Here is a 55,273-nt window from a genome sequence, read left to right as displayed (position 1 = left end):
CAGATGATCGAAGGCATCGTCGCCGACTGCTGCCGCTGGCGCGACGCCGGCCTTGCCTTCGGCCATGTCGCCTTCAACGTATCCGGCGCGGACCTCAATGACGATCATTTTGCCGACCGGCTGCTCGATCGCCTGGCACAGGCTCGCCTGGCGCCGTCGATGATCGAACTGGAGGTCACGGAATCGGTGTTTCTGGGCCGCAATGCCGACCGGGTGGGCCGCGTACTGCAACGGCTGAGCGACGGCGGCGTCGCCATCGCGCTCGACGATTTCGGAACCGGCTACGCCTCCCTCTCCCATCTGAAGCAGTTCCCGATCGACATCATCAAGATCGATCAGCGCTTCGTGCGCGACCTGGAAACCGATCCCGATGATGCCGCGATCGTCCGCACCGTGCTCAACCTGGCCTATAGCCTGGGCATCCGCACCGTCGCGGAGGGCGTGGAGAATCAGCAGCAACTCGACTATCTGCGCGCCGGCGGGTGCCATTATGGCCAGGGCTTCCATTTCGGCGCCGCCATGCCCGCCTCGTCCGTGGAGGACCGGCTGCGAGCGGCCACGCCGGCGCATCGGTTGCCGCAATCCCCATAAAAGTGAAAAATTCTGTCAGAAGCACGGAACCAAATCCCGATTCCGTCATTTCACCGCGTTCGCCATTCGATTCGTCACGAGTCCGGGGTACCAGATTCGCGCGATCTTCAAAGCTTTGCTACCGGCCCGACTCGAAAATAAAGTCGCGGGGTCGCAATTGTCGCATCAGAAGAAGAAGGGGGTGGCCGGCCTCCGGGACCGGCTCAACGCCCTATGTCCTGAGCGGGAGATTTTCCTGCGATCCGGTGGTCAGGTCAAATTCATCCGTATTTCCCGCCGCATGCAGATCGGCGGCGCCTGTCTGGCCGCCGCCGCGCTGATCGGCTGGGGCGGCGTCACCCTCTCGATGCTGGCGAACAGCGCTTCGGTGGCGCAGCAACGCGCCGCGCTCAGCGCCCAGGGCAAGTCGGTCGCCACCGCCGCCAGCAAGGTGGAGGGCTATCGCCAGTCGGTCGAAACCCTCGCGCAGGATCTGGAAGCCCGCCAGGACTTCATGGACGATCTCTACAAGACCCATTTCGGCGCCGAGGATGGCGACAAGGCCGGCGCCGACCTGCTTGGGTCCGAAAAGGCCGATAAAGACGAGGCCGATAAAGACGAGGCCGATAAAAAGGACGGGTCCGCCGCCAGGATCAGCATGGCCCCCGAAGCCGCCCCGCTGGTCAAGCTTGCGGAACGCCAGCGTCGCTTCGCCCTGCTGCTGACCCATGCGATCGAGCGCCGCGCCGACAAGGCGGCCGCCGCCATCCGCAGCTTCGGCCTCAACCCCGACAAGCTCGCCCGCAGCGCCGCCCGCGCCCAGGGCGGTCCCTTCGTCCCCTGGAAGGGCGAGAAGGGCGCGATGACCGGCGAACTGGAAAATCTGGCCGACGCCATGGCGCGGATGGAATTTCTGGAACGCAGCCTGCTGACCATTCCGTCGGGCAAGCCCACCACCACGCCGATGCTGTCCAGCTCCTATGGCTATCGCCGCGATCCCTTCAACGGCCATGCCGCCTTCCATGCCGGACTCGACTTCCCCGGCCGTCGCGGCCAGCCGATCAATGCCGCCGCCGACGGCAAGGTCAGCTTCGTCGGCCAGCGCCAGGGCTATGGCAATGTCGTCGAGGTCGAGCATGGCAATGGCATCATGACCCGCTATGCCCATCTGTCGGGCTTCGCCGCCCATGTCGGTGAAAAAGTCTCGCGCGGAGAGAAGATCGCCCTTATGGGATCGACCGGCCGTTCCACCGGCCCGCATCTTCATTTCGAGGTCCGGCTGAACGGCCAGGCCGTCAATCCCCGTTCTTTCCTCGAGGCCCGCAAGGATGTTCTCCAAGTCCAGCAAGTCGCCACGGCCCGTTTCGCCGATGTCGGCAACCGGGGCTAAGCATACCCCCTTCTCGCTGATCGGCGGCGACGTGACGATCAACGGCAACCTCACCGCGTCGGTCGACCTGCATGTCGATGGCGCGATCGAGGGCGATATCAGCTGCGCATCGCTGGTGCAGGGACCGGACAGCCGCATCACCGGCCATGTGATCGCGCAGAGCGCGCGCCTCGCCGGGCTGGTCGACGGCTCTATCACGGCGGAGCAACTGATCGTGGAAAGCAGCGCCCGGATCACCGGCGATATCAGCTACGCCAGCATCACGATCGAGGCCGGCAGCCGTATCGAGGGCCGCTTCACCCACAGGGACAAGGATGCTCCGGCAGCGGAGCTGAAGCTGATCGCCAACGACAGCGCGGCTTGATCCCAGGAGCGATGCCGGGTCGGGAACCATCCGACAGCCGGAGAGCGGGACAGGCAATGATGGGCCGGCATCGCTGCGCGTCGGGTGAGCATGGGCAGCGATCGCACGACATGCGGCCCCGCCCGATGATCTGGAGTGCGCTTCCCTGGAGCAGGCCGGAACAGCCGATGGCTCGGAAAACGCGGTAAAACAAAGAACTAGAGCAGCCGAGCCGCTTCAATCGGATCGGAATCTGCTTTAGGTAGCGCGCTCCAATTCCTTGTTGTCGCATCACTTTATGCGGTGCTTTAACGATATTTGTCACTGGCGGCCCTCCGGCCGCGCCGCTATCGCCCGCTTCTCATCCCGATGGGAAGAAGTGCGCCATGGAACGTCCCGACTTCTGGCCGGATATTCGCCGTTTCCTGTTTGGCTTTGTCGGCGGCGGGGCCTTGATCGGCATCTACACGCTGCTCAGCGTCAATCCCCTTCCCTGACCCCATCCTCCACCCCGCATCCGCGTTGGGTAGGAAGGGGACTGTCGGCTGTTCTTTTTGGCCGTCACCCCAGCGAAGGCTGGGGTCTCAGGCGAGGTTGCGCGACTTGGCCTGAGATCCCAGCTTTCGCTGGGGTGACGGAATATGGTCGATTTGAGATTGGCGGTTAGAGGTGAGCTAGACTTGCAAGCAGTGCCGAGACGAAGCCACTTAGCGCTATAAGCGAGCCGGTGAAGGCAAGGAGTCCCCATACACCGGAAGCCCGCTCTACGCGTTTGAAATCATAAATCATTTTTGCGGCGCAATACGTTGCGTTGCAGATGAGCAGCGCCAGCGAAATTAACAAAATGATGAGAATCATCGCGGGTAACTACGCGCCTATGGCAGGTTAAAGAAAATTCTGAGAAGCTACGGATCGTCCAATTTTGGTCCAAATTCGCGCGCAGTGGTGGATTAGCTATTAGCGAACCATACGAACATGCCAACTGAGGCGATGGCCCAACATGCCACCCCAACCCCTAGGCCACCAAGGATGCTAACGGCAGCATTCCAGCGGCGAGTTAGGAAAATGGCGCTTCCGAACGCCACAAAGAATATCATCAATACGATTGCCACGGTCGCCATAGCAGAAGATATTGCAGCGCCGGGCCATGTCCGCAATCAGGAATGGTGCTCGACCTATCCAATGACAAAAACTGGTCGCCTCCCATCATCGCCTCGGTCATCCCGTCCTTGAACCGGGATCGCGCGCTCCTGACAGGCGACAGACGCGCGATCGGATCAGGGCCGGAGCGACGGCGGATAAATCATCCGCTCTGGCCGTCCGACAGAAAGTCCCCGCTTATGATCCGCTCCAATCCAGCCGTCGCGCGCGCATAGACATAGACCCACGCCTCGACCGGTCCCTCCGGCCCGGCCACCGCCATCCGTTCCCGCCGATATTCGTGCGGCGCCGGGAAAGACGGCGCGCATTCCTCATAGAGGTCGAGCCAGCCGAGCGTCGCCGCAGCGTTGTCCAGCGCGAACAGGTCGCCAGCCACCCGCCCGTCGCCTTCCGGCACGAAACCGGGATAATCCGCAACCCAATAAAGCGCGCCCGTCGCCCGGGCCGGTCCGACATGCCGCGCCTCGCGCCGCAAGCGCCGTGCCATCGGGCCGTCGAAACCGGCGCGCAGGGTGCCGTAGACGAATAGAAAAGTCTCAACCATCCAATGCCTTCGACATTTTCACCAAGTCACGGCAAAATTTCCCAACAGCCAGAATTTTTCACGCACGCCATGTCGGGCCAATTTCTCAAAATCCACGCATTTCCGCCAAAAATACAAATTGGCACGCTCTCTGCATTATCGCCTGGCATCAAGGCCGGATGGTCCGGCCGCCACACGCCAGGGAGTAGATATCATGTCCATCGCCAAGTTCCAGAACGCCGCCTTCGCCCTCGTCGGCGCCGTCATGTTCGCCAGCCTGTTCGTCGCAGCGGCCGTCCCGGTGGTGCCGATCGCCTGATCGGCTCCCCCTCCCCCATCAGAACATATCCAAGCAGAAGGCCAGACTCATGAACAACAGCTTCACCCTCGACCGCCGCAACGGAAAGATCATGGGCGTGTGCGCGGGCATCGCCAACCGCACCGGCCTGGACGTCACGCTGATCCGCGTCGCGCTGGTCCTGCTGACGCTCTGCGCGCTGGGCCCGATCGGTGTCGTGGCCTATCTGCTCGCCGGCTGGCTGGCGGAAGGCTGATGCCTTCCCGGCCACTGGCCGCCCCGTTCCAAAGTCGTCGTAAAGTAAAAAGGCCGCTCTGGTTAACCCAGGAGCGGCCTTTTGGCATCCCGATCTGTCGGGATGAAGATCGCGGACGAACCGCGATCAGGCATAGAGCACCGAATAGAAAGTCAGCATCTGTACGCCGACAGCAACGGCGAGCACGGTGCCCTGAAACATCTGACGCATGTTTTTCTCCATCATTACGAGAATCAATCCCTCGTCATGAGGGATGGGGGCCATTAGGCCCGTCATATTCTCGTAACAATCGCAAAGCACGGCTTACCGATTGCATCAAATGCAACAGCCCTGTTACTCCAAAGCCACGATCATCGCCTGCGCCGCGGCCGGGTTCCTTTCCTTCGCCCCGCTAATGAAGAAGCTGAAGACGTCCCCTGCCTTCGCCTGCGTCTTTGCGCGATCGGTCCAGCGCCGAATATCGGCCGCCGCATAGCCGGTCGGCTCATCGGCCTGGGTCTGCATCAGGCGCATATAGGAAAAGCCGACATCATGGCCGGCGATCGCGGGATATTCCGCATGATCGGCGAAGACCACCGCCGCCCCGGCATCACGGGCCAGTGCGAGGAAGGCGGGATCGTCGAAACTGTCATGCCGCACCTCCAGCGCGTGACGCAACGGCACCCCGTCGACGCTGGCGGGCAGCAATTTCAGGAAGGCGCCGAAATCATCCGGGTCGAACGTCTTCGTCGCCATGAACTGCCAGAGGATCGGTCCCAGCCGGTCGCCCAGTTCGGCGATGCCCTGCCCGGTGAATTTGGCGATCGAGTCCCCCGCCTCCGCCAGCACCCGCCGGTTCGTGCAATAGCGCGACGCCTTCACCGCGAACTGGAAACCGTCCGGCACCGCCTTGGCCCATCCGGCGAAGGTTGCGGGCTTCTGGCTGCTATAATAGGTCGCGTTGATCTCGGTCGCGGTCAGATGCTCGCCGACATAGGCCAGCTCGTCCTTCTGGCGCAGACCCTGTGGATAAAATGTGCCACGCCACGGCTCATAGACCCAGCCGCCAATGCCCACCCTGATCCGTCCAGCCATGCCGCCTCTCCTCTCCCGTCCGTTCTGATCGCCAGCAGCGATCAGAGCCAGCGGAAAAAGCCATTGGCCACTATTGCGAACGACTCTTAATTGTGAACGCCACAAGGAGACGCCGCCATGTCGCTCGACCTCATCAAGACCGGAACTTACCTCAGCATCCACCTGACCGTCGGGTTCACCGTCGCCTATCTGATGACCGGATCGGTCGCACTGGCCGGCGGCATCGCCCTGATCGAACCGATGATCAATGCCGTCGCCTTCTTCTTCCACGAACAGGCATGGAAGAAGATCCAGGCGCGGCCGCCGCGCAAAGGCGGACGCCAATGGCTGCGCGATCAGGCGGCCTTCGCCTGACCACGACCAGTCCGGAGATTGTCTATTTCGCTGTCTTCTTGTTCAGGCCGATCAGCCATGGCTTGACCCCGCGCGAAGGCCTGGGCGTGCCGTCCAGCCGCTTCGCGCGGATAATAGCGATCGGCTTGACGATCATCTGCCCCCGCATCGGTCCCGATCCGCAACAGGTCGGCACGGCGAGGATCTTCTTCACCACGTCCATCCCCGCCACGACATGGCCGAAGGCGGCATAGCCGATATAGTCGCCCCGCGCGTCCATATTGGGCGTGGGACCGATGGTGATGAAGAAATTGCCCATCGCCGAATTGGGCCGGTTGGGCCGCGCCATCGACAAAGTGGCGTCGAGATGCCGGATCCCGGTCTGCGTCGTCGGCTCATGCGGGATGGGCGGCAGCGACCGGCGCGCATCGGTGTCGATCCCACCTTGGATCAAGCCATATTTGGGATCGCTCTTGCGCCGCGCCGCGCGATAGAAGGTCACGCCGTCGAACCGCCCGTCATCGACATAGGTCAGGAAATTGGCCGAGGTGCGCGGCGCCCGCTTCTGGTCCACGGCAACGATGATCGTGCCCACCGACGTCTCGATCGCGACGCGGGCGTAGCCGGACGTCGCCTTGTTGGCGGGAAGAGCCAGAGCCGCGACGGACATGGGAACCAGCAGCAGGCAGAGCAGACGCAGAAGACCGAACATGGGCGTCAGCCCTAGAGAGACCGCATCCGCCACGCAACCGGCCAGGCCGCTTCAATCCCTGCTTCGCCGGCTCCAGATCATTATCGACCGTGCACCAACCCTTTCAGGCCGAACGGACTTTTCTCCTTCGCATGGGGCATCCGCACATGGGAGACGGCATGGCCATGCGGGACGAATCCCGACGTCAGCGCCACAGCATGAATCGGCCTGCCGGGCGCTTTCGCAGGACCGGCGGCCTGCATCACCTTGTTTACATCGATCGGCCGCTCGAACTCGACGCCAAAATGCGTGTCCGACGCCCAGACGACGCGCCCGGGAAGGATGAAGGCTCCCCGGCTGATCACGATGCTCGCGCCGATTGCCGGTGGCGTAGCTTCAATTTTGGCGCCGCCCTCTGAAATGTCCCTGATGCGGACCAACTGTATCTCGTACCGCGGATCCCCCGTCTCCAGATTTGCGTCCATGAAGACGCTGGAACGCTTCGCACGCGAACGCAATGTCATAAAGCCTCTCGCCAGATGATTCATGATCGATGTCATGAAGGCGCCTGACCAGGCAAAAAGGTTGCATATCAATTCCATAGCCCTAACTCGGTCTGCCATGGAGGAGGGGCGCCTGAACCTGCATCCGATAGTTCTGCAGGATGAATCGCCATCGGCATCTGCCTTTTCAGCGATGCGGCAAAAGCTCCCGCACCAATATGTCTTCAAGCCAGTCCGCGAACACCGACAGACGTCGCGACAGATGCTGTCGATGCGGATAGAGTAAAGTCATCGCCATGGGTTCGGCACGGTGGGCGGCCATGACGTCGACCAGTTCCCCCGCGGCAAGATGAACCTTCACGTCATAGGCCGGAATCTGGATCAATCCCAGGCCGACAAGGCAGCAGGCGATATAGGCCTCGGCGCTGTTGACGATCACGCTGCCGCGCATCGGTCGCGTCCTGACCGATCCGTCCTCCACCCACTCCCACGGCTCGATGCGCCCCGTCGATGGCGAGGCGTAGCGAACTGTCCGATGGGCGCCAAGATCGTCCGGACCCAATGGCGTGCCATATTTCGCGAGATAGGCGGGGCTGGCGACATCTTGCGCTGCAGGGGGCCAAGGCGGTCGCCATCCACTACAATAGTCCGGCGGCGGCGACAGAAGCGGAAAATACGCTGGTGGCGATCAGCGCGGCAGGGGCCCAAGGCCATGCCTTCCAGGCCGATCTGACCACGGCAGGCGCGGTGGAGCAGCTATTTGCCGACGCGAAGGCGGCGATGGTCGGGATCGACATCGCGATCAACACCGTCGGCAAGGTGCTGAAGAAGCCGATGGTCGAGATTTCGGAAGATGAATATGACGCGATGACCGCGGTCAATTCCAAGACGGCCTTCTTCTTCCTGAAGGAAGCCGGCAAGCAGTTGAACGACAATGCCAAGATCCTGACGGTCGTGACGTCGCTGCTGGGCGCCTTCACGCCCTTCTATGCCGCTTATGCGGGTACGAAGGCGCCGGTGGAGCATTTCACCCGCGCCGCCTCAAAGGAGTTCGGGGAGCGCGGCATTTCCGTCACCGCAATCGGCCCCGGTCCGATGGACACGCCCTTCTTCTATCCCGCCGAGGGAGCGGATGCGGTCGCCTATCACAAGACGGCGGCGGCCTTGTCGAACTTCTCGAAGACCGGCCTCACCGATATCGAGGACATCGTCCCCTATATCCGCTTCATGGTCTCCGACGGCTGGTGGATGACCGGTCAGACCATTCTCGTCAACGGCGGCTATACGACGAAATAATCAACGCATATCGGCCCGCCATGGGGCCGGCGCCACCGCGCGGAATGGGCCGGCCTACGAAAACATGGCCGCTTTGGAACGATCGATGCCAGAGCGGCCATGTTCGCGTGAGGATCAAATGGCTGGCCCGCAGCGGCGGCAGATGGCGCGACTGGTCCTATTGATAGCTGCCCACCCAATTCCGTGATCTTCGCGATCGGCCTGACATGATCGCCACCCGATACCTCTGTCGCAAAGAAGAGGTGGCCCCTCCGTCAGGGCCTGCTAGGGTGAAGCTACGAACCGGAAACCGGAACGGATAGGAAATTTCCGTTCCCCTCTTGTTCTACAGGAACAAACAGGATACATCATGCCAAGGCGCCGAGAGACTCGACGCGATCCGCTTGACAGGGGATAGGCCGATGACCGCAATGCTCCAACTCATCGATTCCAAGAAGACGGGGACAATGGACAGACAGAAAGCATTGGAGGCGGCGCTCGCCCAGATCGATCGCGCCTTCGGCAAAGGCTCGGCCATGAAGCTGGGCAGCCGCGAGAAGATCGAGATCGAATCCATCTCGACCGGCTCGCTCGGCCTCGACATCGCGCTCGGCATTGGTGGCCTGCCCAAGGGCCGGATCATCGAAATCTACGGCCCGGAAAGCTCGGGCAAGACCACGCTGACGCTGCACGCCATCGCCGAAGCGCAGAAGGCGGGCGGCACCGCGGCCTTCGTCGACGCCGAACATGCGCTCGATCCGGCCTATGCCAAGAAGCTGGGCGTCGATATCGACGAACTGATCGTGTCGCAGCCAGACACCGGCGAACAGGCGCTCGAAATCGTCGACACGCTGGTCCGTTCCAACGCCATCGACATTCTCGTCATCGACTCCGTCGCCGCGCTGGTGCCGCGTGCGGAAATCGAGGGCGAGATGGGCGACAGCCATGTCGGCCTTCAGGCGCGCCTCATGTCCCAGGCGCTCCGCAAGCTGACCGGCTCGATCTCGCGCTCCAAATGCATGGTGATCTTCATCAACCAGGTGCGCATGAAGATCGGCGTGATGTACGGCAACCCGGAAACCACGACCGGCGGCAACGCGCTCAAATTCTACGCCTCGGTCCGCCTCGACATACGCCGCACCGGCCAGATCAAGGATCGCGACGATATCGTCGGCAACGCAACCCGCGTGAAGGTGGTCAAGAACAAGGTCGCCCCGCCCTTCAAGCAGGTCGAATTCGACATCATGTATGGCGAAGGCATCTCCAAGATCGGCGAAATGCTCGACCTCGGCGTCAAGGCCGGAATCGTCGAGAAATCGGGCGCCTGGTTCTCCTATGACTCGGTGCGCATCGGCCAGGGCCGCGAAAATGCCAAGACCTATCTCAAGGAACATCCCGAGATGGCGGAGCGTTTGGAAAAGGCGATCCGCGGCAAGACCGAGGAAGTTGCGGACAAGATGATGACCGGACCCGATGCGGAGGATGATGGCGAATAAGCCTGGACAGGCGCCCCGGCCGGATCAGCCGGGGAATGGCCCAGGCAGTTCGCCCGCCTTGCGCATCACGCACTGAAAAGGCCCGTCGCGCCACGTTGCGCGGCGGGCCTTTTACCGTCTCTGATCTGGCCGGCCAGCCTTTCCGATAGGATCAGGTTGGAGCAAAAAAAGAACAGGATTTGCGGGAAATATGCGAAGTTAAGCGACGAAAGCCCGTTCCCGCCTTCTCGCTTCCGCTTCGAGAGGAGCCTGTCGAAGCCTCTGTCGTCCCTCACGCCCGCTTCTGGCCGAAACCCCTAAACGCCGCTTGCGAAAGGGCTGCACGCGGCCGATGCTCTGTCTACGGACCGAGTCGATCCGCCCTCCATTCCGGACCCCAGACATCATGCATCTCGCGATCGAAGCGATACTCGACTATGAATTTGTCGAAACCAGCGACGTGCTGCTCGCGGTCGAGGCCGCCGCCCAGCCCGACCAACGGGTGATCGAGCAGACCCATATCATCGACAATGCCGGCCCGCTCACCAACAAGGTGGGCGGCAGCGGCGTCGGCCGCCGCACCTGGACCCACACCGGCACCGGCCGCATGGTCAGCACCTATCGCGCCACGGTCGAAGTGCAACGCCCCGCCGTCGACCTCGCCGGACTCCGCAAAAGCCTCCTTCCCAGCCTACCGGAAGACGTCCTCCCCTTCATCTGGCCCAGCCGCTATTGCGAGGCGGACCGCTTCGGCAGTTTCGTCAGCGGCCATTTCTCCAATCTGGAGGGCGGGGCGCTGGTGCAGGCGCTCGAAGCCTGGGTGCATGAGAATATCGCCTATGTACCGGGCAGCTCCGGCATCGCCACCACCGCCGCCGACACCTTCGTCGCGCAGCAGGGCGTCTGCCGCGACTTCGCCCACCTGACCGCCGCGCTGATCCGCTCGCGCGACATTCCCGCTCGGCTGGTGTCGGTCTATGCGCTCGACCTCGACCCGCCTGATTTCCACGCCGTGGTGGAGGTCTGGCTCGACGGCGCCTGGCACATCGTCGACGCCACCCACATGGCCCCGGTCGAAACCATGGTCCGCATCGCCGTGGGTCGCGATGCCACCGACATCGCCTTCATGACAATCTTCGGCGGCGCCCAGATGAACGCCCAGTCGATCAGCGTCCGCCGCGTCGAGGTCCCGTCCTGACCGTTCAGCCGCTGGACAGCCGGACGCGGCTATGGCTCATCCTGTCGCAGGAGAAACGGACATGATCGGAACCAAGGCACGCTGGATGACCGGAGCGCTGGTGAGCGCGGGGCTGCTGCTGGGTAGCGTCAGCGCGGCCGAAGCACGGCCTCGCTATGGTTATGGCGGCGGCTGGGATCGCGGTGGCTGGGACCGGCATCACCGCCATCGCGGCGACGGCTTCGGCCTGGGCGATGCGATCAGCGTCGCGGCCATCGTCGGCGCGGTTGCGATCGTCGCCAACTCCATGTCGAAGGACAGGAAGATCCGCGATCCCCGGACCGGTGGCGAATATGACGCCCCACCGCCCGGCACCGGCACCGACTATGGCACCGACGTCCGCAGCGACGCGCCCGCCCGCGATGATGCCGATTTCTCCGACGTCGCCGACGCCAACGGTCGCGATGACGCCATGACCGACGCCTGCGCCCTCGCCGCCCGCGACGAAGCCCAAGGCGAGAATGGCGGCTATGCCGAGGTCCGCCATATGGAAACGCCCGTCGCCACGGCAGACGGTTATAATATCGACGGCTATGTCGAGAGCCGCAGCAGCTATCGCGCCAATGACGGCACGTCGCGCCGCTTCACCTGCTCGATGAAGAATGGCCGCGTCGCACAGGTCTATATCAGCCGCGACCTGGTGATGCAGTAATCTAACACGGCCAGTCGGTTTATCCTGTCTCTGCCTCCATTCGTCGGTTAGCATCGCCGTCGAATCAGGAGGTTAGGGTGGTTGCCTTTCTTTTCGCGCCGGAAAATATCGTCTTCGTATCGGCGCTGCTGCTGATGCTGCTGATCGGTGGCGTCCAGGCGCTGGGCTTTGCCGGCGACGCCGACCTCGATCTCGACAGTAACGCCGGCCTGCTCGGCTGGCTGGGCCTTGGCCGCCTGCCGCTGCTGGCGCTGATTTCTCTCTTCCTCACCCTCTTCGCCATCATCGGCCTGCTCGGCCAGCAGGCGGCGCACGACCTGCTGGGCGCGATGCTCTCACCTTGGATCGCGGTGCCAGCAGCCGGGGTCGCGGCGCTGCCCGCCACTGGCCTTGCGGCGCGCATCGTCGCGCCGCTCCTGCCGCAGGACCATACGACCGCCATCCCGCTCGACCATCTGGTCGGCAGCCATGCGCGCATCGTCACCGGCCGCGCCGCCAGCGGCTCCCCCGCCCGCGCCCGGGTCGAGGATCATCATGGCCAGACCCATTATGTCATGGTCGAACCCGACAATGCGGGTCAGGTGCTGGAGGAAGGCGAGATCATCCTGCTCGTCCGCCGCGAACAGCATCTGTTCCGCGCCATCTCCCATGGCGATCATTATCTACCCCAACTTTAGGAGACAGACATGACCCTGCCTGCCGTCCAGCAAAGCTTTTCCATCCTTCCCTATGCGATCATCGCGGGCAGTGGCCTGCTCGTCCTGATCGTGCTCGGGATCGTGATCGCCCGCCTCTACAAACGGGCGTCCAAGGAAATCGGCTTCGTCCGCACCGGCTTTGGCGGGGAAAAGGTCGTCATGAACGGCGGCGCGCTGGTGCTGCCGATCTTCCATGAGACGATGCCGGTCAACATGAACACCGTCCGCCTCGCGGTAGAGCGCAAGAATAGCGACGCGCTCATCACCCTCGATCGCCTGCGCATCGACGTGAAGGCGGAATTCTACGTACGCGTCCGCCCCGATGCCCAGTCGATCGCCACCGCCGCCCAAACGCTCGGCATGCGCACCATGAACCCGGAAGCGCTCAAGGAACTGGTCGAGGGCAAGTTCGTCGACGCGCTGCGGTCGGTCGCGGCGGGCATGACCATGAACCAGTTGCATGAACAGCGCGGCGACTTCGTGCAGAAGGTGCAGCAGGTGTCGTCGGTCGATCTGGCGATGAATGGCCTCGAGCTGGAAAGCGTGTCGCTCACCGGTCTCGACCAGACCTCGATCGAGCATTTCAATGCCAATAACGCCTTTGACGCCGAGGGTTTGACCAAGCTGACCGAGCAGATCGAGCTGCGCAAGAAATCGCGCAACGACATCGAGCAGGAAACCCGCGTCCAGATCGAAACCAAGAATCTGGAGGCCGAACGCCAGTCGCTCCTCATCTCCCGCGACACCGAATTCGCCCGGCTGGAGCAGGAGCGCGAGGTCGAGATGCGCCGCGCCGCCCAGATCGCCGAGGTCGCCCGCGAACAGTCGCTGCGCCAGCAGGAAGCCGACCAGGCCCGGATCGAAGCGAAGAAGCTGGTCGACAGCCAGCAGATCGAGGCCGACCGCGCCGTGCAGCAGGCTCGTATCGAACAGGACCAGGCGCTTGAACTCGCCCGGCAGGAGCAGCAGATCGCGGTCCAGAACAAGAGCCGCGAGGAAAGTCAGGCCAAGGCGCAGGCGGACGAAGCCCGCGCGAAGGCCGTCGCCGCCGAGGAACAGGTCCAGACCTCCCGCGCGACCGAAATCGCCGAACGCGCCAAGCGGATCGAGCTGATCGACGCCGCGCGTGAGGCGGAGCGCGCCGCCATCCAGGTCCGGGTCGAGGCCGAGGCCGAGAAGCAGGCCGCCGCCGATCGCGCCGAAGCGCTGCGCGTCGCCGCCGAGGGTGAAGCCGAAGCCGCCAAGCTGCGCGCCGACGCCGACCGCGTCCGCTTCGAGGTGGAGGCCGCCGGCCAGCGCGCCGTCAACGAAGCGTCGAACCTGCTCTCCTCCGACCAGATCTCGCTCCAGACCAAGCTGGCGCTGCTCAAGGTGCTGCCCGAGCTGGTCCGCGAAGCGGCCCGGCCGCTGGAGGCGATCGATTCGATCAAGATCGTGCAGGTCGACGGCATCACCGGTGGAAGCACGGGGAGCGACGGCCTGGTAAGCGCGGGCGGCGACCAGAATCTCGCCAGCGCCGCCGTGTCGGCGGCCCTGCGCTACCGCGCGCAGGCGCCGGTGATCGACGGCCTGATGAAGGAACTGGGCCTCGACGGCTCCAGCCTCGACGCGCTGGTCAAAGGCGCCGTCGATCCCGCCCCGGTCGCCCCGGTCATCGTGGAAAGGATCCTGCCGGACAAAGACAAGCCGGAAGGATAAGCGTCAGCCGCCCTCCTTGCCATTCATCAGCGACAGCAAGGATGGAATGGGTGGCGGTCGGTCCGGTCTGCGTATCCCTGTCCGCCATTCCTGCGGCGGCGGATCCATCTCCCCGGCCTGGCGCTGGCTGCAAGTCAGGAAATGGAGTTCGGCTTTGCCATCACCCCGTTCGGGTCGCGGTGATGGCAAAGAAGAGTAGCGGGCGGGCTTTACTCCATTCCGTCATCCCGCACTTGATGCGGGATCCATGAGCCTCTGCCTCTCACGAATTCACGACCGCAGAACCAATGCATGCTGACTTTCGTCGGCATGACGGGAAGGGGGCGGGAGCGGGCCAGCGGCTTTACGCCTGAAACTTGGTCGTCATCCAGCGACCCGATGGGCGACCGCAGGTCAACGCTGGGATCTCAGGCAATGACTTGCCAGACCTCTTGAGACCCGAAAAATGGCGGGCAATGTTCGCCATCCCCCACCAACTCAGCTTATAGAAGCGCGGCACTTCAAGGTCGGAGCCAAAAGGCAGTGGCTTCGACAGGCTCAGCCTGAACGGAACGGGAATTTACGCTCCCAGCACCTTGCCCAAGGCGCGTTCGACGGCGCCGATGGTGAAGGGCTTGGCGAGGGTCGGGCGGTCGGCATGGCCGGTCGGCAGATCGTCGGCCATGCCGCCGGTGGCGAAGATGAAGGGGATGTCGGCCTGCGCCAATATGTCGGCGACGGGCCAGCTCTTTTCGCCCTGAAGGTTGCAGTCGAGCAGGGCGGCGTCGAAGCCGCCCTCGCGCGCATGGGCGCAGGCTTCATCCACGGTCGCCGCCACGGCGTGTAGACGGTAGCCCAGTGCGTCGAGATAATCTTCCAGCATCATGCCGATCATCGCTTCGTCTTCCACGACGAGGATGGATTTCGCGTCCGACATCTATGCCAAGCCCCCTTTTGTTCCTGCAATGGCTATCGCAATGCCCACTTCTTGCCCAGCATAATCGCTTGAGCGGGAAAGAAGTTCATTCCGCCGCCGGATGTTTGGCCAGCGCGTCGCGCGCCGCCTCGGCCAGCTGGCTGACGGAGAAGGGCTTGGGCAGGAAGGCGACATTGGCGATGTCGATCGACTTGCGCAGCTGTTCCTCGGCATATCCCGACATGAAGAGGACGGGCAGCTGCGGATGGGTGATCCGCGCCTGCGTCACCATGGCGGGGCCGTCCATATTGGGCATGACCACGTCGGAAATGAGCAGGTCGATGCCGTCGTTCGCGGCCAGCACCTCCAGCCCCTGCTCGCCGTCATTGGCGGTCAGCACCTTGTAGCCCTGGCGCGTCAGCGCGCGCTCCGCGACGGCGCGGACCATATCCTCATCCTCGACCAGCAGGATCGTGCCGGTGCCCCAGGTTTCGGTGCGGCGGACGGGCATGGGGACGTGGGTGGCATGATCGGCGTCCGCTCCGGCATAGACCGGCAGGTAGATGACGAAGCTGGCGCCGCGGCCCAGTTCGGATTCGGCGAAGATATAGCCGCCCGACTGCTTGACGATGCCATAGACGGTCGAGAGGCCAAGGCCGGTGCCCTTGCCCAGTTCCTTGGTGGTGAAGAAAGGCTCGAAAATCTTGGACAATATGTCGGGCGGGATGCCGAGGCCGGTGTCGGACACGCGCAACGCGGTATAGTCGCCCACCGGCAATATCTGCTGCCGCATCTCGCGCACCTTGGCGGCAGGGACGGCATAGGTCTGGATGTTGAGCGTGCCGCCTTCGGGCATGGCGTCGCGCGCATTGACCGCCAGGTTGACGATCACCTGCTCGAGCTGACCGGGGTCGGCGCGCACCGCGCCGAGGTTGCGACCATGGCTGACGTCGAGCCGGACATTTTCACCGAGCAGGCGCTTCAGCAGGTTCGACACGTCGGACACGATGTCGGGCAATTGCAATATCTGCGGCCGCAGCGTCTGCTGGCGCGAGAAGGCGAGCAACTGGCGGGTCAGGCCGGCGGCGCGGTTGCTGTTCGACTTGACCTGCTGGATATCGTCATAGTCGCTGTCGCCCGGCGTATGGCGCATCAGCATCAGGTCGCAATGGCCGATGATGGCGGTCAGGATATTGTTGAAGTCATGCGCGACGCCGCCGGCGAGCTGGCCGATCGCCTGCATCTTGGTCGCCTGCGCGACCTGGCGCTTGAGTTTGCTCTCCTCGCTATTGTCCTTGAGGCTGAGCAGCACGGCCGCTTCGCCCAGCCCCCGGACGCCCGCCAGGCTGAGCGCGGTGGACTCGTCGGGCTGGTCGCGCATGCGCACGGCGATGTCGCCCGACATTTGCGGGCCGACGGCGAAACGGCGCACCGCGTCGGCGACCGCCGCCTGATCCTCGCGCACGACGAGATCGCCGGGATAGCTCGGCTTGGTGCCCGACTTGAGGCCGGAGGCGCGGGCGAAGGCCTTGTTGACGAACAGGATACGCCCGTCGCGGTCCGCCATGGCGAGGCCGAAGGGCAAGAGCGAGAGCAGGGTTTCGATATAGGAAAGCGCGGACGTGCCGCCGCCGCCCGCCGGCTCGTCGATCAGCAGCAGCAGCATCGGGCCGTCCTGCGCGGTCGCCTGTCCGCCCGGCTGGCTGGCGCGGCGCAGCGGCACCTGAAGCAGGCGCAGCGGCAGGCCGCCGCTTTCCTCGCGCGCCAGGAACAGGCGGCCCTTGTCGTCCACCCGCATATGGGTCGCAAAGTCGCGGCCGGTGATATTGGCGTCGATGCGCCCGGCCGCCCGCAGCATGAAGGCGCCGTTGGCGGCCCGGATCCGGCCTTCGCCGCCGATCATCACCGCCATGATCCCCGCCTCGCCCAGTTGGCGGCCGGCTTCCCCGGTCAGGAAGCGATGCACGTCGTCCAGCGCGCTCGGCTGGCGGACGGGGGTGAAGCGCCAGAGCAGATAATCGTCCGACCGGCCGGTGCGGGCGATGTCGACGTCCAGCCGCATCGCGCCCAATGTCATCCCCTCCATCCGGGCGTCGCCGTCGCGCCAGGCGGCGCGCGCGCTGTGCGACAGGCTTTCGGTCAGGAGGGCGTCGCCGGTGACACCGGGCGGGGTCGGATAGCCGGGAAACCATTCGCCGAACAGGTCGCTGGCGCAGACCAGCCGCCCTGCACGGTCGGTGACGGCGATGGCGATGCTGGATGCGTCGGCGGCGGCGCGGGCGACGGTCCAGTCGGGCGTCGCTTCACCGGCGGACGCCAGGGCGGGATAGAGGCGATGATACCAGCTCATCAGCGCGGCGATGGCGAGCACGCTTGCGGCAAAGCCCGCCGCCAGCGGCACGCTGCCCGCGGCGTAGAAGATGAGGCCGGCCGACAGCAAGGCCACCCCGATCAGCAGCGGCAGCGCAAAGGGCGAGGCCGGTTTCACCAGCCACGCCTCATCATCCTTTTTCAGCCGTGCGGCCATCAGCGGCCAACCCCCTGCATCGACACCGAACCCAAGACCCTTTTGCCAGAAGCCTGATTCAAGCCTGCGCGGGTGGCGCAAAAGGATCAGGCCCTGCCCGCGTCAGACGCCGGCGGCCTTCTCCAATGCGCTGCTTTTGTGGACCTTGCCAATCCTCAATTTGCGCGCCTGCCATTTGCGGCCCATGCGATGGCGCCAGAACCAGTCGGCCATGAAATAGCCGATGACCGCGCTGGCGAGCGAGATGAGGAACAGGCCGAGCAGCATGGCGGGGGCCGCTTCGGAGAAGAGCCAGCTGCACCATTGGCCGATCGAGGCATGGCCGTCGACCAGCGCCATGAAGCCGGTGGCGTCGGCGCTGCGGCCCAATATCCAGTTGCCGAGCCACACCGACGCCATCAGGATAAGCGGCGTGGTGGCGGGGTTGGAAAGGAAGGTCATCGCGGCGGCAACCGGAATGTTGGCGCGAAATGGCAGAGCGAAGAGCGCCGCGCCCGCGATCTGGACGCCGGGGATCAGCAGGAAGATGCCGACGAACAGGCCCAGCGCCACGCCGCGCGGCACCGAGCGGCGGGTGAAGCGCCAGAGCGAGGGTTCGAGCACGCGATGGGCGACGGGGGCGAGAACCTTGCTCTGTTCCAGCGATTCGCGGGTGGGCGCATTGGCGTGCCACCAGCGGGTGAGGCGGTTGCTCATCAACCCTTATCCCGCATGATGCGCTGCTGATCGCGCTTCCAGTCGCGTTCCTTGATGCTGTCGCGCTTGTCGTGATTCTGCTTGCCCTTGGCCAACGCCAGTTCGACCTTGGCCCGGCCCTGGCTGTTGAAATAGATCATCAGCGGCACCAGCGTCATGCCCTTGCGCTCCACCGCGCCATGCATCTTGTTGATCTCGCGCTCATGCAGCAGCAGCTTGCGCGGGCGCTTGGGCGTGTGATTTTCGCGGTTGCCATGGCTATATTCGGGGATGTTGCTGTTCACCAGCCACACCTGATTGCCCTTCACCTCGGCATAGCTTTCGGCGATATTGCCCTCACCGCCGCGCAGCGCCTTCACTTCGGTTCCCTGCAGGGCGATGCCTGCCTCGAACACGTCCTCGATGAAATAATCGAACCTCGCGCGCCGGTTTTCGGCGACGATCTTCTTCTTGTCGAAGGTTGCGGGACGGGGGCGGGCCATTGTCTTTTATAATCTTCCGTTCGTGTCGGGCGCGGTCGGCGCACATACGCGCCCCTGCCATCTCCTATTCCGCGGCTCTGCCCGGAACGAACGGGATATGGTGTCGGCTGCGCCTCAAACCAATCCCGCAATCTCCAGCGCGCGATCCACGGCGGCGCGACTCGATTCCGACGGCCAGGTGATCGGCAGCCGGACGTCGCCGGGCATGTCCGGGCGGACGCGCGTGAGCGCATATTTGACGGGGCCGGGTGAAGAATCGCTGAACAGGGCATCATGCAAGGGGTAGAGACGATCCTGAAGCGCAAGGGCGCTATCCCAGTCATGCGCCGCCATCGCGGCCTGGAAATCGGCGCACAGGCGCGGCGCGACGTTGGCGGTGACGCTGATGCACCCCTTGCCCCCCATTGCATTGAACCCCAGCGCCGTTTCGTCATTGCCCGACAGCTGGCAGAAGTCGGCGCGGCAAGCGAGGCGCTGCGCGGTGACACGCCCCAGATTTCCGGTGGCGTCCTTGATGCCGACGACGGTCTGATATTCTTCCGACAGGCGATGGATCACCGGCACGCCGATGTCGGTGATGGTGCGGGTCGGAACATTGTAAAGGACGATAGGCAGGTCGCAACGCTCCGCCAGATAGGCGAAATGGCGATAGACGCCCTCCTGATTGGGCTTGTTGTAATAGGGCGCGACGACCAGCGCGGCGTCCGCCCCGGCGGCCTGCGCGGCAAACATATGCTCCAGCGCGATTCGCGTATCGTTGGATCCGCATCCGGCGATCACCGGCACCCGGCCCGCCGCCTGATCGACGCAGATGGCGATGACGCGATTATGCTCTTCCACCGTCATGGTGGCGCTTTCGCCCGTCGTTCCGCAGGGCACGAGCGCGCTCGATCCTTCCGCAATCTGCCAGTCTACAAAGGCGCGGAAGGCCGCTTCATCCACCGTTCCGTCGCGAAACGGGGTGATCAGAGCCGGAATCGAGCCCGAAAACATGATAAAACTCCTTCAAATCTCCGGGCGGCCGGGGCATGATCGATGAAACGGCGCGCTATAGCGCGTCATTCAGGGCCTGATAAGGATGCAAATGCGATTATGTCCAGCATGCGCGCTTCCTCCCATGTCGAAAGTTACCTGATCCGCATGCCGATTATTGCCTTGTTGCTCATGACTGCCGGCGCGGGCGCGCAGACCGAAGGCCTCGCCCCCGCCTCTTCTATGCCCGCTTCCCCCTCCGGTGCGACGGTCCAGCAGATCCCGCCCGAATATGGTCAGCAGCCCGCCAGCCAGTGGAATCAGGTGCAGGCGCGAATCGGCCAGCCCAGCGACGCGGGCATCGCTGGCACGATCAGCCAGTGGCGCGCGTTGCAGCAGAGCGACGGGCTGGGCGCGTCCACCTATGCCAGCTTCATACTGGCCAATCCCGGCTGGCCCGGCGAGGACCGGATGCGGCGGCTGGCCGAAACGGGGATCAATCCCAACAGCTATGATCCGGGTCAGGTGACGGCCTTTTTCGCGCGCTTCCCGGCGCGCACGGCGACGGGCCATGCCCGCAATGCCGTTGCGCTGATGCAGCTTGGCCGCATGAACGAGGCGCGGGTCGCCGCGCGCAATGCCTGGATCGGCGGCTCGCTCAGCCCGGAGGATGAGGCGCGACTGCTCTCGCTCTTCGGCTCCAGCCTGACGCCCGCCGACCATGACCAGCGGGCCGATGCGCTGTTGTGGAATAATGACGTCAACGGCGCGATGCGGATGATCGCCTATGTCAGCCCGGCGCGTCGCGCGGCCTTCCAGGCGCGCATCGCGCTGCGCCGCAAGACGCCCGACGCGTCCGTGCTGGCGCAGGTGGCCGAGGCGACCGGCGCGAGCGATGCGGGCTTCATCGCCGACAAGGCGATCTGGATGCGCGACACCGGCAACTGGGTGGGCGCGCGCCAATATCTGGCGAACCGCAGCGCGCTGACCTATCGCCCGAGCAATGCCGAGAAATATTATGAGGTGCTGCTGAATCAGGCGCGCGCCGCCGCGAACGACAGCCAGTGGACTTTCGCCTATGGCATCGCCAGCAAGATCGACGATGCGATCGCGCCCGGCGTGCAGGTGAGCGACCAGCCGATCGGCGTGCGCGACGATTATACCAGCCTGGCCTGGCTGGCGGGCACGACCGCTTATTATAATCTCAACCGGCCGACCGATGCGGTGACGATGTTCCGCCGCTATGCCGACGCCGCCAAGTCGCCCCAGACTCGGTCGAAGGGCTATTATTGGGCGGGTCGCGCGGCATTGCAGGCGGGCGACGCCGCCACCGCCAACAGCTATTTCAATCAGGCCGGCGTCTATCCCGACCAGTTTTACGGCCAGCTGGCGCTCGAACGGCTGGGCCGGCCGATCCCCGCGCCCGCGACGGTAGAGCGGCCGGTGCCGATCTCCGCGGCGGAACGGGCGGCGTTCGACAGCCGATCGGTCGTGCGCGCGGTCAAGGCGCTGGGGCAGATGGGCTATTGGGAGGACCAGAGCAAGTTCGCCCGCGCCATCGCCAACAATGCCGACAGCGACACCGACCATTTCCTTGCCGCCGAACTGGCGCAGCAGATCAACCGCCCGGACATGAGCGTGATGGTCGGCCGCCGCGCTGTGTCGAGCGGCCTGACCGGCTATGGCGAAACCGCTTTCCCGCGCGTACCGGTGCCACCGACGGCGCAATATAACTGGACCATGGTCCATGCGATCGCGCGGCAGGAAAGCCAGTTCGACAAGCAGATCGTCAGCCATGCCGGCGCGCGCGGCCTGATGCAGCTGATGCCCGGCACCGCGCGCGAACAGGCGGGCAAGCTCGGCCTTGGCTACAACCCTGCCTCGCTCAACGATCCCAGCTACAATATCATGCTGGGGTCGGGCTATTTCCAGCGGATGCTGGACTATTATAGCGGCAGCTATCCGCTCGCCGTCGCGGCCTATAATGCCGGGCCGGGCAACGTGAACAAGTGGATCGCCGCCAATGGCGACCCGCGCATGGCCGGGTCCGACATGCTGCGCTGGATCGAGCAGATCCCGATCTTCGAGACCCGCAACTATGTGCAGCGGGTGCTGGAAAATGCGGTCGTCTATGAGGCGATGAACCCGGAGCGCGCGAAGTTCCGGGGGACGAGTGCGGTGCTGAGCCGTTATCTGGGCAAGCAGACACCGGGCTGAATCTGCGCTAGAGGGCGGCAATGACCACCCCCTATCCCAACTATATCACCCCCGAAGGCTTCGCGAAGCTGCGCGCCGAATATGACCATCTGCTGGGCGTAGAGCGCCCGGCGATCGTCGAGGTGGTGAGCTGGGCGGCGGGCAACGGCGACCGCAGCGAGAATGGCGACTATCTCTATGGCCGCAAGCGGATGCGCGAGATTGACGGCCAGTTGAAGCGCCTGTCGAAGAAGATGAAGGACGCCAAGGTCGTCGACCCCCGGCAGCAACCGGACAAGGGGCGGGTCTATTTCGGCGCCACCGTCACCATCGCCGACGAGGATGACTTGTCCCGCACCGTGACGATCGTCGGCAATGACGAGACCGATGTGGATGCCGGGCGGATCGGCTGGGGATCGCCGATCGCGCGCGCTCTGCGCGGCGCGGCGGTGGGCGACCTGCGCCGCGTCAGGCTGCCGGCGGGCGAGAAGGAATATGAGGTGATGGCGATCTCCTATCCGGCCTGAAGCAGGGGGTTATGTCGTCCCGAGGACGCAGAATGGACAGCGAACTGGACAATCGGAACGCTATTGCACCGATGGTGAAGAGGCGGAAGCAATAAGCTCATTCATGATTTCAAATCATGAATGAAGTGGCTGGCGCAGTCCGGTCGATCGATCAGCCTGCGGCAGCGGCGATCAGCCATGCCCGAAAATCCGCCATGGCGGGGCTGTGCGGGCGGGACATCAATCGGGTGAGCCAATAGCCGCCCAGATCGATCGATGCGGCGAAGGGCTGGACCAGCCGGCCCGCGTGCAGGTCATTCCCGAACAAGGCGGGCGGGGCGAGCGCGACGCCGAGGCCGCGCAACGCCGCCTGCACCATCAGGATCGAGCTGTCGAACACCGGCCCGCGCAGTGGCGGGCAGGATGCGCCCGCCGCCGCGAACCAGCGCGGCCATTCGTCGGCGCGATAGGATCGCAGCAATGTCTCGCGGGCGAGCGCGGCGGGATCGGGCAGGCGGGCCGCCATCTCCGGCGTGCAGACGGGAGCAAGCGGCGCGCGCAGGATCGGATCGGCATGGGTGCCGTGCCACGCCCCGTCGCCGAAGCGGATGGCGAGGTCCAGCCCTTCGCCCGCCAGATCGACGCGGTTGTTGTTGGTCATGATGCGCAGGTCCACATGCGGACAGGCGCGGGCGAAATCCTCCAGCCGGTCGAGCAGCCAGCCGCCAGCGAAGGTGCCGACGACTCCCAGGTTCAATCTCTCGCGCGGGCGACCGCCCTCGATCCGGCCCAAGGTCGCGCCGATCCGGTCGAGCGCATCGCCCATCACCGGCAGCAGCGCGCGCCCTTCGTCGGTCAGCATCAGGCCGCGCGGCAGGCGGCGGAAGAGCGGCGCGCCCAGCCGCGCCTCCAGCTGCGCCACCTGCTGGCTGACCGCACCCTGGCTGACGCAGAGTTCGATCGCTGCTTTCGTGAAGTTCAGATGCCGCGCCGCCGCCTCGAAGGCGCGCAGGGCGTTCAGGGGCAATTGGGCGCGGTCCATGGGGATGCAGGCATAAGTCAGCCTAATGGCTCTGTCGAGAAATCATGCTTTGTCGTTGAGGCTACGGCAAGGCAGCTTAGCCTTCATACCAAGGAGGAGGCGAAATCATGCGGAAAGTGGCGGTGCTGGCTATTAGCCTGGCTGGGATGATGGCGATGGGCGCGGGCAAACCGGACGATCCACTGACGCGCCCGATCGCGCCCGACTCCGCGAAGCGCTGGCTGGCGCCGCAGCCACCGGTGCGGCTCCATGGGCAGACCTATCTGGTCGGCTTTGGCGGGCTGAACGTGGCGCTGATCCACACCAGCGCGGGGCTGATCCTGATCGACGGCGCGGTGCCGCAGGCGGTGGAGGATATCGAGGTGAAGATCCGCCAGCTCGGCTTCTCGATCAAACAGGTGAAGCTGATCCTCAGCACCGAACCGCATTTCGACCATGCCGGTGGCATTGCCGCCCTGGCGCGGGACAGCGGCGCAACCGTGATCGCCAGCGCGCCTGCCGCCGCCATATTGCGGCAGGGCGGAGGCGATCCCGAAGACCCGCAAGCCGGCTGGCTGGAGCGGTTTCCGGGCGTCACCAAGCTGCGCGCGGTGCGTGATGGCGAGCGGGTCCGGCTGGGCGACGTCGCCGTTACCGCCCATGGCACGCCGGGCCATACGCTGGGCAGCATGAGCTGGAGCTGGAAAAGCTGCGAGGGGAAGGATTGCAGGACGATCGTCTTCGCCGCCAGCCTCAATCCGATCGCGGCCGATGGCTGGCGCTTTGCCGATCCGGCGCACCGGCGCTTCGTCGACGCCTTCCGCACCAGCTTCGCGCGGGTGAAGGCGATGCCCTGCGACATGCTGATCGCCTCGCATCCGCGTGATAGCGATGCCGACCGGCTGGCCAGACTGGCCAAGACAAGCACGCCCCATCCCTTCGCCGATCCGGCCGCCTGCCGCGACTATGCGACGCGCGCGGAAGCGGCGCTGGAGAAGACATTGCAGGAATGACGGGCGCGGGCCTGAAGGCCGACCGCCCGTTCCCCACCTTTCCCGTCATCCCGCCTCGTCCCAACGGCCAAGGCACTGCCGGTACGCAATATTCGGGGCGCTCTTGCCGCTCGATCAGAGGCTGCGCTGTTCCCGCATGGTCATCGGCGGGGCGAAGCGGTCGAGATAGGCTTGCTCGCGGCTCGGCATGGCGAGGTGATAGCCCTGGAACAGCGAGCAGCCGATCACCCGCAGCACATCCATCTGCGCCTCGCTCTCAATTCCTTCGACCACCACTTCCATGCCCAGCCCCTGGACCAGACCGACGACCGCGCTGCATATCGTCCGCGCCTCGGCTGAGGTCGCGATATCGCGGACCAGACTGCGGTCGATCTTCACCCGGTCGACCGGCAGTTCCTTCAGTCGCGCGAGGTTGGAATAGCCCGTCCCGAAATCGTCGATGGCGATCTGCACGCCCTCTTCGCGCAGCGCGCGCAGCTGGCCCAATATGCGCGGCTCCATGTCCATGGCGAGCGATTCGGTGATTTCCAGTTCCAGCATGGCGGGCGGCGCCTCATGCGTCGCCATGGCGTGGCGCAGGCGCAGGAAAAAGTCCGCCTGCGCCAGTTCGCGCGTGCTGATGTTGACGGCGATGCGCTGGTCGATGCCGGCCTGCGCCCAGCGCGCCGCGGTCTCGCAGACGCGGCTCATCACCCAGTCGCCCAGCGCGACGATCGCGCCGCTTTCCTCCGCGATCGGTACGAAGGCGCCCGGCATCACCAGGTCGCGTTCGGGATGCGCCCAGCGCACCAGCGCCTCGGCGGCGACGGCACGGCCGCTGCCGATGTCGATCTGCGGCTGGAATTCCAGCAGAAACTCGTCGCGTTGCAGCCCCAGCAGCAGTTCGCGTTCCAGTTCGGCGCGGTCGGCCGCTTCCAGCGCCAGTTCGGCAGTATAGATTTCCGCCCGCCCGCGCCCTTCATGCTTGGCATGATACATGGCGATGTCGGCGGCGCGCAGCAGCGCCGAAAGCGTGTCGCCATGCTCGGGATAGCAGGCGATGCCGATCGACGCGCCCAGTTCGACATGCTGGCTGCCAAGGTCGAACCGCTCGCTCAGCGCGAACTGGATCGCGCGCGCGATCCGCGATGCGGCGCTGCGGCCCGGCAGGGTCGGGAAGAACAGGGTGAATTCGTCGCCGGCGAGACGGCCGATTACGGCATCGCCGGTGCCGTTGCTGACCTGCGCCATCACCACTTCGCGCAGGCGGCCGGCGACGCGGGCCAGCAACTGGTCGCCCGCCGCATGGCCCAGCGTGTCGTTCACGCCCTTGAACCCGTCCAGGTCGATGAAGAAGAGCGCGGCCATGCCGGCGTCGGTCCGTTCGGCCAGATGGCGCTCGACCTGGCGGCAGAAACTGGTGCGATTGGCCAGGCCCGTGACCTGATCGAACAGGGCGAGCGTCTGCACATGGTCGAGATTGGTCCGCACCTGGCTGAACAGGCTTTCCATCGCCACCGACAGTTCGGGCAGCTCGCCGCCAATGTCTTTCGGGACGGGCGATTGCAGGTCGCCATGGGCGGCCGACACCAGTCTTTCGGTGGCGATGTCGATCGCGCTGGCGGTGGCGGCCATGGACCGGCTCGCCGAAGCCCAGCTCATGGTCCCGCACAATATGGCGATGATGAGGGCGCGGCCGACCTGCATCAGGTCGTCCTCCTGGCCCGGCGTATAGCCCAGCACCAGCGACAGGATGAACACCAGCGCCCCCGCGGCACAGGCGAAGGCAGCGGCGCGGCTTTTCAACGTCACGCCCTGCATTCGTCTCCCGCCCGATTGCCGCTCCGATGGAGCCCGATCCATCGGATATGAAGGACAGTGGTTAAGAAAGGATCAGCAAGTCGAACGGAAGCCGTTATTTTTTGCGACGCAAAATCAGGTAGATCGCACCATCGCCGCCATGGCGGGGATGGGCGACGCGAACACTGGCGATGCGGTCGGCATAAGGACTTGTTTCCAGCCAGTGCCCGATCTCGCCGCGAATCGCGCCGCGCCGGGCGCTGCCCATGGTAGCGCTATTTTTCGGCGGCTTTCCGGTAACGACCAGCAAGGTCCGCGCATCCTGCGCCAGCGCTTGGGCCAGCGCCTGGTTAAGCCTGTTGTGCGCCGCAGCCAGGCTGTGGCCATGCAGGTCGATGCTCATTTCCGGCGCCAGATTGCCGCTACGGATTCGTCGCTCCCAGCTGGAATCGAGCATGGCCGCGGGGGTCGGGGCGGGTTTGGGCGGAGGGGCCGGGCGCGCCTGCGGCGTTAACCCTGTTCTGGCGGGCGGCAGCGGCATCGGCGTGGCGGACACGGCCGCGCGGCGCGGCTGGCCGGGGCGCAGCGGCCGCACCGATCGCGTCAGCGCGTCCCAGAGCGCCTCTTCCTCGTTGGTGAGCCGGCGCCGGACCATGGTCCGGTCGTCAGGGGCGGGAAAGCCGGGCCGCCGATCCGATCGGCAGCAGGATGAGGGCGCTGCCGCGTGCCGACATGCCCCCGGCAATGCCGCGGGCGCGGGCGCCCGCCCCCCAGAAGCTGTCGAATCGGTTGGCGCCCTTGATCGCGCCGCCCGTATCCTGCGCGATCCAGATGCCATTGGGTTCGGCGCGGTCGAGCGAGAGCAGCACCGGCGCGCCGAGCGGAATGAACTTGGGGTCGGCCGCAACGGTGGCTTCGGGCGTCACTGGCACGCCCAGCGCCCCCAGCGGCCCCGCGCCGGTCAATTCGCGGAAGAAGACGAAGCTCTTATTCTCGTTCATGATCACGGCGCCCTCGGCCGGGTTGGCGCGCAGATATTGCATGATGTCCTGCATCGATCCGGCCTGGATCAGACCGCGATCCTTCATCAGCTTGCCGATGCCGGTATAGTCGCGGCCATTCTGCCCATCATAGCCGATGCGCATCACCCCGCCGTCGGGCAGGTTGAGCCGGCCGCTGCCCTGCACCTGCAGGAAGAAGAATTCCACCGGATCGGCCGCCCACGCCAGTTCCAGCCCGCGCCCGGCGAGCGATCCGCTGACGATCTGGCTGCGTTCGTCATAGGGGACGAACTTGCTGCCGTTCACCTTGCCGCGGATCGACTTGCCCTTGAGCGCGTCGCTGAACTGGCCGAGATCGACGTCGATCAGGTCGTTGGGGCGGCGGTAGATCGGCACCTGATAGCCCAGCTGGCGGGTACGCGATCCGCCGATTTCCGGTTCATAATAGCCGGTGACGAAGGCCTTGCCCTCGCCGACCTGCACCGCCTCGAAATAGCGGGAGAAGAATTCGCTCGCCGATGCCTCGGGCCAGCTCGATGCTGCGGCGCAACTGCTGTTCCAGTCCGACCCGCGCGTCAGGCCGCTCTGGTCGGTGCGGCGCATGAGGGTGGGGCAGGACAGGCGGAAAGCCTGAAGCGCGGCGCGCGCGCGTTCGCCCGACGGGATCAGGCTGGCAATATCCGGTCCGGGCGTGACGCCCAGGCCCGCCGCCGTGCTCTGGTCGAGCGCAGGCTCGGTCGGCGCTTCCACCGGCAAGGCGGGACGGGGCGTGGCGGGCGTCGGGCGGGTGGCAGTGTCGCCCGACGGCACGGGGCGCGTCGGCGCCGGGCCGCCCGTCGATGGCGGGATCACGCCGCCCGCGCAGGCAGACAGCATCAGCGCCGCCAGCAGCGCAGCCCCCGATTTGCGATGAATCATGCGCCGATCAAGCCCGGAATCATGCTTCGTCGGTTTCGCTGAGCTTCCAGTTCGGGTCCGCGCTGCGGACGTCGCGGGTGAAGGTCCAGATATCCTTGGTGCCGATCGCGTCGGTCAGCGAACCGGCGACGACATTGCCGTCCTTGTCGCGAGTGACGGCGGCGATGTCGGCTTCGAACCGCAGCGCCACTTCGGCCACGCGGCCATTGACCGACGCCTCGATAATCTGCGCCTTTTCGATGCGCACCAGCCGGTTGTCGAGCACATGGCCCTCCGCTTCGCGCGCCGCGATCGCTTCCTCGAAGGAGGCCAGCACGTCGGCGTCGCACAGCCAGGCCAGTTCGTCGCGATCGCCGCGCCAAAAGGCTTCCAGCACCATCTTGTAGGCGCTCTTGGCGCCATCCACGAACTGGGGCACGTCGAAGCTGCGGTCGGATGCGATCAGCGCACGCACGCCGGTTTCGGCGCCGGGCGCGATCAGCCCTTCGGCCAGCCGCACCGAATCGCCGCTATTCTGGGCGACCGGGCCGGGTTGCAGCACCGTCACCTTGGCGCGTTCATCGGCCGGGCGCAGCGCAGGCTCCTGCTCGTGGCCGGTGCGCTTGCCCAGCACGGAATAGAGCCGCAGCGCCAGAAAACCGGCGATCATGGCGAGGATGACGATCACATACACGGAAAGCTATACCCTTTGCGTGGGACAATGTTCCTGCCAACATAGGCATGTTTGTCGCCAACTTCAAATAGTGCGCATGGGGGAGCCACCATTGCCCTGCCTTTGCGCCCCTGCTAAGCGCGCGGGTCAACATTGCCGGCGGCTTCCTGTCGCGGGCCAACAGCGAAAGCCAAGGTAGAGAGCATGGCCGACGAAGCCGACACCATCACCACCACCATCAATTCCGGCATCAACACCGGCAATGGTGCGGACACCGCGCCGCAGATCGCGCTGATCAGCCAGTATGTGAAGGATATGTCGTTCGAAAATCCGAACGCACCGGCCGTCTACCAATGGCAGGACCAGCCGCAGATCGACGTCCAGTTCAACATCGGCGCCGACAAGGTCGGTGACGAAGTGCTGGAAGTCGCGCTGAAGATCGAGGTCAAGGCCATCGCGCCGCAGGGCACCGCCTTCGCCGTCGAGCTGGTCTATGCCGCGCTGTTCGGCATGCGCAACGTGCCCGAGGATCAGATCCAGCCCTTCATGCTGGCCGAAGCGCCGCGCCTCATCTTCCCCTTCGCCCGCCGCGTGCTGGCCGACGCGATTCGCGACGGCGGCTTCCCGCCGCTGCTGCTCGACCCGATCGATTTCGGCGCGCTCTATCTCCAGCAGGCGCAGCAGATGGAAGTGACCTCGGGCGAGCCGGCCGGTCACGCCTGATCCAATTCGCAGAACCGTTCGTGCTGAGTAGGGACTGAGCTTGCCGAAGGCCCGTATCGAAGCATCCGCGCAATTGCCCTTCGATACGCCACTTCGACTTCGCTCAGTGGCTACTCAGGGCGAACGGATTTTATCTTTCGGAGGGATTGGACCATGAAACTGGTCAAGGCCCTCGGCTCGGTCGGCGGGCTGACGCTCGCCAGCCGGGTGCTGGCGCTGGTGCGCGATTCGCTCGCGGCGCGCTATGTCGGCGCGGGCTTCGCGTCGGACGCCTTCAACGGCGTCGCCTTCCGCCTGCCCAACATGTTCCGCGCACTCTTTGCCGAGGGCGCCTTTTCCGCCGCTTTCATCCCGCTCTTCAACAAAAAGGCGGCGGGCGAAGGCGGCCTTCCCGCCGGCTATGATTTTGCCGAGCGTGCGCTGGCGGTGCTGCTGCCGGTCCTGATCCTCTTCACCGTCCTCCTGATCGCCGCCGCCTGGCCGATCACCTGGGCGCTGTCGGGCGGCTTTTCGCGCCAGAATCCGAGCGCCGAACAATTCGCCTTCGCCGTCACCCTGTCGCGCATCACCATTCCCTATCTGGCGCTGATCAGCCTCGCCTCGCTGCTGGGCGGCATTCTCAATTCGCTCGACAAATTCTGGGTCAATGCCGCAGCCCCCATCCTGCTCAATGTCGCGATGATCGCGGGGCTATGGTTCTTCCATGGCGCCGACGAATATGAGACGGCGCGGGTGCAGGCCATGTCGGTGACGATCGGCGGCGCGCTGCAATTGCTGTGGCTGATCTGGGCGTGCAAGCGTGCGGGCGTGTCGATGAAGCTCAAGCGCCCGCGCCTCGACAAGGATGTGCGCGAACTGCTGCGCCTGATCGTCCCCGCCGCCGCGGGCGCTGGCGCGTCGCAGATCAACCTGCTGATCTCCACCGCGCTGTCGGGCTGGCTGCTGGCCTCGGGTTCCATAACCTATATCTATTATGCCGATCGCCTCAATCAGCTCCCGCTGGGCCTGATCGGCATCGGCCTTGGCACCATCCTCCTCCCCACCATCTCGCGCATGTTGTCGAAGGGCGAGGACGCCGCCGCGATGGAGACGCAGAACAGAGGCATCGAACTCGCCCTGTTCCTGACCCTACCCGCCACCGTCGCCTTCCTGATCGTGGCGGAACCGATCGTGCGCGGCCTGTTCCAATATGGCCGCTTCACGGCTGAGGATGCGATGCGCTGCGGCTGGGCGCTGTCGGCCTTCTCGATCGGCCTGCCCTCCTATGTCCTCGTGAAGGTGTTGACGCCCGGTTATTATGCGCGCGGCGACACGAAGACGCCGGTGCGCTACGCGATGCTGTCGATCGTCATCAACATTGTCGGCAACCTCGCCATGATACCGACATTGGGGCATATCGGGCCGCCGCTGGCTACTGCGCTCTCCTCGACCGTCAATGTCGCCATGCTCTATACGACGCTGGTGAAGCGCGGCCATTTCGCCGCCGACGCCGGGCTACGCCGTCGCATCCCCCGCCTTGCCGTCGCCGCGCTCATCATGGGCGTTGCGCTCTGGGCCGGAGAGGATCTGCTCGATCCCTGGCTGACCGGGGCGATGTTCCAGCGCTATGTGGCGCTGGCGCTGCTGGTGGGCGCGGGCGTGGCGCTTTACGGGCTGGCGTCCTTCGTCACGGGAGCCTATCGGCTGTCCGACCTCAAGGCGCTGATGCGCCGCAAAAGTTCAACCTGAGAAGAACGGATCTAGTAATGCGCGTCCTTTCCGGCATCCAGCCCACCGGCAATCTGCACCTTGGCAACTACCTCGGCGCGATCCGCAACTGGGTGCGGATGCAGGATGAGATGGATAGCGAAAGCCAGTGCTTCTTCTTCCTCGCCGACATGCACTCGATCACCGTCCATGAAGGGCGCGAGCAGCGTATTCGCAACGTCCGCGACATGGCCGCCGCGCTGGTCGCCGCCGGGATCGACCCGGATCGCTCGGTCCTGTTCAACCAGGCGCGCGTGCCCGCCCATGCCGAGCTGTGCTGGTTGCTCAACGGCACCGCGCGGATCGGCTGGCTCAACCGCATGACCCAGTTCAAGGACAAGGTCGGCAAGGATCGCGAGGGCGCCTCGATCGGCCTGTTCGTCTATCCGGTGCTCCAGGCGGCCGACATCCTGATCTACAACGCCACCCATGTGCCGGTGGGCGAGGATCAGAAGCAGCATCTGGAACTGGCGCGCGACATTGCGACCAAGTTCAACACCGACTTCGGCGTCGACCTCTTCACCATGCCCGCCCCGATCATCCCCAAGGAATCGGCGCGCATCATGTCGCTGCGCGACGGCACGGCGAAAATGTCCAAGTCCGATCCGTCCGACATGAGCCGCATCAACCTGACCGATGACGACGACGCCATCATGACCAAGGTGAAGAAGGCCAAGACCGACCCCGAACCGCTGCCCGAAACGGCCGAAGGTCTGGCGGGCCGTCCCGAAGCGAACAATCTGGTCGGCATCTACGCCACCCTGTCGGGCACGACCCCGGATGCCGTCTGCGCCGAATTTGCCGGCAAGGGCTTCGGCGCGTTCAAGCCGGCGCTGGGCGAGGTTCTGGTAGAGACGCTCCGCCCGATTCGCGAGCGGTTCATGGAGTTGCGCACCGACGACGCCGCGCTCGACGCGATCCTCGACAAGGGCGCGGCCAGGGCAGCGGCCGCCGCCGAGCCGACCCTGCGCGCGGCCTATGACGCCATGGGGTTGATGCGCTGACGCGCACTGATGCACCAAAGTCACAGGGCTGGTCCGAAAAGGCCGGCCCTTTTCTTTGGGCGACGGAATAGCCATCTCCACAGCGTCGTAGATGCAGGAACATGGTTTTGCGTCCGTTCGACGGGTTCGTGCGTTCAAACGATGTTCAGTTGCGTTTTGCTATGACAGCGCGCAAGAAGGATCGCAGGCGTTTCGCCTGATACAGGACGTAAAAAACATGGCTCGTTTCAACAAGATCGGTCTGTTCGCGGCGCCTGCCCTGGCGCTGGTGGCGCTTTCGGGCTGCGCCACGTCGTTCAAGGCCGACGTCGCCCGTTTCCAGCAACTCCCCGCCCCCGCAGGGCAGAGCTACACCATCGTCGCCGACGATGCCCGGCTCGCCGGCGGGCTGGAGTTTTCCCATTATGCCGATCTCGTCGGGCAGCGCCTGACCCAGACCGGCTATGTCGCCGCCAGCGACCCGGCGCGCGCAGACCTTATCGTCCGCGTCGCCTATGATGTCGACAATGGCCGCGAAAAGGTGCGCTCGACCGGCTTCGGCGGCCCTTATGGGGCAGGCTGGGGGCCTTGGGGCGGTGGCTTTGGCGGTCGTTGGGGCCGTCCGTGGGGCTATGGCTTCTATGATCCCTGGCTGTTCGGCGGCGCCGGCTATAATGACGTGTCGAGCTACACCGTCTATACCAGCGACCTCAGCATGAAGATCGACCGCGCGGCCGACAATCGCCGCCTGTTCGAAGGCAAGGCCAGCGCCCAGTCGCTGTCCAACAAGCTGACCTATCTGGTGCCGAATCTGATCGACGTCATGTTCACCGACTTCCCCGGCAAGAATGGGGAAAATGTGAAGGTGACGCTGCCGCCCGAAAAGAAGGGCTGACGGCAGACCCGTTTTTACAGACCAGGGGCGGCTCCCAGCCAAGGCCCTGTCTGACCCGGCGCTTGCATAAAGCGCCGGGTTTTCTTTTTGCGCAGGGTGACGCGGTGCGGGCGTGAAGTCCGAAGCGGATGAATGTCGGATTAGGGTGGTTTGCGGAAAGGCGGGTTTCGGCCGGCAATCGAGCAAAAGCTGCCTTTAGACTCGAAAGAAGCCCCAGCCGTCTGTTCGTCCACCATATTTCCAAGCAAGAACGTCGAAGCGCTCTTCCCATGACGTGACGTTAGCGGCCGAAGGCTGCATCGTTACCGTCACGGTTACATCCCATGGGTCTTCGATTCGATCTGTTTCAATAACGTCGATCTCGAAACCATCCTCTTGGCACTTGGCTGCGAACTCTTCCGCCGATGTGCGGGTAGGAAAAACGTGAGAAAAATCGACCGGCCGCGAAGGGCCAAGATCGCTGCCATCTTCTGCCATCCCCGCGAGGATTTCTGCATTTTCTTCAAGCAGGGACATAGGCGCTCCTAATGGAGGCTTCTATTTGAACGAATGACTTCTTTTGGGCAAGGCAACGGTTCTGGCAAACGGCAACACATGGTCGCTTCCAGACCGACCGCCTTTCCCCTCTCCCGCCCCGACTGCATCGCCAAATCCAACATCCTTCCAATGTAGGATTTTTCCTGATCTATCCTGCCGGATGGATCGCCACCGCCTCGCCCACCCCGTTTCGTCCCCTCGCTCCGGCGACGCGTCAGGCGCGCGTGGCTGGTGCGTCGTCCTGACCTTGCCGTCGCGCCGGGAGCGCGCTGGAGGCGCGTCGGCGTGACCCAAGGCGCGCGTCCCCGGCGCGTGGCGGGCGCTTCGCCAGCACTTTGCCGTTGCAATCGGCCGAAAATGCCCGACGACATTGTGAACTTCGATGGCGTGCCCCTTGGCAACCCCTTCGCGTCACGATAGCCCCTGCGCCATGTCCGTCGCTTCTCCCCGTCGCACCGCCGCGATCATCTTCATCCTCGTCACGGCGCTGCTCGACGTCATGTCGATGGGGATCGTCATCCCGGTGCTGCCGCAACTGATCGAGACCCTGTCCGGCTCCAACGCGGCGGCGGGCATGTGGAACGGGCTGTTCGTGGCGCTGTGGGCCGGGATGCAATTCCTCTGCTCCCCGATCATCGGTTCGCTCTCGGACCGGTTCGGGCGGCGGCCGGTGATCCTGATCTCGGTCGCGGGGCTGGCGCTCGACTATGTGCTGATGGCGCTGGCGCCCAATCTCTGGTGGCTGGCGCTCGGCCGCATCCTCGCCGGCATCACCTCGTCCAGCTTCACCTCGACCTTCGCCTATATGGCCGACATCACCCCGCCGGAGGGCCGCGCCAAGGGCTATGGCCTGATCGGCGCCGCGTTCAGCGCGGGGTTCGTCGCCGGGCCGCTGATCGGCGGGCTGCTGGGCGAGATTTCGCATCGTGCCCCCTTCTGGGCCGCGGCCGTCCTGTCCGCCCTCGCCTTTTTCTATGGCCTCTTCGTGCTGCCCGAATCGCTGGCGCCCGAAAAGCGCATGACCTTCAGCTGGCGTCGCGCCAACCCTTTCGGCGCGCTGAAATTGCTGCAATCCCATCCCGAACTCTCCAGCCTCGCGGTCGGCAATTTCCTGCTCTATTTCGCCCATCATATCTTCTCCGCCATCTTCGTCCTCTATGCCGGGGACCGTTATGGCTGGGGGGCGTGGCAGGTCGGCGCCTTGCTGGCGCTGGTCGGCCTGCTCGACATGGGCGTGCAGGGCCTGCTGGTCGGCCCGATCGTCAAGCGGCTCGGCGATCGCACCACGATGGTGGTCGGCCTCTGCTTCGGGGCGATCGGCGTCGCCGCCATGGGCCTCGCCCCGACCGGCTGGCTGTTCGTCGCCGCCATGTTCCCCAATGCGCTCTGGGGCCTCGCCATGCCGACCATCCAGTCGCTGATGACCCAGCATGTCTCCGAAGCCGAACAGGGCCAGCTTCAGGGCGCGAACAACAGCGTCGGCGCGATCGCGGGCATCATCTCGCCGCTCTTCTTCGGCGCCATCTACTCGCTGTCGGTCGGCCCCAGGCCCACCCTGCCCTTCATCGGCAGCGGCTTCCTGATCGCGGCGGCCATCCTCGCCGGCGCGGCGCTGATCGGCTGGCGCGCGGGCAGGCAGTTCAAGGCCTGACTGGACATAGCGGCAAGGTGCGACTAACCGGGCGCGAATCCCTTCCACCGCTCGATATAAAGGCGATTCGATGACGCTGCCCCTTCAGGATAACATCCTTATCGTGGACTTCGGCAGTCAGGTGACACAGCTCATCGCCCGCCGCGTCCGCGAAGCCGGCGTCTATTCCGAGATCGCCCCCTTCAACACCGCCGCCGAAGCCTTCGAACGGCTCAAGCCCAAGGGCGTCATCCTGTCGGGCGGCCCTTCGTCGGTGATGTGGGAAAACAGCCCGCGCGCGCCGCAGGCCTTTTTCGACGCGGGCATCCCGATCCTGGGCATCTGCTACGGCCAGCAGACGATGATGCAGCAGCTGGGCGGCAATGTCGAAGGCGGCGAGAGCGGCGAATTCGGCCGCGCCTTCATCGAGGTGAAGCAGGGCTGCGCCCTGTTCGACGGCCTGTGGAGCGAAGGCGAAAAGCATCAGGTATGGATGAGCCATGGCGACAAGGTGACGCAGCTTGCGCCCGGCTTCGAGGTCGTCGCGACCAGCGAAGGCGCGCCCTATGCCGTCACCGCGAACGAGGCCAAGCGCTTCTACGCCACGCAATTCCATCCCGAAGTCGTCCACACGCCCGATGGCGCCAAGCTGCTCGCCAATTTCGTCCGCCATGTCTGCGGCCTTGCCGGTGACTGGACCATGGCCGAGTTCCGCGCGACCAAGATCGCCGAAATCCGCGCGCAGGTCGGCGAAGGCCGGGTGATCTGCGGCCTGTCCGGCGGTGTCGATAGCGCGGTCGCGGCGGTCCTGATCCATGAAGCGATCGGCGACCAGCTGACTTGCGTGTTCGTCGACCATGGCCTGATGCGCCTGGGCGAAGCCGAGCAGGTGGTCAGCCTGTTCCGCGAACATTATGGCATCAAACTGGTCCATGTGAACGCGGAGGAACGTTTCCTCGGCGGCCTCGCCGGCCTCACCGACCCGGAAAAGAAGCGCAAGTTCATCGGCGGCGAATTCATCGCCGTGTTCGAGGAGGAAGCCGCCAAAATCGGCGGCGCCGACTATCTGGCGCAGGGCACCCTCTATCCCGACGTGATCGAATCGGTGTCCTTCACCGGCGGCCCATCTGTCACGATCAAGTCGCACCATAATGTCGGCGGCCTGCCCGAACGCATGAACATGAAGCTGGTCGAGCCGCTGCGTGAGCTGTTCAAGGATGAAGTGCGCGTACTCGGCAAGGAACTGGGCCTGCCCGACATCTTCGTCGGCCGCCACCCCTTCCCCGGACCCGGCCTCGCCATCCGCATCCCCGGCGAAGTCACCAAGGAACGTTGCGACATATTGCGCAAGGCCGATTTCATCTATCTGGAGGAAATCCGCAACGCGGGTCTGTATGACGCCATCTGGCAGGCCTTCGCCGTGCTGCTGCCGGTCCGCACCGTCGGCGTGATGGGCGACCACCGCACCTATGACAGCGTCTGCGCCGTCCGTGCCGTCACATCGACCGACGGCATGACCGCTGACATCTACCCCTTCGACGCCGCTTTCCTCAGCCGCGTCGCGACCCGCATCATCAACGAGGTCAAAGGCATCAACCGCGTGGTCTACGACTATACCAGCAAGCCGCCCGGCACGATCGAGTGGGAATGATTTGACGTCTGGCACCGATGGGCAGCCAGTAGCACCAAAACACAGCTAAGCCCGCAGAGATGCGGGCTTTTTTGCTTTCCCTCAAAAGACATCCTTTAGTTCGCGACCGACCCTGATCGGCGCCCCCTTTCCTGCCAATCTGGGCGATAGCGCGTGCCCGGAAGCAAATATCCGAAACAATCCGGACATTATTGCCGATATCGTTCCGCTGGGTTAGCGAGCTTCGTCTGCACCCGTCCGGGCGCAGGCACGATCGCGCCTGTGCTTCAAGAGAGGCTAAAAAGGGAACGCAGTGAGAGGACATGCCCCTCGATTCCGTGGCTGTCCCTGCAACTGTAAGCGGATAGCGCAATGCATAGCGCGGCAGGCCATGGCGCCCTGTCGCAGCCACTGGACCGGACGCTAAATCATGCGAAGTCTGGGAAGGCCGTGCATCGTGCGATGACCCGTGAGCCAGGAGACCTGCCGGCGTCTGGTCGCTCTCGCTTTGGTCCAGGGGATGGCCAGGGCCCGGTATCTATCCCGTCTGAGCGACGAACGCGCGGTCGAGGCCGCATCGGTTCGTGTCGCGGTCGCTCCGGCGTCCGGCCGTCGGCGCGCGCCGACCGTCGTCGACCGCAAGCCTCGCCCAAAAGTCGCAGGCGACCGGGGGAAAATAAGATGAGGACAATATATTCGACAATTCTGGCGCGGGTTGCGCTGGGCGCTCTGGCAACGGCTTCGGCGGCCCCCGTGCCTGGGGCGCTGCTCGCGGCGGTGCTGCTGTGGCAGGCCTTGCCGTCCGGCACGCCCGTCCGGCAAATCGGGAGTCCCCTTCAAACGCTGTTCGCGCCACGGCTGAAGGCCGGGACGCTGCTCTTCTGGCTGATCTTTTCGATCGGGCTTGGTCTCTTTTACGCGATACAGGCCTGGCTGCCCTTGCTGAGCATGCGCGAAGGCCAATCCTATGGCAGCGGCGTGGCGGCCACGAGCCTGTTCACCCTTGGCACAGCCTTCGGCGCGGTTCCGGCTATCTGGTGATCCGATCGCCTCGGTCCCCTCCGCGCGCTCCTCGCTCTGGGCAGCATCGGTCGGCTGGGCGCTGCGGCCGGTCCCCTGCTGATCGGCTATCTCGCCATGGGTGGCATGGCGAGCGGGACGGTGCTGCTCTGCCTCGCTTTGCCTGCGCCGCTGCTGCTGCTTGCCTGCGCCCTGCTCGACTGGCTTTATGGCCGCATCGACCGCATCCCCTTTCACCCAGTCGATTCAGAGACATCATGACCCAAGACCCCCAATCCATCCTGTCCCGGCACGCCATGCGCCCGCTGCAGATCGCGGCGGTGACGCTCTGCGTCCTGCTCAATGCCCTTGACGGCTTCGATGTGCTCGCGATCAGCTTCGCCTCCCCCGGTATCGCCAGCGAATGGGGCATCGATCGCGCCGCGCTCGGCCTGGTCCTGTCGATGGAACTGATCGGCATGGCGCTGGGGTCGGTCGTCCTAGGCAATGTCGCGGACCGGGTCGGCCGGCGACCCACGGTGCTGGGGTGCCTGGTCATCATGGCCGGCGGCATGGGCATGGCGACGCTGGCTACGTCAGTGGCAGGCTTGTCAGCGATCCGCTTCCTCACCGGCCTCGGCATCGGCGGCATGCTGGCCTGCACCAATGCGCTGGTTGCCGAATTCTCCAACGACCATCACCGCAATCTCGCCGTGGCGATCATGGCGTCGGGCTATCCGATGGGCGCCATCATCGGCGGCTCGATCGCGACCGGCCTGCTGGCGGAGGGACATTGGCGCGATGTCTTCAGCTTCGGCGCGGTGGTGACGGCCATCTTCCTGCCCGTCGCCTGGTTCCTGCTGCCGGAATCGATCGGCTTCCTCGTGCAAAAGCGCGGGCCTGACGCACTGGACCGCATCAACGCGACCTTGCGCCGGCTTGGGCATGAGGGCGCGGCGGCCTTGCCTCCCCCGCCGGAAAAGCCGGTGAAGGCATCGATCCGCCAGCTCTTCGCGCCAGCGCTTGCGCGCAGCACCATCCTGCTGACCATCGCCTATTTCTTCCACATCATGACCTTCTATTTCATCCTGAAATGGATCCCGAAGATCGTGGTCGACATGGGCCATGCCGCGTCGCAGGCAGGCAATGTGCTGGTCTGGGCCAATGTCGGGGGGCTTGCGGGCGCGACCCTGCTCAGCCTGCTCACCTACCGCATCCCTGTTCGAGCGCTGGTCATCGTCGCCATGCTGGCTTCGACCGTGCTGGTGACGCTGTTTGGTCTGGGGCAGGACAGCCTGACCCAGTTGGCGCTGATCGCCGGGGCGGCAGGATTTTGCACCAACGCGGGCGTCGTCGGCTTATATGCTCTGTTCGCCAAGGTCTTCCCCACCGCTGTACGTGCGGGCGGGACAGGCTTCGTGATCGGCATAGGCCGAGGCGGCGCAGCGCTCGGCCCGATCGTGGCAGGTTTGCTATTCAACGCGGGCTTTGGCCTTGCCCTGGTTTCAACCTTCATGGCCATGGGCTCGCTGGTTGGGGCCATGGCGCTTCTGCTGCTTGGACGGCAAGCACATCCTCCGGCAGAAAGTCCCCTGCAGGCGGGCTGAGCCTGTCACGCGCCGGCATCCAAATTCAAGCTCGGCCGCAACGCAAAGCCGCCCCGCCGGGCGGCTTTTTCCTCACGTCTCAAATCTCATATTCCGGCCGCCATTGCGGGCTGAGATAGGCGGGCGTCCGTTCCTCCAGGTCCGGCTGGCGCTGGCGCATCTCGCCATAGAGGCGCTTGACCATGCTGCTGCCCGTCCGCGTGAACAGCGCCGGGACGATCCCGTGGATCATGCAGGCCAGCCCCGACCGAACCATCAGGAAACCGAAACGCATCGCCACCCCCATATGCTGGGGATAGCTTTCATTCACCTCACGCGGATGCTTCAGGAAAAGTTGATCGATCATCGCCGCTCGCTCATCTGACACTATTGCCGCCATATTATCCTATCGGGCGACGGAGCGGGAGAGGGTCGCTTGACCCATGCCCCGCCCTGGGACCATCCTGCCCAAATGACCCAGATGCCTTCCCTTGGCCATCCCGTCTATCGGGACATGCCGACCACCATCTTCGAACAGATGTCTGCCCGCGCCCGCGAAACCGGCGCGATCAATCTTGGGCAGGGCTTTCCCGAAGGCCCCGGACCGCGCGACGTGCTTCAGGCGGCGGCCGATGCGCTGCTCACCCGATCCAGCCAATATCCGCCGATGCCGGGCCTTGCCGAACTGCGCGGGGCGGTGGCGGCGCATTATGCGCGGCATCAGGGGCTGGACCTGTCGCCGCAGGAGGTCATCGTCACATCGGGCGCGACCGAGGCGATCGCCGCCAGCCTCCTCGCGCTCGTCCGGCCGGACGACGAGGTGCTGATGCTCGCCCCGCTCTACGACGCCTATCTGCCGCTGGTGGAGCGGGCCGGCGGCGTGGCGAAGGTCGTGAAGCTGACCCCGCCCGACTGGCGCGTCACGCGCGACGCGCTGGAGGCGGCGATCACGCCGCGCACCCGCATCCTGTTGATGAACAATCCTGTGAACCCGACCGGCATCGTCCTGCGCGACGCGGAACTGGCGCTGCTGGCCGAGCTTTGCGTCGCCCATGACCTGATCGCCCTCTGCGACGAGGTGTGGGAACAGACAGTCTATGACGGCATCCCCCATCGCCCGCTGATCGGCTTTCCGGGGATGCGCGACCGGACGGTCAAGATCGGGTCGGCGGGCAAGATCTTCTCCGTCACCGGCTGGAAGGTCGGCTGGATGTGCGCCGCGCCGCCGATCGCCACCCTGCTCGGCCGCGCCCATCAGTTCCTGACCTTCACCACCCCGCCGGGCCTGCAATGGGCCGTCGCGGAAGGGCTGGACTATCCCGATACTTGGTTCGACGCGCAACGCGACGCCTATCAGGCGTCGCGCGACCGACTGGCGGCGGGGCTGCAAGCGGCGGGCTATGTCGTCTGCCCCAGCGGCGCGACCTGGTTTCTCTCGATCGACCTGCCCGCCTCCGGCATTGCCCTCGACGATGTCACCTTCTGCAACCGGATCATCGACGAGGCGGGAGTGGCGGCGATCCCGATCTCCGCCTTCTACCCGGAGGAGCCCGTCACCCACCTCGTCCGCCTCTGCTTTTCCAAGACGGACGAGACGCTGGATCAGGCGATCGGGCGGCTGGCCGCCTTCCGCGCGACACTCGGCTGACGGATGATCGCCGCGCCCAGGATCAGCATGACGATGAGCATAAGCCCCTGCGCGGCGAGGAAGGGCGGTTCGCTTCCGGTCGGGGCCAGCGCATTGAGCGCGGGCACTTTCAGGAAGCTCTGCACCACCAGCACGAACAGGTTGAGCCACAGCGCCGCCGTCGCGCTCACCGCATAGACGATCCGCGCCCGGCCACCCAGCCTGAAGCCGTAGAGCGCGGCGAAGGCGACCGCCAGCACCAGCGTAGAGATAATCCCGACCCCGATCGCCGGCGTGAAGCCGCGAAAGGGAAAGAGGAAGCCGGTGAGGCTGGTGAGCAGGGTGGTGATGAGGAAGACCGCCTGCGTGCGCGGCAGGAAATGCCCTTTCGCCTGCGCAGGGAGGGCGATCAGTCCGGCCGCAATGCCGATCAGGCTGATCGCGACATGCAGAGCGATGAAGGCGGGAATGGAAAGGCCGAGGATCATGGAATATCTCCCTGGAAAATTCCCGTCATTCCCGCGAAGGCAGGAATGACGGAGAAATTTAGGCACGCACTCCGTAGCGGGCCGCCGCATCCTTGAGCGACAGGTTGGGGCGCAGCGCCGCCCGCGCAGCGAGATAGGCGTCGAGGTCAGCCTTTTCCGGCAGTGCCGGGACGGTGATCGCCTCGCCCATGTCCAGCCCGGCCAGCGCCGCATCGACCATCACCTCCACGTCCATCACCATGTGCGGCGGGATGGTTGCGATCTGCTCCTCGGTCCAGATGGCCGTCCGGGTGATGCCCGGCAGCACCGCCTGCACTTGCACCCCTTTGCCGCCCAGTTCGACCTGCAACGCCTCGGTAAAAGCGAGCACATAGGCCTTGCTCGCGGGATAGACTGCGGTGAAGCCGTCGGGCATCAGCGCCGTGACCGACGTGATGTTGATCAGCGTCCCCGCCCCCTTCGTCGCCAGTCGCGGTGCAATGGCCCGTGACAGCCGGGTCACGGCCAGGATGTTGAGGTCGATCATCCCGGTGAGATAGGCCGGATCGGTTTCGACGAAACTCTGTTCGCCCGCGATGCCGGCATTGTTGACCAGACCGGTGATGGCGTCGTCGTCACGCAGCCGCGCTTCGATCCGGGCAAGATCATCGACCTTGGCAAGGTCGGCGGCGACCACTTCGACGCCAACGCCGGTTTCGCGCAGGGTGGCGGCCAGCGTCTCCAGCTTTTCGGCCCGGCGGGCGACGAGGATCAGGTTCGCGCCGCGCTTGGCGAAGCGATCGGCATAGACCGCGCCGATGCCGTCCGACGCGCCGGTGATGAGGATGGTTTCTTTGGTCATGGGAAGTCTCCTATTAATCTACCTCCGTTCGGTTCGAGCTTGTCGAGAACCGTTTCTCGACAACGCTCGGAACGAACGGGGTCGGGAATGTCAGCCGTTGATGAAATCGAGCAGGTCGGCGTTGAACCGATCCTGATGCGTGACCGTCAGCCCATGGTCTGCGCCTTCATACACTTTCAGCACCGCATGCGTAACGATCTTCGCGGTCGAGAGGGCAGAGGCGCCGATCGGCACGATCTGGTCGTCATCGCCATGCAGCACCAAAGTCGGCACATCGACCTTCGCCAGATCGGCATGGAAATCGCTTTCCGAAAAAGCGCGGATCGAGTCGAGCTGGCCCTTCAGGCCGCCCATCATCCCCTGCCGCCAGAACTCCTCGCGGATGCCCTCGGAAATCACCGCGCCGTCGCGATTATAGCCGTAGAAGGGGATGGTCAGATCCTTGAAGAACTGGCTGCGATTATCGAACGTCCCCTTGCGGATGCCGTCGAACACATCGATGCCCAAGCCGCCCGGATTGGCTTCGGTCTTCAGCATCAGCGGGGGCACCGCACCGATCAGCGCCAGCTTCGCGACCCGCTTCGTGCCATGGCGGCCGACATAGCGAGTGACTTCGCCGCCGCCGGTCGAATGGCCGACCAGCACGACATCAGCCAAATCCAGCGCTTCGATCAGCTCGGCCAGATCGTCGGCATATTGGTCCATATTGTTGTTGGCCCACACCTGGTCCGACCGGCCATGGCTGCGGCGGTCATGGGCGATGGTGCGAAACCCCTGATCGGCGAAATAGACCATCTGCGCGTCCCAGGCGTCGGCGCTGAGCGGCCAGCCATGGGAAAAGACGATCGGCTGGCCATCGCGCGGCCCCCAATCCTTGTAGAAGATGCGGGTGCCGTCCTTGGTGGTGATGAAATTGCTCATGTGAAATTCCCTTCCCGTCTCTCAGGAGGGCGTCCTTCACGCCCTGTGCTTGCAGAATTAGGGGACATGACGGAGGATCGGGATTGGCGGTCCCGACATTAAGCGGGCCGATTCCGACAAAGGCGCTGGACCATGGACGCGACGCAGATCCCCAAGGCGGAAATCGGCATCCTCCTCTACCGCAACTGCCAGCAGGCGATGGTCCATGGCATGACCGATCTGATCGACATTGCCGGGCAATATTCGCGCCAGCATGGCGGCCCGCGACTGCGCGTCAGCCATTGGCAGATGCAGGCCGATGGCTGCTTCGCCCGCAGTCACGACACGCATGAAGGCCGGCCCGGCACGCCCGACATCTGGCTCGTCCCCGGTCGCCTGACCGGGGTGCCCGAAGCCGAGGAGGCCGCGCCCTATGCCCGCTGGCTGCTCGATCGCCATGCACAGGGCGCGACGCTCGCGTCCAATTGCGGCGGCGCCTTCCTGCTCGCGGCCACCGGCCTGCTCGACGGTCGCCCGGCGACGACCCACTGGTGGTTCGCCGAGCAGTTCCGCGCCCGCTTTCCTGCGGTGAAACTGGACTGCGACAGGATCGTCATCGACGATGGCGACCTGATCACGGCGGGCGGGCTGATGGCCTGGACCGACCTTGGCCTGCGACTGGTCGACCGGCTGCTGGGACCGACGGTGATGCTGGACACGGGCAAGTTCCTGCTGGTCGACACCGCCGGGCGCGAACAGAAGCATTTCGCCCGCTTCATGCCGCGCATGACCCATGGCGACGAGCCGATATTGAAGGTCCAGCACTGGCTCGCCGCCCGTGAAGCGAAACCGGCCAGCGTCGGCGAGATGGCGGCGCAGGTCGGGCTGGAGGAACGCACCTTCCAGCGTCGCTTCAAGGCCGCGACCGCGATGACTCCGATCGAATATGTCCAGCATCTGCGCGTCGCCAAGGCGCGCGAGCATCTGGAATTCACCAAACGCACCATCGACCAAATCGCCTGGAGCGTCGGCTATGAGGATGCCGCCGCCTTCCGCAAACTGTTCCACCGCCTCGTCGGCCTGTCGCCGGGCGACTATCGCCAGCGCTTCGCCGCGCCCAGCACGCAGGCCGCCTAACCATATCAATAGTTAGCTAACTATCGAATATCATAATATCGTTTTGATTGTCCAGATCGCTGTCGGACTTGCGACCCGTCGCCGGCGCCGCTAGGTTCCCGTTTCGTTCCAGACAAGGATATGCAATGGACAGCCTCGCCGCCCTTCTCATTCCCGTCGCGCTGCTGATCGGCTTGGCCGTCGGCTGGCTGCTCAAGGGCAAGGCGCTGGCGCCGCTCGCTGCCGAGAAGGCCGACCTGATCGGCAAGCTGGACCTCGCCACGGCCCAGCGTAACGGCGCCATCGCCGAACTGGCGGTCGAGCAGGAGCGGGTGGCGCAGGCGACAAGCCAGATCAGCCGTCTCGAATCCGCGCAGATCGCCGCCGACCAGCGGCTGGAAACGGTGCAGGCGACCGCCATGCAGCGGCTCGAACATGTTCAGGCCGATCGCGAATCGGCCCTGCGTGAACTGGCTGCGCTCCAGTCCGACACCCAGGCCCGCACCCAGGCCTTCGAGCAGCAGATCGCCGCCCTGAAGGACGCCAAGGAACAATTGTCCGCCCAGTTCAGCGAGATTGGCGGCAAGCTGCTCGATCAGGCGCAGACCCAGTTCCTGACCCGCGCCGACCAACGTTTCGCCCAGGCGAGCGAAAAGAGCGAGGCGCAGCTCAAGACGCTGCTCAACCCGGTCGAAACCACGCTCAAGCGCTATGAGGAAGGCCTTGCCCGCGTCGAGAAGGATCGGGTCGGCAGCTATGCCGAACTGCGCGAGGCGATCGCCATGGTCCATGCCGGGCAAGGACAGGTGCGCGAGGAAACCGCCAAGCTGGTCAACGCCCTGCGCGCCGCGCCCAAGACGCGCGGCCGCTGGGGCGAGCAGCAGTTCAAGAATCTGATCGAGACGGCCGGCCTGTCGCCCTTCGTCGATTTTCAGGAGGAAGTGTCGGTCACGGTCGAAGACGGCCGCCTGCGCCCCGACTTCATCATCCGCCTGCCCGGCGACCAGCAGCTGGTGGTCGACGTCAAATGCTCGCTGGAAGCCTATCTGAACGCCGTCGATCAGGTCGATTCAGCCATGCGCGAACGCTATCTGGCCGACCATGCCCGCGCGGTGCGCACCCATGCCGATGCGCTCGGCCGCAAGGCCTATTGGGAACAGTTCGCCAAGGCGCCCGACTTCGTCATCATGTATGTCCCCGGCGACAATTTCGTCACCGCCGCGCTGGAAGCGGACATGGACTTGTGGGAACGGGCAGCGCGCAATCGCGTCATCATCTGCGGCCCGGCAACCTTCCTGCCGCTCGCCAGAACCCTTGCGGGGCACTGGCGTCAGGCCAAGATGCAGGAACAGGCGCAGCAGGTCGGCCAGCTCGGCAAGGAATTGTATGAGCGCCTGTCGGTCGCCGCGACGCACCTGAAGCGCCTCGGCTCGGGCCTTAACAGCGCGGTATCCAACTATAACAGCTTCATCGGCAGCTTCGAAACGCGCGTCCTCTCAACCGGCCGCAAGTTCCGCGACCTCGACATCGAGACTGGCGGCAAAGAAATCGAAGCCATGGAACCGCTCGACGTCATCGCCCGCGACGCGCAGGCAGACGAAGCAAAGGCACTGACCGTGGCGGAGTAGGATTGCACCGCCGCGCCATTGCCGAACCGCCTGTCCGCTGGCATGGCGCCCTTATGAAAAAGATCGGCCTGCTCGGCGGCTCCTTCAATCCGGCGCATGGCGGGCATCGCGCCATTTCCCTGTTCGCCGGGCAAGCGCTGGGTCTGGACGAGGTCTGGTGGCTGGTGTCCCCCGGCAATCCGCTCAAGCCCGCAAAAGGGATGGCCCCGCTACCCACCCGGCTTGCCCATGCCCAAAAAGTCGCCCGTCGCGCGCCGATTCGCGCCACCGCGATCGAGCAGGAATTACGCACCCGCTACACCGTCGATACGCTCCGCGCGCTCGTCCGGCGCTACCCGCGACACGAGTTCGTCTGGTTGATGGGCGCCGACAATCTGGCGCAATTCGCCCAATGGAAGGACTGGCGCGGCATTGCGCGGCAGATGCCCATTGCCGTAATCGCCCGTCCCGGCTATGATAACGATGCCCGTGGCTCTACGGCCATGAGTTGGCTGCGGCGCTTCGTCCGGTCCGCGCGCCAGAGTGCAGACTGGACGAATTGGAGACCACCGGCGCTCGTGCTATTGCGCTTTCGCCCTGATCCAAGATCGGCGACCCTGCTGCGGCAGGCGGACCCCCTCTGGCATCGCGAATATGAAGCAACGTGTGTGCGCGATCCGCTCACGCGCCGGTTGATCGTCTAGATTGGAGTTTAATTGACTAACCTCGCCCCTGCCAACGACACGGCCCTCAGTGCCGATTCCGTGGCCGCCCTGCACGCCCTTGTCATGCAATCGCTCGACGACGACCAGGCGCAGGAAACCATCTCCATCCCCCTGGAAGGCAAGAGCAGCATCGCCGATCACATGGTGATCGCGAGCGGCCGTTCGTCGCGCCAGGTCGCGGCGATGGCCCAGCATCTCGCCGAGAGGATCAAGAAGGAAACGGGCCGCTCCGCGCGGGTCGAAGGCCTTCCGGTCGCCGACTGGGTGCTGATCGACGCCGGCGACGTGATCGTCCACCTGTTCAAGCCGGAAGTGCGCAGCTTCTACAATCTGGAACGGATGTGGGGCTTCGTCGACGCACCGGTCGCGGGCAACGCCTGATACGGGGCCTGACACGGCATCGCCTGACATGAGGGGGCTTGCCCCTTCGACAGGCGCGCGATGAGAGGCTAGAGGGGGAGCCATGCTCCTCCACATCATTGCGCGCGGAAAGATCGGGCGTTCCCCCGAAGCGGATCTGGTCGACCGCTATGTCAAGCGGCTGACCATGCCGCACAAGATCACCGAAATGCCCGATCGGGGCGGCAAGCTGCCCCCCGTCGGTCCCGGCACCGTCACGGTCATGCTGGACGAGAAGGGCAAGCAGCTCGGGTCGATGGACTTTGCCCGCCGGATCGAGGGCTGGCGCGACGCGGGGACGCGCGAATGCCGTTTCCTGATCGGCGCGGCGGACGGGTTCGACGATGCCGAGCGGGCCAATGCCGACCTGCTGATCGCCTTCGGCGCGATGACCTGGCCCCACATGATGGCGCGCGCGATGCTCGCCGAGCAATTGTGGCGGACCTGCTCGATCCTCGCCAACCATCCCTATCATCGCGAAGGGTGACGATCCTTCGCTTCCGCGCCTCGACACGAGCGGATCTTGTGCCTAGTCAGTGACTTGTCACGGGCGGGGCATCGGGTGAAGCGCAACATCCTCATGGCGGGCGGACTGGCGGGACTGATGGCCCTTGCAGCGACGCGCCTGCCGGCCGCGGACGGAGACGCGATCATCCTGTCGGGCACCGCCGGTACGACGCTGGCGCAGGAGCAGCAGGCGCTCAAGAACGCCCGCCGCCAGTCGGACGAGGCGCGCGACCGCTCCGCCCGGTTGGAGCAGCAGGCGACCGCCGCGCGCGACGAGGCCGAACAGGCCCGCCGCCGCGCCGCCGCCGTCGCCGCGCGCATTCAGCAGGCGGAAGCGGACATTCAGGCGGCGCAGGCCCGGATCGCCATCATCAACCGGATGCAGCGCGCCCAGGCCGCGCGGCTCGCGGTGAAACAGGAGCCGGTCGTGCGCCTGACCGCCGCGCTCCAGATGATGGCGCGCCGGCCGCTGGCGCTGGCGCTGGTGCAGCCCGGATCGATCGCCGACGCGGTCCATATGCGTGCAATGCTGGGGCAGATACTGCCGGTGATCCAGCAACGCACCGCCGGCCTGCGCGCCGAACTGGAGCAGAGCCGCAAGCTGCGCGCCACCGCCCAGCAGGCCGCCGATGCCCTGACGCAGGCGCAGACGGACCGTAAACAACAGCAGACCGCTCTCGCCACATTGGAGGCGCGCAAGCGGGTCGCCGCGCGCGACTATCGCGCCAATGCAGGGCTGGAGGGCGAGCGCGCGCTGGCGCTGGGCGAACGGGCACGCGACATTGTCGACCTGATGGACCGGCTGGAGGAAGCGGGCGACCTGCGCGAGCGGCTGGCTGCCCTGTCCGGGCCCCTTCCCCGCCCTGCCCGGCCCGATCAGGCCACAGCGCCCGCCCCCGAGCGCGAAAGCGCCGCCAACGGCCCGCCGCCTTATCGGCTGCCAGTGATCGGCCAGCTCGTTACCGGCATGGGCGAGGTCAATGACAGCGGCGTAAGGTCGCGCGGGCTGACCCTGGTGACGCAGCCCGGCGCGCAGGCGATCGCGCCCACCGCTGGCCGCGTCGCCTTTGCCGGTCCCTATCGCGACTATGGCCAGATCCTCATCATCGACCATGGCCAGGGCTGGACCACACTCATCACCGGCCTGCACCGCGTGACCGCGCAGGTCGGCGACTATGTGCGGCAGGGCGACCCGGTCGGCATCACCGGCGCGGAACGGCCCAACATCACGGTGGAACTGCGCCGCAACGGGCGGCCGGTGGATATCGTGCCGCTGGTGGGGCTCGGTTAACCCGACGCTCATCGTCGCTCAGCGACACTCTATCGAAGCGCGCTTTTGCGTTGGGCCGCGAATCGGCGTATATCGGGGCATTGATGCGGACTCCAAGGACAGCCATGAAATCCACCTTCCTCCAGGGCGCGGTTGCGCTCGGGGCGCTTGCGCTCATTCCTGCTACCACTGCCGCGCTCGCCGATGGAGAGGCTTCGAGCTACAAGGCGCTCGATGAATTCATGGACGTGTTCCAGAAAGTCCGCAGCGACTATGTCGAAAAGGTCGATGACGAAAAGCTGATCAAGGGCGCGATCGACGGCATGCTCGCCAGCCTCGACCCGCATTCGAGCTTCCTCGACGCGCGCGACTTCCAGAATCTGCGCACCCAGACCGAGGGCAGCTATGGCGGCCTTGGCCTGTCGGTCACGCAGGAGGATGGCGCGGTCAAGGTCATCGCGCCGACGCAGGATACCCCGGCCTGGCGCGCGGGGATCAAGGCGGGCGACTATATCACCCATATCGACGGGCAGTTGATCTATGGCGGCACGCTGGATGAGGCCGTGGACAAGATGCGCGGCGCGCCGGGCACGTCGCTGAAGCTGACGCTGGTCCGCGCCGGTCGCGACAAGCCGATCGAACTCACCCTGACGCGCGAGATCATCCAGCTCAAGCCCGTCAAATGGGAAGTGAAGAATGGGATCGGCGTCATCAACATCGTCAGCTTCTCGGCCAATACCGGGGCGGACGTGCGATCGGCGATCCGCAGCATCGACAAGAGCCTGGGCCACAAGCCCACCGGCTATATCCTCGACCTGCGCTCTAACCCCGGCGGCCTGCTGGATGAAGCGGTGAGCGTCAGCGACACCTTCCTAGAGCGGGGCGAGATCGTGTCGCAGCGCGGCCGGGCCAAGGGCGATGTCGAGCGTTATTATGCCAAGCCCGGCGATGATGCGAAGGGTCTGCCGGTGATCGTGCTGGTCGATGCGGGATCGGCGTCGGCTTCGGAAATCGTCGCGGGCGCGTTGCAGGACCAGCATCGCGCGCTGGTGATGGGCGAGCGCAGCTTCGGCAAGGGCAGCGTCCAGACGATGCTGCCGCTGAGCAACACGACGGCGCTGAAGCTGACCACGGCGCGCTATTATACGCCGTCGGGACGCAGCGTGCAGGAAGGCGGCATCCAGCCCGACATCCGCGTGCCGCAGCTGTCCGATCCGGATTACAAGAACCGACCAAGGTTCCGAGAGAGCGACCTGCGCCGTCACCTGATCAACGAGATCAAGACCGACGACAAGGCGCTCGAAGAGGATGCCAAGGACGATCCGCGCTTCGCCATGTCGGCCGAGGATCTGAAGAAGAAGGGCGTGGAGGATTTCCAGCTCGACTATGCGCTCAAGACGATCTCGCGCCTGGCCGGGACGCCCAGCGCGACCGTCGCCCAGGCGCAGGTGGCGGCGCGCAAGCCGGGGGCAAAATAGATAGAATAGCCGTTCGCTTCGAGCCAAGCTGTCCCGAGGCCGTCGACGGATCGAGAAGCCTTCGCGACTGTTCTCGACAAGCTCGAACCGAACGGAAGTTGTGATAATCCAGCAAGTTCAGCATGACGAAAGCATGGCGAGGGTTTAAGCGGGCATGATGAACAGCCTGTCCCCGTCCCTCGCCAAGGCTCGCGCACTCGCGCTGCTCGCACCGATCGTCATGCTCGCCGGCGCCTATGCCTTCCAATATGTCGGCGGGCTGCATCCCTGCGAAATGTGCTGGTGGCAGCGTTATGCCCATTTCGCCGCCATTCCGCTGGCGCTGGTTGCCTATGGCGTGCGCGGACGAGCCTGCATCAGCGGCCTGTTCGCCGGGTTCGCCGGTATTGCCGTCGGGGTTAGCGGCCTTATCGGCCTGTTCCATGCCGGGGTCGAATATGGCTGGTGGGAAGGGCTGACCACCTGCTCCACCTCGCCCGCTGGCGGCAGCGCGACCGATCTGCTCAACCAGATCATGGCCAGCCCGATCACGCGCTGCGACGTGGCGCCCTGGCACATGTTCGGCATTTCCATGGCCGGCTATAACGGCCTCTTGTCCAGCGCCGCCGCGCTCGCCATCTTGGCCTTGCTGCTGAAAGCGAGGAAGGCATGAGCGCTCCCAAGGATTTCCCCAGGCCGGGCAAGCGACTGACCGATACCGATCGCGCCTCCATGGTGCGGGTCGATCAGGCCGGCGAGTTCGGCGCGGTGCGCATCTATGCCGGACAGCTGGCGGTGATGGGCGACCGCCATCCCTATGGCCGGCTGATCGCGGGCATGGCGGCGCAGGAGGAACGGCATCGCGACGCCTTCGACGCGATGATCGCGCGGCGCGGCGTGCGCCCGACCATCCTGGCCCCCTTCTGGAATGTCGCGGGCTTCGCCCTTGGCGCCGTGACCGCCGCCATGGGACCGAAGGCCGCCATGGCCTGCACCGCGGCGGTCGAGACCGAGATCGACAAACATTATGCCGACCAGCTGGGAGCGCTGGGCAATGAAGATCCGGAACTCTCCACCGCCATTGCGGATTTTCAGGCGGAGGAGGCCGAGCATCGCGACACCGCCTTCGCCCATGGCGCGGAGCAGGCGCCCGCCTATCCGCTCCTGTCCGGCGCGATCCGGCTGGGATGCCGCGCCGCCATCGCGCTTTCCAAGCGCTTCTGATAAGGACGGACCGATGAAGACAGGAAAATGGATCACCGCCCTCGCCCTGATGGGCGCCGCCGTCCCGGCGCTGGCGCAGCAGGACAGCGCGCCCAACGCCGCGACCAGCAGCAGCACGGAGAAGGTCAATATCGTCATCGTCTATGGCGATGACAGCTGCCCGCAGAGCCAAGGCGGCGATATCGTCGTCTGCGCGCGCAAGGGCGAGGAGGAGCGCTATCGCATTCCCGAACCACTGCGTGGCGATCCCAACAAGCCGAGTAACCAGGCCTGGGGCGAGCGGGTGCGGTCGATGGAATATGTCGGCCGGTCGGGCACCGAGAGCTGCTCGCCGTCTGGCGCGGGCGGCACGACCGGCTGCTTCGCGCAGCTCGCGCGTCTCGCCAAGGCCGAGCGGCAGCAGGCTGACAATGCCAGCTGGAAGGATCTGGTCGCGGCCGAGCGCGCCAAGCGCCTGTCGACCATCGATGCCGACAGCAAGGCGATCGAAGCACGGGTGAAGGCCGAGGAAGAGGCCGAGGCCAAGGGCAAGCAGCAGCCGACGCCGCAGGATGGCACCAAGCCGCCGCAGGAATGACGGGTGGGACGGCCTTGCGCCGTCCTATCCACAGGACCGGGACTTGGGGCACCCGCGACTTTCACCACAGGGGAATGAAGGACCAGTTTCTATGCCACGTCTTGGCGCATTTCCTCTGATCGCCCTTTCGCTGGTCGCCCTGCTTCCGGCGCCCGTGCTGGCGCAGCCTGCGCCGCCGCCGGAGCGGACGATCAACCTGCTCGTCTATGGCGATGATCCCTGTCCGCAGGGCAAGGGTGACGAGATCGTGGTCTGCGCCCGGCGACCGGAATCCGAACGCTATCGCATTCCCAAGAAGTTGCGCGAGAAGCCTGCGCCGTCGGGCGGTCCCGGCTGGGGCAGCCAGGTCGCGACAATGGAGGCGACGCAGCGGCAGAATCTGCCCAATAGCTGTTCGGTCAACGGCGCGGCCGGCTTTACCGGCTGCACCGCCCAGATGCTGTCGCAATGGTTCGCCGAGCGGCGGATGCAGGAAAGCACGGGCACGCCTTAAGAAAGCGGCCGCATCACCTCGAAGACATCCTCGACGCCTGGTTCGGAGGGGGCGACGTCCCGCTCGGCGGCCTGACGCGCCCACATTATGGCGTAGAGGCCGTCGGCGCGGACCAGATCGGCATGACGGCCGCGCTCGACGATGCGGCCCTGATCCAGCACGATGATCTCGTCGGCGTCGACCACGGTCGAGAGGCGATGCGCCACCACCAGCGTCGTGCGCTTGCGGCTGATGTCGCGCAGCACGGTCTGGATTTCCGTTTCAGTGCGGCTGTCGAGCGCGCTGGTCGCTTCGTCCAGCACCAGCACGGGCGGGTCTTTCAGCAGGGTGCGGGCGATGGCGACGCGCTGTTTCTCACCGCCTGACAGTTTCAGCCCGCGTTCGCCGACGCGCGTGTCATAGCCCTTGGGGAGGCCCATGATGAAGTCGTGGATCGACGCTGCCTGCGCCGCTGCCTGTATCTCCGCCTGGCTCGCGCCTTCGCGGCCATAGCCGATATTATAGCCGACCGTGTCGTTGAAGAGCACCATGTCCTGCGGCACGATGCCGATCGCGGCGCGCAGCGAGTGCTGGGCGACCCCGGCTATATCCTGCCCGTCGATCGTCACCCGGCCGTCCTGAATGTCGTAGAAACGGAAGAGGATGCGGGCGATAGTCGACTTGCCTGCGCCGGACGGGCCTACGATCGCCAGCGTCTTGCCCGCCGGAACGGTGAAGCTGACGCCGTGGAGGATTTCGCGCTCGGGATCATAGCCGAAGCGGACATGGTCGAAACGGACCTCGCCGCCCGCGACATGGAGCGAAGGCGCGTTCGGGGCGTCGGCCACTTCGGTCCGGGTGTCGATCAGCTGATACATGGCCTCCATGTCGATCAGCCCCTGCCGGATGGTGCGATAGACCATGCCGAGCAGGTCGAGCGGGCGGAACAGCTGGGAAAGAAGGGTGTTCACCAGCACCACGTCGCCGGTGGTGAACTTGCCGACGCTCCAGCCCCAGACGGTATAGCCCATCGCTCCCGCCATCATCAGGTTGGTGATGAGCGACTGGCCGATGTTGAGCCAGGCAAGGCTGTTTTCCGACTTTACCGCCGCCTTGGCGTAGCGGCGCATGGACGCGCTGTAGCGCCTCGCCTCCCGATCCTCCGCACCGAAATATTTGACCGTCTCGAAATTCAGCAGGCTGTCGACGGCATGGGCGACGGCGCTGGTGTCCATGTCCACCATGTCGCGGCGCAGCTGGTTGCGCCATTCGGTGACGGTGCGGGTGAACCAGATATAGGCGCCGACCATGACGAGCGTGGCGAGGACGAGGCCGGGGCCGAATTTCACGAAGAAGATGGCGCAGACCGCGAGCAGTTCGATGATGGTGGGGGCGATGTTGAAGAGGAGGAAATAGAGCATCGTGTCGATGCTCTTGGTGCCGCGTTCGACGATCTTGGTGACGGCGCCGGTGCGGCGGTCGAGGTGGAAGCGCAGCGACAGGCGGTGGAGATGGACGAAGACGTCGTCCGACAGGCGACGGCCCGCCTCCTGCCCCACGCTTTCGAAGACGGCGTTGCGGAGGTTGTCGAACAGTACGCTGCCGAAGCGCGCGCCGGCATAGGCGACAACCAGCGCTATGGCGAGGCCGGCGGCGGGTTCGAGGCCGGGGGCCATACGGTCGACCGCCGCCTTGTAGGCGAAGGGCATGGCGAGGCTGACCGCCTTGGCCAGCAGCACCAGCAGCATGGCGATCGTCACCCGGCGACGGAGCGCGGGCGCGTCGGCTGGCCAGAGATAGGGCAGGAAGCGCCGGAAGGTCGCCCAGATGGGCGGAATCGGCGTGGAATCGGGCGTGGATGGCGGCATTTGCGCCTATTTAGGCGCTTCAGCGCACTTATCCAATGGCTGCGGCACAAAGGGAGCAAGCGAAACCGGCGCGGCTCTTGTCCCGCCCTGCTTAACTTCGCACATGTCCCGCAGATTTTGACATTTTGTTGCGCGCGCCTGATCCTATCGAAAAACTTGGATCGTCATTGCCGATCATAGCATAGGACTGGTGCTGTAGGACAGGATCAGCCCTCCACTTCCGGACATTTGCCGGGGCGCTCCTCCTCCTTGCCGTCGCGGAACCAGCGCGTCTTTTCGGGAGCGACGCTCTCGTCGAAATAGCAGATTTCGGTCGCACCATCCCTGGGATCGACCAGCGTCACCCATTGATGCGGGCCGCAATTATGCGCCTCGCACGCCCAGGAAGCGACCCGGCCGCCAACCATGGCGATGGGGGTGGCGGGACCGGCATCCTCCAGCACCCATTTGCGCACGGCCTTGTCGGAAACCGTCTTTTCCACTGCCTTCACCACCAGCGGATCGTCATGCCAGCTGTGTGCGCCGACCTTGTCGAAGGGATAATGGCCGACATAGCGGGAAAAGGCGTCGGGCGCGGGCGCCGGGGCAGTTGCATTGGCTGCATTGGCCGGTGCAGTGGCGTTGGACGCTA

General features: G+C 65.1%; 59 protein-coding genes and 1 riboswitch (2 of these 60 running past the window's edge). Of the genes, 35 read left to right on the top strand and 24 right to left on the bottom strand.

Annotation, left to right across the window (positions count from 1 at the left end; translation table 11 throughout):
- The 3 genes from DM806_RS14425 to DM806_RS14415 all read left to right on the top strand — a co-directional run.
- Positions 1-591 carry the 3' end of a putative bifunctional diguanylate cyclase/phosphodiesterase gene (locus tag DM806_RS14425; protein WP_179043893.1) on the top strand. The gene continues 1,707 nt to the left of window position 1, outside the view, so the window shows 591 of its 2,298 coding nt (coding positions 1,708-2,298); the start codon falls outside the window, past its left edge; the stop codon is at positions 589-591.
- 157 nt (positions 592-748) lie between these two features.
- Positions 749-1,960: a M23 family metallopeptidase gene (locus tag DM806_RS14420; protein WP_256869325.1), complete on the top strand. Its 1,212-nt coding sequence runs from the start codon at positions 749-751 to the stop codon at positions 1,958-1,960.
- The gene (locus tag DM806_RS14415) at positions 1,941-2,324 is read left to right on the top strand and encodes a bactofilin family protein (protein WP_179043891.1); all 384 of its coding nucleotides are present in this window, start codon (positions 1,941-1,943) and stop codon (positions 2,322-2,324) included. The genes DM806_RS14420 and DM806_RS14415 overlap by 20 nt, the downstream gene beginning before the upstream one ends.
- Positions 2,325-2,966: 642 nt before the next feature.
- Here the strand turns inward: DM806_RS14415 and DM806_RS14410 are convergent.
- Complete coding sequence (locus DM806_RS14410) at positions 2,967-3,161, bottom strand: hypothetical protein (RefSeq protein WP_179043890.1); 195 nt, start codon at positions 3,159-3,161, stop codon at positions 2,967-2,969.
- A 445-nt stretch (positions 3,162-3,606) separates the two neighbouring features.
- Positions 3,607-4,008, bottom strand: a complete 402-nt coding sequence (locus DM806_RS14405; protein WP_179043889.1) for a gamma-glutamylcyclotransferase family protein — start codon at positions 4,006-4,008, stop codon at positions 3,607-3,609.
- Between the two features lie 347 nt (positions 4,009-4,355).
- Between DM806_RS14405 and DM806_RS14400 the strand changes: the two genes are divergently transcribed.
- On the top strand, positions 4,356-4,541 hold the full coding sequence (locus tag DM806_RS14400) for a PspC domain-containing protein (RefSeq protein ID WP_179043888.1): 186 nt from the start codon (positions 4,356-4,358) through the stop codon (positions 4,539-4,541).
- Positions 4,542-4,667: 126 nt separating this feature from the next.
- On the opposite strand, the gene DM806_RS14395 is transcribed toward DM806_RS14400, so the two are convergent.
- Both DM806_RS14395 and DM806_RS14390 read right to left on the bottom strand, forming a co-directional pair.
- Positions 4,668-4,805, bottom strand: coding sequence for a hypothetical protein (locus DM806_RS14395; protein WP_179043789.1), 138 nt, complete (start codon positions 4,803-4,805; stop codon positions 4,668-4,670).
- 69 nt (positions 4,806-4,874) lie between these two features.
- A complete protein-coding gene (locus DM806_RS14390) occupies positions 4,875-5,615 on the bottom strand; it encodes a DUF72 domain-containing protein (RefSeq protein ID WP_179043887.1) in 741 nt (246 codons plus the stop codon).
- A gap of 117 nt (positions 5,616-5,732) precedes the next feature.
- On the opposite strand from DM806_RS14390, the gene DM806_RS14385 reads away from it, so the two are divergent.
- Entirely contained in the window at positions 5,733-5,969 is a 237-nt protein-coding gene (locus DM806_RS14385; protein ID WP_179043886.1) for a DUF2061 domain-containing protein, read from the top strand.
- A gap of 22 nt (positions 5,970-5,991) precedes the next feature.
- Here the strand turns inward: DM806_RS14385 and DM806_RS14380 are convergent, their stop codons facing one another.
- The 3 genes from DM806_RS14380 to DM806_RS14370 form a co-directional block, all read right to left on the bottom strand.
- The gene (locus DM806_RS14380) at positions 5,992-6,660 is read right to left on the bottom strand and encodes a peptidylprolyl isomerase (protein ID WP_179043885.1); all 669 of its coding nucleotides are present in this window, start codon (positions 6,658-6,660) and stop codon (positions 5,992-5,994) included.
- Positions 6,661-6,740: 80 nt separating this feature from the next.
- Complete coding sequence (locus tag DM806_RS14375) at positions 6,741-7,199, bottom strand: PilZ domain-containing protein (protein WP_179043884.1); 459 nt, start codon at positions 7,197-7,199, stop codon at positions 6,741-6,743.
- A 130-nt stretch (positions 7,200-7,329) separates the two neighbouring features.
- Positions 7,330-7,704: a LysR substrate-binding domain-containing protein gene (locus DM806_RS14370; protein WP_256869324.1), complete on the bottom strand. Its 375-nt coding sequence runs from the start codon at positions 7,702-7,704 to the stop codon at positions 7,330-7,332.
- Here DM806_RS14370 and DM806_RS14365 point away from each other — a divergent pair.
- From DM806_RS14365 to DM806_RS14340, 6 genes are all read left to right on the top strand, one after another.
- Positions 7,704-8,438 carry an SDR family oxidoreductase gene (locus tag DM806_RS14365; protein WP_256869323.1) on the top strand — a complete coding sequence of 245 codons (735 nt, stop codon included), beginning with the start codon at positions 7,704-7,706 and terminating at the stop codon, positions 8,436-8,438. The genes DM806_RS14370 and DM806_RS14365 overlap by 1 nt on opposite strands.
- 401 nt (positions 8,439-8,839) lie before the next feature.
- Positions 8,840-9,913 (top strand): recombinase RecA, encoded by a 1,074-nt coding sequence (gene recA, locus DM806_RS14360; RefSeq protein ID WP_179043883.1) that lies wholly within the window; start codon positions 8,840-8,842, stop codon positions 9,911-9,913.
- Between the two features lie 385 nt (positions 9,914-10,298).
- Entirely contained in the window at positions 10,299-11,090 is a 792-nt protein-coding gene (locus DM806_RS14355; RefSeq protein WP_179043882.1) for a transglutaminase-like domain-containing protein, read from the top strand.
- A gap of 61 nt (positions 11,091-11,151) precedes the next feature.
- Positions 11,152-11,781, top strand: coding sequence for a hypothetical protein (locus tag DM806_RS14350; protein WP_179043881.1), 630 nt, complete (start codon positions 11,152-11,154; stop codon positions 11,779-11,781).
- Positions 11,782-11,858: 77 nt separating this feature from the next.
- Complete coding sequence (locus DM806_RS14345) at positions 11,859-12,458, top strand: OB-fold-containig protein (protein ID WP_179043880.1); 600 nt, start codon at positions 11,859-11,861, stop codon at positions 12,456-12,458.
- A 9-nt stretch (positions 12,459-12,467) separates the two neighbouring features.
- Positions 12,468-14,177: a flotillin family protein gene (locus tag DM806_RS14340; RefSeq protein ID WP_179043879.1), complete on the top strand. Its 1,710-nt coding sequence runs from the start codon at positions 12,468-12,470 to the stop codon at positions 14,175-14,177.
- 559 nt (positions 14,178-14,736) lie between these two features.
- Here the strand turns inward: DM806_RS14340 and DM806_RS14335 are convergent.
- From DM806_RS14335 to dapA, 5 genes are all read right to left on the bottom strand, one after another.
- Positions 14,737-15,093, bottom strand: a complete 357-nt coding sequence (locus tag DM806_RS14335; protein WP_179043878.1) for a response regulator — start codon at positions 15,091-15,093, stop codon at positions 14,737-14,739.
- An 85-nt stretch (positions 15,094-15,178) separates the two neighbouring features.
- Positions 15,179-17,599, bottom strand: coding sequence for a hybrid sensor histidine kinase/response regulator (locus DM806_RS14330; protein ID WP_179043877.1), 2,421 nt, complete (start codon positions 17,597-17,599; stop codon positions 15,179-15,181).
- Positions 17,600-17,701: 102 nt separating this feature from the next.
- Positions 17,702-18,295: a DUF2062 domain-containing protein gene (locus DM806_RS14325; RefSeq protein WP_179043876.1), complete on the bottom strand. Its 594-nt coding sequence runs from the start codon at positions 18,293-18,295 to the stop codon at positions 17,702-17,704.
- Positions 18,295-18,777 (bottom strand): SsrA-binding protein SmpB, encoded by a 483-nt coding sequence (smpB, locus tag DM806_RS14320; protein WP_179043875.1) that lies wholly within the window; start codon positions 18,775-18,777, stop codon positions 18,295-18,297. Before smpB ends, DM806_RS14325 begins: the two co-directional genes overlap by 1 nt.
- A gap of 114 nt (positions 18,778-18,891) precedes the next feature.
- Entirely contained in the window at positions 18,892-19,770 is an 879-nt protein-coding gene (dapA, locus tag DM806_RS14315) for a 4-hydroxy-tetrahydrodipicolinate synthase (RefSeq protein ID WP_179043874.1), read from the bottom strand.
- Positions 19,771-19,869: 99 nt separating this feature from the next.
- Here dapA and DM806_RS14310 point away from each other — a divergent pair, with 99 nt between their 5' ends.
- Complete coding sequence (locus tag DM806_RS14310; RefSeq protein ID WP_179043873.1) at positions 19,870-21,966, top strand: lytic transglycosylase domain-containing protein; 2,097 nt, start codon at positions 19,870-19,872, stop codon at positions 21,964-21,966.
- Positions 21,967-21,986: 20 nt separating this feature from the next.
- Positions 21,987-22,472 (top strand): transcription elongation factor GreB, encoded by a 486-nt coding sequence (gene greB, locus DM806_RS14305; protein ID WP_179043872.1) that lies wholly within the window; start codon positions 21,987-21,989, stop codon positions 22,470-22,472.
- A 151-nt stretch (positions 22,473-22,623) separates the two neighbouring features.
- Here the strand turns inward: greB and DM806_RS14300 are convergent, their stop codons facing one another.
- Positions 22,624-23,493, bottom strand: a complete 870-nt coding sequence (locus DM806_RS14300) for a LysR family transcriptional regulator (protein WP_179043871.1) — start codon at positions 23,491-23,493, stop codon at positions 22,624-22,626.
- A 107-nt stretch (positions 23,494-23,600) separates the two neighbouring features.
- Here DM806_RS14300 and bla point away from each other — a divergent pair, with 107 nt between their 5' ends.
- Positions 23,601-24,485 carry a subclass B3 metallo-beta-lactamase gene (bla, locus tag DM806_RS14295; protein ID WP_179043870.1) on the top strand — a complete coding sequence of 295 codons (885 nt, stop codon included), beginning with the start codon at positions 23,601-23,603 and terminating at the stop codon, positions 24,483-24,485.
- A gap of 114 nt (positions 24,486-24,599) precedes the next feature.
- On the opposite strand, the gene DM806_RS14290 is transcribed toward bla, so the two are convergent.
- The 4 genes from DM806_RS14290 to DM806_RS14275 all read right to left on the bottom strand — a co-directional run bounded on the left by DM806_RS14290 (position 24,600) and on the right by DM806_RS14275 (position 28,856).
- Positions 24,600-26,285: a putative bifunctional diguanylate cyclase/phosphodiesterase gene (locus DM806_RS14290; RefSeq protein WP_179043869.1), complete on the bottom strand. Its 1,686-nt coding sequence runs from the start codon at positions 26,283-26,285 to the stop codon at positions 24,600-24,602.
- Between the two features lie 94 nt (positions 26,286-26,379).
- On the bottom strand, positions 26,380-26,919 hold the full coding sequence (locus DM806_RS14285; RefSeq protein ID WP_179043868.1) for a Smr/MutS family protein: 540 nt from the start codon (positions 26,917-26,919) through the stop codon (positions 26,380-26,382).
- A gap of 10 nt (positions 26,920-26,929) precedes the next feature.
- On the bottom strand, positions 26,930-28,183 hold the full coding sequence (locus DM806_RS14280; RefSeq protein WP_179043867.1) for a murein transglycosylase A: 1,254 nt from the start codon (positions 28,181-28,183) through the stop codon (positions 26,930-26,932).
- Positions 28,184-28,202: 19 nt separating this feature from the next.
- Entirely contained in the window at positions 28,203-28,856 is a 654-nt protein-coding gene (locus DM806_RS14275; protein WP_179043866.1) for a Tim44/TimA family putative adaptor protein, read from the bottom strand.
- Positions 28,857-29,039: 183 nt separating this feature from the next.
- On the opposite strand from DM806_RS14275, the gene secB reads away from it, so the two are divergent.
- From secB to DM806_RS14255, 4 genes are all read left to right on the top strand, one after another.
- Positions 29,040-29,558, top strand: coding sequence for a protein-export chaperone SecB (secB, locus tag DM806_RS14270; RefSeq protein ID WP_179043865.1), 519 nt, complete (start codon positions 29,040-29,042; stop codon positions 29,556-29,558).
- A 153-nt stretch (positions 29,559-29,711) separates the two neighbouring features.
- Positions 29,712-31,286: a murein biosynthesis integral membrane protein MurJ gene (gene murJ / locus DM806_RS14265; RefSeq protein ID WP_179043864.1), complete on the top strand. Its 1,575-nt coding sequence runs from the start codon at positions 29,712-29,714 to the stop codon at positions 31,284-31,286.
- 17 nt (positions 31,287-31,303) lie between these two features.
- A complete protein-coding gene (gene trpS / locus DM806_RS14260; RefSeq protein WP_179043863.1) occupies positions 31,304-32,308 on the top strand; it encodes a tryptophan--tRNA ligase in 1,005 nt (334 codons plus the stop codon).
- Positions 32,309-32,525: 217 nt separating this feature from the next.
- Positions 32,526-33,182, top strand: a complete 657-nt coding sequence (locus DM806_RS14255) for a DUF4136 domain-containing protein (RefSeq protein ID WP_179043862.1) — start codon at positions 32,526-32,528, stop codon at positions 33,180-33,182.
- A 195-nt stretch (positions 33,183-33,377) separates the two neighbouring features.
- Here DM806_RS14255 and DM806_RS14250 read toward each other — a convergent pair whose 3' ends face one another.
- Positions 33,378-33,698: a ribonuclease E inhibitor RraB gene (locus DM806_RS14250; protein ID WP_179043861.1), complete on the bottom strand. Its 321-nt coding sequence runs from the start codon at positions 33,696-33,698 to the stop codon at positions 33,378-33,380.
- A gap of 415 nt (positions 33,699-34,113) precedes the next feature.
- Here DM806_RS14250 and DM806_RS14245 point away from each other — a divergent pair, with 415 nt between their 5' ends.
- The 5 genes from DM806_RS14245 (at position 34,114) to DM806_RS14225 (ending at position 39,585) form a co-directional block, all read left to right on the top strand.
- On the top strand, positions 34,114-35,370 hold the full coding sequence (locus DM806_RS14245; RefSeq protein WP_256869321.1) for a TCR/Tet family MFS transporter: 1,257 nt from the start codon (positions 34,114-34,116) through the stop codon (positions 35,368-35,370).
- Between the two features lie 70 nt (positions 35,371-35,440).
- On the top strand, positions 35,441-37,000 hold the full coding sequence (guaA, locus tag DM806_RS14240; protein WP_179043860.1) for a glutamine-hydrolyzing GMP synthase: 1,560 nt from the start codon (positions 35,441-35,443) through the stop codon (positions 36,998-37,000).
- A gap of 242 nt (positions 37,001-37,242) precedes the next feature.
- Positions 37,243-37,484: riboswitch (cobalamin riboswitch) on the top strand.
- Positions 37,485-37,660: 176 nt separating this feature from the next.
- Positions 37,661-38,020: a hypothetical protein gene (locus DM806_RS14235; protein WP_179043859.1), complete on the top strand. Its 360-nt coding sequence runs from the start codon at positions 37,661-37,663 to the stop codon at positions 38,018-38,020.
- A 96-nt stretch (positions 38,021-38,116) separates the two neighbouring features.
- Positions 38,117-38,260, top strand: coding sequence for a hypothetical protein (locus DM806_RS14230; protein ID WP_179043858.1), 144 nt, complete (start codon positions 38,117-38,119; stop codon positions 38,258-38,260).
- Positions 38,257-39,585 carry an MFS transporter gene (locus tag DM806_RS14225; RefSeq protein WP_179043857.1) on the top strand — a complete coding sequence of 443 codons (1,329 nt, stop codon included), beginning with the start codon at positions 38,257-38,259 and terminating at the stop codon, positions 39,583-39,585. Before DM806_RS14230 ends, DM806_RS14225 begins: the two co-directional genes overlap by 4 nt.
- Positions 39,586-39,664: 79 nt before the next feature.
- Here the strand turns inward: DM806_RS14225 and DM806_RS14220 are convergent, their stop codons facing one another.
- Positions 39,665-39,931: a DUF6356 family protein gene (locus tag DM806_RS14220; protein ID WP_179043856.1), complete on the bottom strand. Its 267-nt coding sequence runs from the start codon at positions 39,929-39,931 to the stop codon at positions 39,665-39,667.
- Positions 39,932-40,036: 105 nt separating this feature from the next.
- Between DM806_RS14220 and DM806_RS14215 the strand changes: the two genes are divergently transcribed.
- Positions 40,037-41,212, top strand: a complete 1,176-nt coding sequence (locus DM806_RS14215; RefSeq protein ID WP_179044184.1) for an aminotransferase — start codon at positions 40,037-40,039, stop codon at positions 41,210-41,212.
- Here DM806_RS14215 and DM806_RS14210 read toward each other — a convergent pair.
- The 3 genes from DM806_RS14210 to DM806_RS14200 all read right to left on the bottom strand — a co-directional run bounded on the left by DM806_RS14210 (position 41,167) and on the right by DM806_RS14200 (position 43,441).
- Positions 41,167-41,679: a hypothetical protein gene (locus DM806_RS14210; protein ID WP_179043855.1), complete on the bottom strand. Its 513-nt coding sequence runs from the start codon at positions 41,677-41,679 to the stop codon at positions 41,167-41,169. The two genes, DM806_RS14215 and DM806_RS14210, sit on opposite strands and share 46 nt — an antisense overlap.
- Positions 41,680-41,737: 58 nt before the next feature.
- Positions 41,738-42,520 (bottom strand): SDR family NAD(P)-dependent oxidoreductase, encoded by a 783-nt coding sequence (locus DM806_RS14205; RefSeq protein ID WP_179043854.1) that lies wholly within the window; start codon positions 42,518-42,520, stop codon positions 41,738-41,740.
- A 90-nt stretch (positions 42,521-42,610) separates the two neighbouring features.
- Entirely contained in the window at positions 42,611-43,441 is an 831-nt protein-coding gene (locus DM806_RS14200) for an alpha/beta fold hydrolase (RefSeq protein ID WP_179043853.1), read from the bottom strand.
- 132 nt (positions 43,442-43,573) lie between these two features.
- Here DM806_RS14200 and DM806_RS14195 point away from each other — a divergent pair, with 132 nt between their 5' ends.
- From DM806_RS14195 to DM806_RS14145, 11 genes are all read left to right on the top strand, one after another.
- On the top strand, positions 43,574-44,557 hold the full coding sequence (locus DM806_RS14195; protein ID WP_179043852.1) for a GlxA family transcriptional regulator: 984 nt from the start codon (positions 43,574-43,576) through the stop codon (positions 44,555-44,557).
- A 125-nt stretch (positions 44,558-44,682) separates the two neighbouring features.
- On the top strand, positions 44,683-46,164 hold the full coding sequence (rmuC, locus tag DM806_RS14190) for a DNA recombination protein RmuC (RefSeq protein WP_179043851.1): 1,482 nt from the start codon (positions 44,683-44,685) through the stop codon (positions 46,162-46,164).
- A gap of 53 nt (positions 46,165-46,217) precedes the next feature.
- Complete coding sequence (locus tag DM806_RS14185) at positions 46,218-46,847, top strand: nicotinate-nucleotide adenylyltransferase (RefSeq protein ID WP_179043850.1); 630 nt, start codon at positions 46,218-46,220, stop codon at positions 46,845-46,847.
- A 12-nt stretch (positions 46,848-46,859) separates the two neighbouring features.
- On the top strand, positions 46,860-47,249 hold the full coding sequence (gene rsfS, locus DM806_RS14180; protein WP_179043849.1) for a ribosome silencing factor: 390 nt from the start codon (positions 46,860-46,862) through the stop codon (positions 47,247-47,249).
- Between the two features lie 82 nt (positions 47,250-47,331).
- On the top strand, positions 47,332-47,754 hold the full coding sequence (locus DM806_RS14175; protein WP_179043848.1) for a 23S rRNA (pseudouridine(1915)-N(3))-methyltransferase RlmH: 423 nt from the start codon (positions 47,332-47,334) through the stop codon (positions 47,752-47,754).
- Positions 47,755-47,847: 93 nt separating this feature from the next.
- A complete protein-coding gene (locus DM806_RS14170) occupies positions 47,848-49,065 on the top strand; it encodes a murein hydrolase activator EnvC family protein (protein ID WP_218647508.1) in 1,218 nt (405 codons plus the stop codon).
- Positions 49,066-49,169: 104 nt separating this feature from the next.
- Positions 49,170-50,522: a S41 family peptidase gene (locus DM806_RS14165; protein WP_179043846.1), complete on the top strand. Its 1,353-nt coding sequence runs from the start codon at positions 49,170-49,172 to the stop codon at positions 50,520-50,522.
- Between the two features lie 157 nt (positions 50,523-50,679).
- The gene (locus tag DM806_RS14160; RefSeq protein ID WP_179043845.1) at positions 50,680-51,174 is read left to right on the top strand and encodes a disulfide bond formation protein B; all 495 of its coding nucleotides are present in this window, start codon (positions 50,680-50,682) and stop codon (positions 51,172-51,174) included.
- Entirely contained in the window at positions 51,171-51,725 is a 555-nt protein-coding gene (locus DM806_RS14155; protein WP_179043844.1) for a demethoxyubiquinone hydroxylase family protein, read from the top strand. The genes DM806_RS14160 and DM806_RS14155 overlap by 4 nt, the downstream gene beginning before the upstream one ends.
- A 13-nt stretch (positions 51,726-51,738) precedes the next feature.
- Entirely contained in the window at positions 51,739-52,302 is a 564-nt protein-coding gene (locus DM806_RS14150; RefSeq protein WP_179043843.1) for a hypothetical protein, read from the top strand.
- Between the two features lie 91 nt (positions 52,303-52,393).
- Entirely contained in the window at positions 52,394-52,795 is a 402-nt protein-coding gene (locus DM806_RS14145) for a hypothetical protein (RefSeq protein ID WP_179043842.1), read from the top strand.
- Here the strand turns inward: DM806_RS14145 and DM806_RS14140 are convergent.
- The gene (locus tag DM806_RS14140) at positions 52,792-54,642 is read right to left on the bottom strand and encodes an ABCB family ABC transporter ATP-binding protein/permease (protein ID WP_179043841.1); all 1,851 of its coding nucleotides are present in this window, start codon (positions 54,640-54,642) and stop codon (positions 52,792-52,794) included. The genes DM806_RS14145 and DM806_RS14140 overlap by 4 nt on opposite strands.
- Before the next feature lie 206 nt (positions 54,643-54,848).
- On the bottom strand, positions 54,849-55,273 hold the 3' portion of the coding sequence (locus tag DM806_RS14135; protein ID WP_179043840.1) for a hypothetical protein. It continues 109 nt past the right edge of the window; the window shows 425 of its 534 coding nt (coding positions 110-534); the start codon falls outside the window, past its right edge; its stop codon occupies positions 54,849-54,851.

The organism is Sphingobium lactosutens (assembly GCF_013393185.1).
Taxonomy (GTDB): Bacteria; Pseudomonadota; Alphaproteobacteria; order Sphingomonadales; family Sphingomonadaceae; genus Sphingobium; species Sphingobium lactosutens_A.
The sequence above is the reverse complement of the archived record's forward strand: the minus strand, read 5'-3'. Positions and strand labels throughout refer to the sequence as shown.

Bases quoted from the DNA above. Each gene is read 5' to 3' on its own strand.
- DM806_RS14415 (WP_179043891.1), top strand. From the start codon at position 1,941: ATGTCGGCAACCGGGGCTAAGCATACCCCCTTCTCGCTGATCGGCGGC.
- DM806_RS14410 (WP_179043890.1), bottom strand. From the start codon at position 3,161: ATGATTCTCATCATTTTGTTAATTTCGCTGGCGCTGCTCATCTGCAAC.
- DM806_RS14405 (WP_179043889.1), bottom strand. From the start codon at position 4,008: ATGGTTGAGACTTTTCTATTCGTCTACGGCACCCTGCGCGCCGGTTTC.
- DM806_RS14400 (WP_179043888.1), top strand. From the start codon at position 4,356: ATGAACAACAGCTTCACCCTCGACCGCCGCAACGGAAAGATCATGGGC.
- DM806_RS14395 (WP_179043789.1), bottom strand. From the start codon at position 4,805: ATGGCCCCCATCCCTCATGACGAGGGATTGATTCTCGTAATGATGGAG.
- DM806_RS14390 (WP_179043887.1), bottom strand. From the start codon at position 5,615: ATGGCTGGACGGATCAGGGTGGGCATTGGCGGCTGGGTCTATGAGCCG.
- DM806_RS14385 (WP_179043886.1), top strand. From the start codon at position 5,733: ATGTCGCTCGACCTCATCAAGACCGGAACTTACCTCAGCATCCACCTG.
- DM806_RS14380 (WP_179043885.1), bottom strand. From the start codon at position 6,660: ATGTTCGGTCTTCTGCGTCTGCTCTGCCTGCTGCTGGTTCCCATGTCC.
- DM806_RS14375 (WP_179043884.1), bottom strand. From the start codon at position 7,199: ATGACATCGATCATGAATCATCTGGCGAGAGGCTTTATGACATTGCGT.
- DM806_RS14365 (WP_256869323.1), top strand. From the start codon at position 7,704: ATGGCGTGCCATATTTCGCGAGATAGGCGGGGCTGGCGACATCTTGCG.
- recA (WP_179043883.1), top strand. From the start codon at position 8,840: ATGACCGCAATGCTCCAACTCATCGATTCCAAGAAGACGGGGACAATG.
- DM806_RS14355 (WP_179043882.1), top strand. From the start codon at position 10,299: ATGCATCTCGCGATCGAAGCGATACTCGACTATGAATTTGTCGAAACC.
- DM806_RS14350 (WP_179043881.1), top strand. From the start codon at position 11,152: ATGATCGGAACCAAGGCACGCTGGATGACCGGAGCGCTGGTGAGCGCG.
- DM806_RS14340 (WP_179043879.1), top strand. From the start codon at position 12,468: ATGACCCTGCCTGCCGTCCAGCAAAGCTTTTCCATCCTTCCCTATGCG.
- DM806_RS14335 (WP_179043878.1), bottom strand. From the start codon at position 15,093: ATGTCGGACGCGAAATCCATCCTCGTCGTGGAAGACGAAGCGATGATC.
- DM806_RS14330 (WP_179043877.1), bottom strand. From the start codon at position 17,599: ATGGCCGCACGGCTGAAAAAGGATGATGAGGCGTGGCTGGTGAAACCG.
- DM806_RS14325 (WP_179043876.1), bottom strand. From the start codon at position 18,295: ATGAGCAACCGCCTCACCCGCTGGTGGCACGCCAATGCGCCCACCCGC.
- smpB (WP_179043875.1), bottom strand. From the start codon at position 18,777: ATGGCCCGCCCCCGTCCCGCAACCTTCGACAAGAAGAAGATCGTCGCC.
- dapA (WP_179043874.1), bottom strand. From the start codon at position 19,770: ATGTTTTCGGGCTCGATTCCGGCTCTGATCACCCCGTTTCGCGACGGA.
- DM806_RS14310 (WP_179043873.1), top strand. From the start codon at position 19,870: ATGTCCAGCATGCGCGCTTCCTCCCATGTCGAAAGTTACCTGATCCGC.
- greB (WP_179043872.1), top strand. From the start codon at position 21,987: ATGACCACCCCCTATCCCAACTATATCACCCCCGAAGGCTTCGCGAAG.
- DM806_RS14300 (WP_179043871.1), bottom strand. From the start codon at position 23,493: ATGGACCGCGCCCAATTGCCCCTGAACGCCCTGCGCGCCTTCGAGGCG.
- bla (WP_179043870.1), top strand. From the start codon at position 23,601: ATGCGGAAAGTGGCGGTGCTGGCTATTAGCCTGGCTGGGATGATGGCG.
- DM806_RS14290 (WP_179043869.1), bottom strand. From the start codon at position 26,285: ATGCAGGGCGTGACGTTGAAAAGCCGCGCCGCTGCCTTCGCCTGTGCC.
- DM806_RS14285 (WP_179043868.1), bottom strand. From the start codon at position 26,919: ATGGTCCGGCGCCGGCTCACCAACGAGGAAGAGGCGCTCTGGGACGCG.
- DM806_RS14280 (WP_179043867.1), bottom strand. From the start codon at position 28,183: ATGATTCATCGCAAATCGGGGGCTGCGCTGCTGGCGGCGCTGATGCTG.
- secB (WP_179043865.1), top strand. From the start codon at position 29,040: ATGGCCGACGAAGCCGACACCATCACCACCACCATCAATTCCGGCATC.
- murJ (WP_179043864.1), top strand. From the start codon at position 29,712: ATGAAACTGGTCAAGGCCCTCGGCTCGGTCGGCGGGCTGACGCTCGCC.
- trpS (WP_179043863.1), top strand. From the start codon at position 31,304: ATGCGCGTCCTTTCCGGCATCCAGCCCACCGGCAATCTGCACCTTGGC.
- DM806_RS14255 (WP_179043862.1), top strand. From the start codon at position 32,526: ATGGCTCGTTTCAACAAGATCGGTCTGTTCGCGGCGCCTGCCCTGGCG.
- DM806_RS14250 (WP_179043861.1), bottom strand. From the start codon at position 33,698: ATGTCCCTGCTTGAAGAAAATGCAGAAATCCTCGCGGGGATGGCAGAA.
- guaA (WP_179043860.1), top strand. From the start codon at position 35,441: ATGACGCTGCCCCTTCAGGATAACATCCTTATCGTGGACTTCGGCAGT.
- DM806_RS14235 (WP_179043859.1), top strand. From the start codon at position 37,661: ATGAGGACAATATATTCGACAATTCTGGCGCGGGTTGCGCTGGGCGCT.
- DM806_RS14230 (WP_179043858.1), top strand. From the start codon at position 38,117: ATGGGTGGCATGGCGAGCGGGACGGTGCTGCTCTGCCTCGCTTTGCCT.
- DM806_RS14225 (WP_179043857.1), top strand. From the start codon at position 38,257: ATGACCCAAGACCCCCAATCCATCCTGTCCCGGCACGCCATGCGCCCG.
- DM806_RS14220 (WP_179043856.1), bottom strand. From the start codon at position 39,931: ATGATCGATCAACTTTTCCTGAAGCATCCGCGTGAGGTGAATGAAAGC.
- DM806_RS14215 (WP_179044184.1), top strand. From the start codon at position 40,037: ATGACCCAGATGCCTTCCCTTGGCCATCCCGTCTATCGGGACATGCCG.
- DM806_RS14210 (WP_179043855.1), bottom strand. From the start codon at position 41,679: ATGATCCTCGGCCTTTCCATTCCCGCCTTCATCGCTCTGCATGTCGCG.
- DM806_RS14205 (WP_179043854.1), bottom strand. From the start codon at position 42,520: ATGACCAAAGAAACCATCCTCATCACCGGCGCGTCGGACGGCATCGGC.
- DM806_RS14200 (WP_179043853.1), bottom strand. From the start codon at position 43,441: ATGAGCAATTTCATCACCACCAAGGACGGCACCCGCATCTTCTACAAG.
- DM806_RS14195 (WP_179043852.1), top strand. From the start codon at position 43,574: ATGGACGCGACGCAGATCCCCAAGGCGGAAATCGGCATCCTCCTCTAC.
- rmuC (WP_179043851.1), top strand. From the start codon at position 44,683: ATGGACAGCCTCGCCGCCCTTCTCATTCCCGTCGCGCTGCTGATCGGC.
- DM806_RS14185 (WP_179043850.1), top strand. From the start codon at position 46,218: ATGAAAAAGATCGGCCTGCTCGGCGGCTCCTTCAATCCGGCGCATGGC.
- DM806_RS14175 (WP_179043848.1), top strand. From the start codon at position 47,332: ATGCTCCTCCACATCATTGCGCGCGGAAAGATCGGGCGTTCCCCCGAA.
- DM806_RS14170 (WP_218647508.1), top strand. From the start codon at position 47,848: ATGGCGGGCGGACTGGCGGGACTGATGGCCCTTGCAGCGACGCGCCTG.
- DM806_RS14165 (WP_179043846.1), top strand. From the start codon at position 49,170: ATGAAATCCACCTTCCTCCAGGGCGCGGTTGCGCTCGGGGCGCTTGCG.
- DM806_RS14160 (WP_179043845.1), top strand. From the start codon at position 50,680: ATGAACAGCCTGTCCCCGTCCCTCGCCAAGGCTCGCGCACTCGCGCTG.
- DM806_RS14155 (WP_179043844.1), top strand. From the start codon at position 51,171: ATGAGCGCTCCCAAGGATTTCCCCAGGCCGGGCAAGCGACTGACCGAT.
- DM806_RS14150 (WP_179043843.1), top strand. From the start codon at position 51,739: ATGAAGACAGGAAAATGGATCACCGCCCTCGCCCTGATGGGCGCCGCC.
- DM806_RS14145 (WP_179043842.1), top strand. From the start codon at position 52,394: ATGCCACGTCTTGGCGCATTTCCTCTGATCGCCCTTTCGCTGGTCGCC.
- DM806_RS14140 (WP_179043841.1), bottom strand. From the start codon at position 54,642: ATGCCGCCATCCACGCCCGATTCCACGCCGATTCCGCCCATCTGGGCG.